Genomic DNA, 56900 nt, shown 5'->3' with positions numbered 1-56900 from the left:
CTACCGCCTGCTCGACGAATTGTTCTGAGCCACAGCGGGTTCGCCTACTCCGCCTGCGTCTTCTTCGCATAGTGCCGGGTGGCCTTGGCGCGGTTGCCGCAGGCCGCCATGGAATGCCAGCGACGGGTGCCGTTCTTCGAGGTGTCCAGGAAGTACAGGATGCACTGCGGGTGCGCGCACTGCTTGATGCGGTCCGGGGTGCTCGCCAGCAGGTGGAGCAGGTTGTCGGCGGCGAGCCAGCCGGGTAGCCAGGCCGGATCGGCGACCTCGGGGAGCGCGGCCGGGCCGTCCGGGGTGAGGGCGCGGCGGATGCGGCCGTGCGCCAGGACGGTATTGAGGTCGTCGGCGGTCTCGCCGCGGACCGCGCGCAGGATCGCTTCCCGGGTCGTCACGAGCGCGTGCAGCGTCGCCTCGTCCGCGGGCAGGTCGAGGTCGTTGTCGGCCAGCCACCCGCGGAGCCCGGACACGTCGGTGAGCAGGTCCTGGTGTCCCGTCGCCGCGATCCAGCGGGTGTTGAGCAGGTCCAGGGCGAGCGGTTCACCGAGGTGGGGACGTGGTTCTGGCACGCCTGAGGGTAACCGCCGTAGTGCGCGCATCGGCCCGACGACTCCTTTCTAACCAGCAAAACAAACTAGAGGGGTTGACGGCAGGTGTTGGCCGCCGCTAGTTTCTAACTAGTCAAACGAACTACGATGGTTACATCTTCCGAAGGGGTTCCCATGACCGCACCTGTTCTCGGCACCGGACACATCGGCCTCAATGTCACCGACCTCGACCGCTCGGTGGACTTCTACCGCCGCGCCCTCGGTTTCGAACAGCTCGGCGCCGGCGGCGAGGGCGCCCAGCGCTTCGCCTTCCTCGGCCGCGACGGCAAACTGCAGGTCACCCTCTGGCAGCAGAGTGACGGCGAGTTCTCCGCCGAAACCCCCGGCCTGCACCATCTCTCGTTCCAGGTGGACACCATCGACCAGGTCCGCGAGGTGGAATCCGCCCTGAAGGCCTTGAATGTCGCCTTCGCCCACGACGGCGTGGTCGCCCATGGGGAGGGCGCCTCCTCCGGCGGCATCTTCTTCATCGATCCCGACGGCATCCGCCTCGAGATCTACGCCCCCTCTGGCGCCGACCGCGCCCCGGCCCCCTCCGGCGCCGCCCCCACCTGCGGCTTCTTCTGATCCGGAATACCGCCACCAGCACCAGAATTCACCCGAGAAGACCGGTCACCTCCGCAGGCGGCCCGATGGGAGCTCACATGAACGCCGTCTCGACACGCGATGCGCACCACGGCGGGAAAGTATCGGCCACGGATAAGCCCGGCGCGCAGGCCTCCGAGCCCGGATCGACCACCGGCACGGTGACTGCCGGTGGCGCCATGCCGAAGGGTGCCGTGAGGGCGAGCGGGATCGGCTATCACCCTGGGGAATTGGCCGTGCAGCGGCGCATGGGGCAGGAGGATATTGCTCAGCGGGTCGGGCGGATGATCCGCGCTGATATCCCGGCCGCGGCGGCGGCATTCCTGGCGGAGCAGCCGATGATCGTGGTGGCCGCCGGGGATGACGGTGGGCGGATGTGGGCGGGGCAGTTGGTGGGGCCGCCCGGGTTCGTGTACGCCTCCGGGGAGCGGGCGATCGAGGTCGAGGCGCGGCCGGTGGCCGGTGATCCGCTCGCCGAATCGCTGCGCGGCACACGGCATGTCGGCATGATCGCGTTGCAGCCGCAAGTGCGGCGGCGGATGCGGGTCAATGGCGTGATCGCACCCACCGCGACCGGGCTGCACATCGATACCGAGCAGGTGTATTCGAACTGCCCGAAGTACATCTCCCGCCGCGGGATCGAGGAGTGGGCGTCGGGCGGGGCTCCGGCGGTGCGCCGGACCAGCGCGCTGGACGAGTCTCAGCGGCAGCTCATCGTCCGCGCCGACGCGTTCTTCATCGCGTCCGCCGATGTCGACGGCAATGCCGACGCCTCCCATCGCGGCGGCAATCCCGGCTTCCTGCAGGTGCTTTCCCCGACCCGCCTGCGCTGGCCCGATTACCGTGGCAACTCCATGTTCATGACCCTCGGCAATATCGCCGCCGACCCGCGCTGCGGCCTCCTGATTCCCGACTGGCGCACCGGCACCACCCTGCAACTCACCGGTACCGCCGAGATCACCTGGGAGGAAGCCGCTTTCCCGGCCGGTGCCCAATGCGCCATCGACTTCACCCTCACCGAAGTCGTCGAAATCACGAAGGCCACACCCTTGCGCTGGAGCGAACCCGAGCTGTCCCCGGCCAACCCCTAGCGCCCAGCCCGCCCGCACCGAATCGAAAGGTCTCCCTCATGCGTCCTCCACTGCCTCCCTTCGACCTGGAATCCGCCAAGCTCAAAGTCCGCGCTGCCGAAAATGCCTGGAACACGCGCGATCCCGAGACGGTCGCCCAGGCGTACACCGAGGACTCCGTCTGGCGCAACCGCGACGAATTCCTCACCGGCCGCGCCGAAATCGTCGATTTCCTGAAGCGCAAGTGGGCCAAGGAGAACGGCTACGCCCTGCGCAAGGACCTGTGGTCCTGCACCGAGAATCGCATCGCCGTCCGCTTCCAATACGAATGGCACGACGACGAGGGCCAGTGGCACCGCAGCTACGGCAACGAACTCTGGGAATTTGCCCCCGACGGCCGCATGTCCCGCCGCGAGGCCAGCATCAACGACGTCCCCATCGCCGAGTCCGACCGCCGCATCTTCGGCCCCCGCACCCCCGACGAGGACGCCCTGGGGTTCCCCATTCGGTGACAACAAGATCAGGGAGCTCTCACTGCGGGGAATTCGGGCGAATTCCACCGTGAGAGCTCCCTGATCTTGATTTTCCGGTCAGGCGACCGCCGCGGGCTCGGGCGGGCCGAGGACGGGGGTCTCGGGGGTGGGGCGGGATACGCGGGTGTAGAGAGCGAAAACGAATGCGGCTGAGACGATTCCGAAGACCCCCGCAGTGAGCGTCGCCGAGTTCAGGCCGTCCACGAAGCCGTGAGTCACCGGGTGCGCATCGCTCGCGTTGCGGAAGACGGTGCCCAGCACCGCGACTCCCAGCGCCAGGCCCAGCTGCCGCGCGGTGTTGATCGCACCGGCCGCGGTGCCGCTCTGACGCGGCGGGACCGCGACCATGCCCACCGCCATCAGCGGCGGAGCCATCACACCCACGCCGACACCGATCACCAGGAAGCCGGGAATCGCGGCGGTCCAGGAGGATCCGGAGTCGACGAGGGTCAGCAGGGAGCTGCCCGCGCCGATCGCCAGCAGGCCGCCGCCGATCGTCCACTTCGGCGCCATCTCGTGCAGGAACCGGCCGAAGATGCCCGAGGTCAGGAAGGCGCACACCGACATCGGCAGCATCGACAACCCGGCCCGCAGCGGGGTCAGGTGCAGGTACTGCTGCAGCCACAGTGACACCAGCGGGCTGGACGCGAAGGCGGCGAAGCTCATGCCGACCGCGGCGATCAGCGTCGCGGTGAAGCCCGCGCTGCGCAGCAGGGGCAGCGGCAACATCGGTGCCGCGCTGCGGAATTCGAGCACGATGAACGCGATCAGCGCGAACGCGCCGACGATCAGTGCCACCGCCGCCCCGCGATCACCCCAGCCGTGCTCGCCGCCCCGGATGATGCCGTAGGTGACGGCTGTCGCCGCGACGGTGAAGCTCAGCATCCCGCCGACGTCGATGCGCCGGTCTGCGTGCCGCGGCGACGGCCCGAACGCCAAGGCGGACAACACGATCGCGATCGCGGCGATCGGCAGGTTGACGAAGAAGATCCACCGCCACGACAGCAGATCGGTCAGCACGCCGCCCAGCACCACGCCGATACCGGCCGCCGCGCCCGAGACCGCGCCCCACGCGCTGAAGGCGATGCCGCGATCACGACCGGTATACGTGGCGTGCAGCAGCGACAGCGTGGTGGCCAGCATGGCCGCGCCGCCGATGCCCTGCGCCGCGCGCGCCGCCACCAGCACGCCCGCCGACCCGGCGATACCGCAGGCCAGGCTGGCGGCCGCGAACAGGGCCAGGCCGATCAGATAGGTGGGTTTCGCGCCGAACCGGTCGGCGAGCGAGCCGAGCATGAGCAGCAGTGCGGCCAGCGCCAGCGCGTAGCCGTCGATGACCCATTGCAGCCCGGACAGGCCGGTGCCCAGGTCGGCGGCGATGTCCGGCAGCGCCACATTCACGATGGTGACGTCGATGAGCAGCATCAGTGAACCCAGGCACGCGGCCAAGAGGGGCAACCACTTCCGCATGAGAACCTCCAGAGAACGAACGATTTCGTCCCTAAGGATGGGATAGGCGCTTGGATCCAGCTAGCTATCCGAGTCGATGCGGTAAATTCCTCCTATGTTCGAGGAAGAGCTGGATGATTCCTCCGTCCTGGACGTGCTCGACAAACAGATCGTGCACGGCCTGGTCACCGATGCGCGCATCCCGTTCGCGCGGCTGGGGGCGATCCTCGGGGTCTCCGAACAGACGGTGGCGCGGCGGTATCGGTCACTGCGCTCGCGCGGCATGATTCATGTGGCGGGCCAGGTGAACACGGTGCCGCTGGGGCAGCCGCGCTGGGTCATGCGCATCACCTCGACGCCCGCCAAGACCGTCGCCCTGGCCGAATCCCTCGCGCGGGTACCGGAATTGAGCTGGGTGTCGCTGCTGACCAGTGGTTTCGAGATCATGTGCGCGGGCCGCACGCGGTCGATCGAGCGGCGGGACGAGTTGCTGCTGCGCGTGATTCCGCGCGCCAGTTCGGTGGTCGGGCTGACCGTGCACGAGGTGATGCGGCAGTTTCCGTTCCCCGAGGAGTGGCCCCGCTACGGCCGGTTCTTCACCGCGGAGCAGCTGCGCGAGCTCGGCCCGCGGCCGCCGATGTGGGAGCCCGTGGGTCCGGAAACCCAGGTCACGCTGTCGCGCGAGGACGAGGCGATGATGGCCATCCTGGCTCGGGACGGGCGCGCGCCCTACGCGCGGCTGGCGGCCGCCACCGGCTGGAGCGCGACCCGGGTGGCCCGGCGGATGAGCGAGCTCATCGAGTCCGGCGTGCTCTACTTCGATCTCGACTTCGCTTTGCAGCTCATGGGTTACACGTGTCGCGCGGTGCTGTGGATGCGGGTGGATCCGGCGCGGCTGGAGGAGGTGGGTAAGGCCATCTCGGAGCATTCGGAGGTCGCCTACCTGGCGGCGATCACCGGGCCGGCCAACCTGACCGCGTCGCTGGTCTGCCGGGACAATGCCCATCTGTACCGCTACGTGACCGAACGGCTCGGTGCGTTGCCCGGCCTCCGGGATATCGAGGTGACGACGGCGTTGCGGGTGTTCAAGCAGTCGCAGACGCTGGTCGACGCGCAGAAACTCGCGGTGCTGCCCTGATTGCCGAATGCTTGCCACCAGGTGTTTCGCGTGTCGCTCAGCGCGTCGCTTGCATCGAACATCTGTTCGTCTAAGCTCGTCGTCGGAACTTGTCGGTGCCGCCCTCTAACGTGGGCGCCAACCACAGCATGAGACACACCCGTTGAGAAGGGGATCAGACGATGGCACCACAGGCTTTCGATCGTGACAAGGCGCTCGAGCTCGCGCTCGCGCAGGTGGAGAAGAGCTTCGGCAAGGGCGCGGTCATGCGTCTGGGCGAAGAGGCGCGTCAGCCCATCTCGGTGATTCCGACCGGCTCCATTGCGCTGGATGTGGCGCTGGGCCTGGGTGGCCTGCCGCGCGGCCGCATCGTCGAGATCTACGGTCCGGAATCCTCGGGTAAGACCACCGTCGCCCTGCACGCGGTCGCCAACGCGCAGGCCGCCGGCGGTGTCGCCGCCTTCATCGACGCCGAGCACGCGCTGGATCCCGACTACGCCCGCAAGCTGGGTGTCGACACCGACGCGCTGCTGGTCTCCCAGCCGGACACCGGTGAGCAGGCCCTCGAAATCGCCGACATGCTGGTGCGTTCCGGCGCCATCGACATCATCGTCATCGACTCCGTCGCCGCCCTGGTGCCGCGCGCCGAGATCGAGGGCGAGATGGGTGACAGCCACGTCGGTCTGCAGGCCCGCCTGATGAGCCAGGCGCTGCGCAAGATGACCAGCGCGCTCAACAACTCCGGCACCACCGCCATCTTCATCAACCAGCTGCGCGAGAAGATCGGCGTCATGTTCGGCTCCCCCGAGACCACCACCGGTGGTAAGGCGCTGAAGTTCTACGCCTCGGTCCGCCTGGACGTCCGCCGTATCGAGACCCTCAAGGACGGTTCGGACGCGGTCGGTAACCGCACCCGCGTCAAGGTCGTCAAGAACAAGGTGAGCCCGCCGTTCAAGCAGGCCGAGTTCGACATCCTCTACGGCATCGGCATCTCCAAGGAGGGCTCGATCATCGACATGGGTGTCGATCAGGGCTTCATCCGCAAGTCCGGCTCCTGGTACACCTACGAGGGCGACCAGCTCGGCCAGGGCAAGGAGAACGCCCGCAAGTTCCTCCTCGAGAACACCGATGTCCGCGACGAGATCGAGAAGAAGATCAAGGAGAAGCTCGGCATCGGCGCGGACGTCACCGCCGAAGAGGCTCCCGCAGACTTCTGATCCATGACCCCTCGGGAACCCGAAGGGCCCCGGCCCGATTCGCCGGGGCCCGCACGCCTGGACGCGGTGGAACGCCTCCGCCGCCAACTGGAGTCCTCCGCCGCCCGCCAGGCCGGCCGCCGCCCCAGCGCTCCCAGGCCTCGAACCCCCGAGCCCGGCCACGACCTCTTCGGCCCCGCCGACCCCTACACCTCCGGCGTCGGCACCTGGAACTACGGCCCATCCGCCCCCGCCGCGTCCTATCACCCTGTCCCCGAAGACAATTCGCCGGACACCGATCACTCCACCTGGCGCACCGCCGACGATGCGACCACCCCCGCCGAACCGCCCCCGTCGCACCGACCGGAGCTCTCCGAGCCATCGCGGCCAGAACCCGCCGACCCGAGCCGAGACCATGAGCCGCCGGACTATCCGCCCGGCGACCCCTCTGGCCCCGCCGCGTCCGTCATCGGTCCCACGCCTGCTGCCTCGGCGATCGGCCCCGAGTCTGCGGCCTCGAATTCTTCCCGCCCTCACTACCTTTCGCCCACCGGGCGCCGCCATCACCGGGGGCAGTGGCCAGAGGAAGCGCCCACTGCCCCCGGTGATGGCGGAACCCACTCTGCCGCATATATCCACGAAGACTCGGTCCCACCCGCTTCGAACCACCCAGCCGCGGAACCGATCTCGGCCACCGAAAGCCGGGAGGACGCGCTGCGGGCCGAATCGGCCGAGGCGAACGCCGCTGATTCCGCACGTCTCGGTCGGGCGGCACATCGCGAGGCTCGACCGAACGAACTCGACGCCGGGCAAGACTCCGGTCAGCGCCGGCTCGGTGACTGCGCACCCGTGACTGTGGAAGGGGTTGCCGTTGGTACGGCCCAGAACTCGATCGGCGGTGCTCCGAGGGACAGACTGGCGGCGGCGCGGGCCGCGTTGGCCGAGGCGAACGCGGTCGTGGCTGCGAAAGCGGCAGCGGGCGGGGCGAGTACAGAGAAGCGCGGTCGTCGAAACACTCGCGGATCCGGCTCAACTTCAGTCGAGCAGGTGTCTGCGGACTCCTACGACGAGTCGGATGAGTTCTCGGCGCGGGGGAATGGGCGAGGCGGCGCGGGTCGTGGAACGGATTTCTCGGAACGAAGTGGCGCGCAATCGGATCGGCGAGGACGTCGGGACAGGCGCCGACGTGGCGGGGACGAGTCGACCGGTGGGGACCAGCCGAGGCATGGAGATGAGCCGAGGCGCGGAAGCGAGTCGAGGGGTGGGGACGACGGCGGTCGGGGTAATTCGGCCGATGTCGGTTCGGAAGTCTCGGTTGATCGGGGGGAGGAGTTCGGTCGGGGTGGGCGGCGGCGCGGACGTGATCGTGGGCGTTCGGAATCCGGAGGGGAGCCGGGGGGATCGGTCGGTGCCGGGGGCGGGGGGACCGAGGCGCAGGCGAAGGATGTTTGCCTGCGGTTGCTGACCGATCGGGCTCGGAGCCGGGCCGAGTTGGCGGATCGGTTGGCGGATCGGGGTTTCACTGCTGCGGTGGCGAAGCGAGTGCTGGATCGGCTGACGGAGGTCGGGCTGATCGATGATGCGGCGTTCGCGCAGCAGTGGGTGCGGTCACGGCACACCTACTCGGGTAAGGGCAAGAAGGTCCTCGCCGAGGAATTGCGGCGCAAGGGCATTGCGCCGGAGGATGCCGAACCGGCACTCGAGTCAGTGACCGCCGAGGACGAGAATGCCCGCGCCGGGGAGCTGGTGCGCCGGAAGCTGACCACGCTGTCCCCGGACCTGGACCGCGACAAGGCGATCAGTCGCCTGGTCGCCATGCTCGCGCGTCGCGGCTACACCCCGGGCACCGCCTACGAGGTGGTGACGGGCGAACTCGCCGCGCTCGCGACGCGACGCGCCCAAGAACAGCCACCCGATACCCGGTCCTCGCCCGCGCCGGCCCCTGCAGGGCGTGCGAAGCCCACCGCATCCCGCCGCGAGCTCGCCGCCGACGACACCGATTCCGCGGCCGAACTGGTCCGCACCAGGCTCCGTACCCTGTCGCCCGGACTCGACCGCGACTCGGCCACCCGCCGACTGGTCGGCCTGTTGGCGCGGCGCGGCTACAGTCCCGGCACCGCGTATCAGGTGGTGGCGGCGGAGCTCGCAGCGTCGGGCGCACTTCACATCAGCGAGCGGACCGGCGCTCGTCGTGAGCAGAATTCCGACAGCCAGGACGAGAACTCCGACCGCATGGCCTCATCGCCGATGCGTCGCGCAAAGGTCGGGCCGCGCGGCAGGACCGTGCTGGGCGGTCGCGACCTCGACGAGAGCGACTCCGAAGAGCCGGCGTCAGAGACCGACTCGCCAGAGGACGAGCAGATTCGTGCCGCCGAACTGGTGCGCGCCAAACTCCGCACCCTGCCCCGAGACCTGGACCGCGACAAGGCCATCCGCCGTCTGGTCGGCCTCCTGGCCCGGCGCGGTTTCAGCCAATCCACCGCCTACTCGGTGGTGAAATCCGAACTGGCCGCCAACGGATTCGATGCCTGACTGCGCTCTCGGCTCGATCCGCGAGCTCGGCGTCTATCCCGACCACTTGATGACCAAGGTGATCACCGCGGCCACCACGGCGAGGGCGAGGGCGGCGGCGCCCCATATGACGCCGCGGCGTGCCCATGGCCGGTTGTAGTCGAGGGAGAATCGGCCCGGCCCGGCGATCGCCAGCGTCAGCGCTGCCACGGCGAACAGCAGGGCACTCTCGTAACCCATCAGCCCGTGGGGCCAGGTCACATTCATCGCGTTGATCATGGTGCCGATGGCGATCGCCGCCGCGAGCGGCGTGAACAGCCCGAGGAACAGCAGCGCGCCGCCGGTGAATTCACACAGCCCCGCCAGCGTGCCGAACACCTTGCCAGGGTGATACCCCATCTTCTCGAACCCAGTGGTGGTCTGGTGCCAGCCCGCGCCATTGAACCACCCGAACAGTTTCTGGCTGCCGTGCACGAACAACAACCCCCCGAAGAACACCCGTAACACCAGCAGCCCCACATCGACCCCGATGGAATCGATATTCTTGCCCGGATCCTTGACGTTGCTATCGGTGACGTTGGTGGTCATGACGTCCCACTTCGTGTGATGAAGCCGGTTGATGAAACAACCTGTCTGCCCGTCCCACCGAGGAATACGCGCCGGCCCCTGAACCGGTTCAATCGCCCCCCACGAGCGAGTTCCGGGCCGAATCGACAGCCCCGTACTCACGTCCCCTCACACATGTGGTCACTGTGACCTGAAGCCACCACGAAGCACGACTACAGATATGCGGGGTATACGAGGGCGAAAGCAAACTGGGTTCGGGATCGCATCATGCTCGAGGATGCCGTACGTACAGCCTTCAGTGGAGGACGCCGCCTGGGCGGCGGGTGGAGAGGGCGCGGCGGGTGTGGCGGTGGTTGGTGTGGCGGAGGGTGCGGGGGGTGGACATGTGGGGTGCAGGGCGGGGTGATTTGTCGCGGCGGGAGGCCAGGAGGCGGCCTGCGGCCTCGTGGATGGCGAGCGCGCCGATGACGGCGGCGAAGGCGGTGAGGCCGGCGAGGAGGGGGGTGACGATGGTGGTCAGGAACAGCCCGAAGACGAATTCTCTTCGAGCGCTGTCGTCTTCGTTCATGAAGACCAGTATGCGAGCTGGATGGAGCAATTGTCCCCGGGTCGGCCGAGCATTCCCGGAATGCCCTGTCCCGGTTCGGGAGTCACGGCTCCCGAACCGGGGTCCGAGGTCAGTTCCCCGACCGCGCGTCGCCGATCACGCCGGGCGCGGACTGGTCCACCATGACGACATCCATGCCCGGGGGAGGGGTGACGGCGCCCGCCGCGAGCACGGCCCGGGAGCCGCGTTTGCGGGTGCGCAGCCACTTCTCGACCCGGGTGGCGATCACGGTCAGCGCGTAGTTGATGACGATCATGATGATGGCCACCACGATCAGCGACGGGATCGGATTCTTTTCCGCCGCACCGAGCTGCGTGCCTCTGCGCACGATTTCCAGATAGGTGATCTGGTAGGCCAGCGCGGAGTCCTTGAGCGCCACCACCATCTGCGAGATGAGCGCCGGCAGCATGGCGGTGACGGCCTGCGGCAGCAGGATCGTCACCATCACCTGGGTTTTGCGCATGCCCAGGGCGACGGCGGCCTCGGTCTGTCCCCGGGGCAGCGCCCGGATGCCCGAGCGCACGATCTCGGCGATGACCGATCCGTTGTAGATGGTCAGCGCCGCCACCGCGGCCGCGAGGGCCAGCTGGTCGGAGGGGAAGACGTTCTGCTGGGCGAACAGGGTGAACAGGAACAGCATCAGGATCAGCACGGGAATGGCCCGCGAGATCTCCACCACCACACCGGCGAACCAGCGCACCGCGCGATGGTCCGACAGCCGCAGAATGCCGAACACCATTCCGAGGATCAGCGCCAGCACGATCGACAGCGCCGCCGCCTCGAGTGTGCCGCGCAGACCCGGCAGCAGGTAGGTGCGCCAGGTATCGCCCTCGGTGAAGGGCTTCCACTTGTCGGCGGTGAACTGCCCCTTGTCGGCCAGGCCGTGATAGACGAACCAGACCGCCGCGATCGCGGCCGCGATGACGACGACCGAGTAGATGCGGTAGCGCAGGCGCGCGCGGGGTCCCGGCGCGTCGTAGAGCACGGACGCGGTCATCGCGCCACCTCGAATCGCTTGGCCAGCCAACCGAAGAACAGACCGGTCGGCAATGTCAGGATCACGAACCCGAGCGCGAAGATGGCGCCGACACTCAGCGGCGCCGCCTCGTTCTCGTTCATCTCCGACATGAGCAGCGCGGCCTCACCGACGCCGATGGCCGAGGCGATGGTCGAGTTCTTGGTCAGGGCGATGAACACACTGCCCAGCGGTGCGATGACCGCCCGGAACGCCTGCGGCAGCACCACGAGCCGCAGGTTCTGCCCGAAGGTGAGTCCCAGCGAACGCCCCGCCTCCGACTGCCCGAACGGCACCGTATTGATGCCGGCCCGCAGCGATTCGCACACGAAAGCCGCTGTGTAGACGCTCAATCCGACGATCGCGAAGCGAAAACTGTTCTCCGCGATACTGTTCGGCCCCTCGGCTGCCAGCCGCCACCCGAGGGTCTGGTACAGGCCCAACGAGCAGAACACGATGATCAGCGTGAGCGGCGTATTGCGAATGATGTTGACGTACAGTGCGCCGATCGAGCGTGCGATCGGAATCGGTGACACCCGCATGGCCGCCACGATGGTGCCGAGAATCAGCGCGAAGAACGCCGAATACAGCGTCAGTTTGATCGTCACCCAGAACGCGTCGAGCAGTTTGGTGTGATAGTTGGAGATCAAGTCGAACACGACTGCCCCATTCCTCCGATCGGAAGACGAAGCACGCCGGGTGATTTCGCGAGACGTGAAATCACCTGGCGCGCCCGTGAATCAGTACCGGTCGACCTTGGGCGGTTCCGGGATCTGGAAGCCGGTGCTGCCGAATTCCTTCTCCAGCGCCGCCTTCCACGCGCCGGAGGTGATCATGGCGTCGATGGCGTCGTTGATCTTGCCGCGCGATTCGGTGTCGCCCTTCTTCACGCCGATGCCGTAGTTCTCGACGGAGAAGGTCTTGCCGACCACCTTCAGCGCGCCCGGCGACTGTGCCGCGTAACCGCGCAGGATGATGTCGTCGGTGGTGACCGCGTCCACCGCGCCCGACTTCAGCGCCTCCACGCACAGCGAGTAGGTGTCGTACTCCTGCAGCTGAACTTCCTTGGCGTACTTGTCCTTCACGTTCTGCGCCGGGGTGGAGCCCTTGACCGAGCACAGCTTCTTGTTGCCGGTCAGCGATTCCGGCCCGGTGACGTCGGTGTTGTCCGACCGCACCAGCAGCGACTGCCCGGTCACGAAGTACGGGCCCGCGAAGTCGACCTTCTGCTTGCGGGCGTCGGTGATGGAGTAGGTGGCGACGATGAAGTCGACCTGCCCGTTCTGGATCAGCGTCTCGCGCTGCGCCGACGGCGATTCCTTGAAGGTGATGTTCTCCGGCTTCACGCCCATCTTGTCGGCCACGTACTTGGCGACGTCGACGTCGAAACCGCTGTAGCTGCCGTCCTTGTTGAGCAGTCCCAGGCCCGGCTGGTCGAACTTGATGCCGATGGTGAGTTTGCCGTCGGCCGCGTGCTGGCTGGCGGTCTTGTTGCTGCCGCCGCCGCATGCGGTGACGGCGAGCGCCAGGGCAGCCACTCCGGCGGCGATCCGGATTGCGTGGTTGATCCTCATCGAACGTCCTGTTCTCTCGTGGAGTGCGGGAGTGTTCCCTAGTGGAGCGGAGTCAGTGGGAGAGGATCTTGCCCAGGAAGTCCCTGGCGCGATCCGATTTCGGTGCGGTGAAGAAGGATTCGGGCTCGGTGTCCTCGACGATCTGACCGTCGGCCATGAACAGCACCCGATTGCCCGCGCGCCGCGCGAAGCCCATCTCGTGGGTGACGACGAGCATGGTCATGCCGTCCTTGGCCAGCCCGACCATGACCTCGAGCACCTCGGACACCATCTCCGGGTCGAGCGCGGAGGTCGGCTCGTCGAACAGCATCACCTTGGGGTTCATGGCCAGCGCCCGCGCGATGGCCACGCGCTGCTGCTGACCGCCCGACAGCTGCGCCGGATACTTGTCGGCCTGATTGGCGATGCCCACCCGGTCGAGTAGTTCCAGTGCCCGGGCGCGCGCCTGGGTCTTGTCGACGCGCCGCACCTTCACCGGCGCCAGCATCACGTTCTCGAGAATTGTCTTGTGCGCGAACAGGTTGAACTGCTGGAACACCATCCCCACATCGGCGCGCAGCTTCGCGAGGGCCTTGCCCTCGTCGGGCAGTTTCACGCCGTCGACGGCGATCTCACCGGAATCGATGGTCTCGAGCCGGTTGATGGTTCGGCACAGGGTCGACTTGCCGGAGCCGGAGGGCCCCACCACGATCACGACCTGCCCTTTGGGCACTTCGAGATTGATGTCACGCAATACGTGCAGCGAGCCGAAGTGCTTGTCCACATTCCGCATCGAGATCATCGGCGCGGGAGTGCTGATGGAATCGGCCACGTCGGTCATGACCAGTGACCCTAATCATGTCGTGCCCGAAATGCTCGTCTTTGCCAGGGCGGCTCGAACTGTGGCAGGACTCGACACCCCCGCGTAACCAGCGATTGATGCTGCTGAGACCACCGTCGCCCGGTCGGACGATGATTCGCCGACAATTCCATGACCATCCGCCGGACCTGCCCGGGCGATCACAGGTCCGCCACGAGGACCCGGGTCACCCGGCGTGGACGGGGTTTATGGCCTGCGCCGGGCACCTATTACCCTGGTTGGGTGAATTCCCCGGCCCGGACCTACGAGGTACGCACTTACGGCTGCCAGATGAACGTGCACGACTCCGAGCGGCTCTCGGGTCTGCTCGAGGACGCCGGCTACGTCAAAGCCGTGGCCGGCGATACCGCTGACCTGGTCGTCTTCAATACCTGCGCGGTGCGCGAGAACGCCGACAACAAGCTGTACGGCACCCTCGGACACCTCGCGCCCATCAAGGCCGACCGCCCGGGCATGCAGATCGCCGTCGGCGGCTGCCTGGCGCAGAAGGACCGCGACACCGTGGTCAAGAAGGCGCCCTGGGTGGATGTGGTGTTCGGCACCCACAACATCGGTTCGCTGCCGGTGCTGCTGGAGCGGGCCCGCCACAACGAGCAGGCCCAGGTCGAGATCATCGAATCGCTGGAGGCGTTCCCGTCGACGCTGCCCGCCAAGCGCGAGTCGGCGTACGCGGGCTGGGTGTCGATCTCGGTGGGCTGCAACAACACCTGCACGTTCTGCATCGTTCCGGCGTTGCGCGGCAAGGAGGTGGACCGGCGTCCGGGCGACGTGCTCGCCGAGGTGCAGGCACTGGTCGAGCAGGGCGTGCTCGAGGTGACGCTGCTGGGTCAGAACGTCAACTCCTACGGCGTCTCCTTCGCCGATCCGGAGGAGCCGCGCGACCGCGGCGCCTTCGCGAAACTGCTGCGCGCCGCCGGAAATATCGAGGGTCTCGAGCGGGTGCGCTTCACCTCCCCGCACCCGGCCGAGTTCACCGACGACGTCATCGAGGCCATGGCCGAGACGCCGAACGTCTGCCCGCAGCTGCACATGCCGCTGCAGTCCGGTTCGGACCGTGTGCTCAAGGCCATGCGCCGCTCGTACCGCAGCGCCAAGTTCCTCGGCATCATCGAGAAGGTGCGCGCGGCCATGCCGCACGCCGCCATCACCACCGACATCATCGTCGGCTTCCCGGGCGAGACCGAGGAGGACTTCCAGGCCACCCTGGATGTGGTGCGGCAGGCGCGTTTCACCAGCGCCTTCACCTTCCAGTACTCCATCCGGCCCGGCACGCCCGCGGCGACCATGCCCGATCAGCTGCCGAAGGAGGTCGTGCAGGAACGGTACGACCGGCTCATCGCGCTGCAGGAGCAGATTTCGCTGGAGGGCAATCAGGTGCTCATCGGCTCGACCGTCGAGCTGCTGGTCGCCGAGGGCGCGGGCAAGAAGAACGACAAGACCGCGCGCATGTCCGGTCGCGCCCGCGACGGCCGGCTCGTGCACTTCCGCCCGCCGGTGGATCCGGCTCCCGGCAACGAGATTCGGCCCGGCGATGTGATCACCGTCGATGTCACCGGTGCGGCACCGCACTACCTGATCGCCGACGGCGAGGTGCGCACCCACCGCCGCACCCATGCCGGGGACGCTCATGAGCGTGGCGTTACGCCCAAGACCGCGCCGATCGGCGTCGGCCTGGGCCTGCCGAGCATCGGCGCGCCGGTCGTGGTGGAGACCGCGGCCGCGGGCTGCGGCCCGGCCTGCGGCGAGTAGTCCGGCCCGCGGCTACCGCGCCGGTCGGCGCCACCTCGGGTGGCGAATGGTGGGGTCGCTGTCAACTACGCAGCGTCATAGGGCAGGATCGCTGGGGTACGTGCGAGGGATCGATCCGTCACGGGTACTCCTCGCACACCGCCTGACCACATCCCGGCGCGGGAGCGCTAGCCGTCAGCAAGGATCTCGAGTGGTATGACCGAGCAGCAGCCCACCGGCCCGGACGAGCCTCGTGACCGGCCGGAGCATCCGGAAGACGAAGCAGCACAATCGGAACCGGCGTCGGAACCGACGCCCGAGGTGAACGAGGAGAGCATGCAGGCCGCCGAGAACAGTCAGGACTTCGAGCAGTTCCGCGCGGACCTCGAGGCCGTCGAACGCAAGATCGCCGGCGAGATCGACCCGGGCGTGCGCGCCATGGTCGTGGCCGGTTCGGTGTTCGTGCTGCTCGCCTCGCTGGTGCTGCCGCACGCGGGCAAGACCCGCGGCTTCGACGTGCTGTTGTACGACACGGTCGCCCAGGCCGACCACATCGGCCTGCCCTCGCGGGTCTTCGTCTGGTTCGTCGTGGTGTTCGGCATCGGGTTCTCGGTGCTGGCGCTCATCACCCGCCGCTGGCTGCTGGCCTGGATCGCGGTCGCGGGGTCGGCCATCGGCAGCGTGTTCGGCGTGCTGTCCATCTGGCACCGCCAGACCCCGGGCCTCGGCAACTACCACGGTGCGGGCCCGGGCATCGGCCTGATCGTGGCCACCATCGCCATCATCGTGCTGACCTTCCACTGGGTCCGGGTGGTGTGGGCGCGCACCTCCGTGCAGCTGGCCGCCGAGGAACAGCGCCGCCTGGCCGAGGCCAAGGCCGAGGAACAGCAGCGCCGTCGCCTCTTCGGCGAGGACTGAGCAATCGACCCAAGGCCCGGCGGCAACCGAATGCGGTTGCCACCGGGCCTTTTTCGTACCGCGGGTGAGGTCAGGCGGTGGCACCGTCGGGGCGGTAGGCGAGTCCGGCGACCGTGGCCGCCAGGCCCGCCGCCACCATGTACAGCCAGCCTGCGCGGAACTCGGTCATGGTGCGGTGGGCGGCGTCGCCGAGGATGGCGGTCAGGATGGCGACGCCGAGGGCGGAACTGGTCTGGCGGGCCATCATCAGGGTGCCGGAGCCGAGCGAGATCTGGTCGGCGGGCAGCAGGGTCGAGGCGCCGAACAGCGGCGGTTGCAGCAGCGCGGTGCTGGCCCCGGCCAGGATCGCGCCCGGAACCATCATCACCGCATAGGAATTCGAGAAGCCGCTGGCCAGCACCCACCAGGCGCAGCCCAGCGCGATGGCCGCCCCGCCCAGCGCCGCCGAGGCGCGCGCCCCGACCAGCGCGACGAAGCGGCCGGACAGTGGTGACAGCAGCAGGCAGCTGATCGGCATGGCCGCTACGCCCAGGCTGGCGCGCAGGGTCGAATACCGCCACTCCTCGGTCATGAACAGCGTGGCCTCCAGGATCATGGCGGCGAAGGCCAGATAGTAGCAGAAGACGCCGAGGGTGGCGGTGCGGAACAGGCGGTGCCGCAACACGATCGGGCTCACCACCGGGTCCGGGTGGCGGCGGACGTGGCGGACGAACAGGGCCGTCAGGGCGAGGGCGGCGACCAGACAGCCCAGGGTGCTCGAGGCGGTGTAGCCCCAGTCGGTGGCCTGCACGAACACCGTGGTGAAGGCGGCGGTGGCCCCGAGGATCAGCGCCGCGCCCAGCAGGTCCAGCCGCCGGTTGGCACGCTGCTGGATATCGGGCAGCACGCGCAGCCCGAAGGCGCAGGCCACCACCGTGAACGGCACGTTCAGCAGGAAGATCCAGCGCCAGCCGGCCTGCAGCAGCAGTCCGCCGATGACCGGGCCGCTCGCGCCGCCCGCCGCGGCGATCGCGGTCCAGATGCCCATGACGGTGGCGTGCTCGCGCTTCGGGAACACCGGCAGCACCAGGCCGAGCCCGGTCGGGATGAGCAGGGCGGCGGCCGCGGCCTGCAGCACGCGGGCCACGATCAGGACGGCCAGGTTCGGAGCGAGACCGCAGGCGATGGACGCCAGCCCGAAAAGCGCTATGCCGAGCAGGAATCCGCGTTTGCGGCCGGTGTCGTCGGCGAACCGGCCGGCCGGAACCAGCAGGGCGGCCATGACGATGGTGTACGCGTTCAGCGTCCACGACACCGCGCCTGTCGAAGCCTGGCCGAAGGACTGCTGTAGCGCCGGGAAGGCGACGATGACCGCGAACAGATCCAGGATGGCCAGGTACTGGGCGATCGCGGCAATCGCCAGCACCCGCCATCGGCGCGGGTCGGGAGCCGTATCCGGTTGGGGGAGTGCGGTTGTGGCGTCGGTCGTCGTGGTCATGTCTTCGACTATGCGAAGCGGCGGCACGATCCACGAGTGGCAGGAATGCCACACTGCGCTAGATTTCTGACACGCTGCGGCGCTAGATTCGAGTCATGGAATCGACCGGTCCCGGAACCCTGGCCGTCGCCGTCGCACCCGGCATGCCGATCTTCGAGGTGGCCATCCCGTACCAGGTCTTCTACGAGCCGCCCCTCGGCGTCGACCCCGCCGCCTGGTACGACTTCCAGCTCTGCGGCCCGCGCGACACCCAGCACGCCACGCTGCGAGATCCCTTCGTGGCCTTGACCGATCACGACTACGACGACCTGATCCGCGCCGACACCGTGATCGTCCCGTCCACCCCGAACGTCCGCGAGGACCCGCCCGCCGACCTGGTCGAGGCGGTCCGCGCCGCCTACCAGCGCGGCGCCCGCATCGCCTCCCTGTGCACCGGCGCCTTCGTGCTGGCCGCCGCGGGCCTGCTCGACGGCCGCCGCATGACCACCCACTGGCGGCACATCGCCGCCCTGCGCGAGCGCCACCCCCACCTCGACATCGACCCCGGCGTGCTCTACATCGACGACGGCCGCATCCTCACCAGCGCCGGCACCATGGCCGGCATGGACCTGTGCATCCACCTGATCCGCAGGGACCTCGGCGCCGGGGCCGCCAATGCCGCCGCCCGCTACCTGGTCGTGTCCCCGCACCGCGCCGGCGGCCAGGCCCAATACCTGCAGTCCCCGGTGCCCGCCCAGCCCACCGACACCGGCCTCGCCACCACCCTCGAATGGGCCCTCGCCAATCTCGAACACCCCTTGACCGTCGCGGACCTCGCCGGCCATGCCAACCTCAGCGAGCGCACCCTGGCCCGCCGTTTCCACGCCGAACTCGGCGGCACCCCGCTCCAGTGGCTGCTCACCCAACGCCTGATCCGAGCCCGCGAACTCCTCGAACTCACCGACCTCCCCGTCGACGTCGTCGCCGCCCGCTGCGGCCTCGGCACCGCCGCCAACCTCCGCACCCACTTCAACCGCGAAGTAGGCCTCCCCCCGAGTGAATACCGCCGCTCGCACCGCCCCACCCGCCACGAGATCGTCACCGAACCCGCCCCGGCCCACCTCAACTGAAGCCCCGGCCGAGGATGGCCGTGCCAGCGCACCAACCATGGTGGGCCACAACCAGATCCGGCATCGGCTCGCCGGAGGGAGTTCAGGGCCGGCTGTGCAGGTGGTCACCGGGTGCGCGATCAGCTCTTCGCGACTCGGTGCGATGCACCGAGCCTGATCACGACCGCACCCGGAGTGCTGATCGCCTGGGCCACAAGGGAACCCAGGCGGTCGGCTCAGCGCTGGCTGACCGCGCCCTCGGCGGCCTCGGCCCACTCGCGCCACTGCTTGGCCTGCTCCAGGGCCTTCTCCGCGTCGCGGGTCTTGCCGGCGGCCTGGGCCTTGGCGGCCTGCTCCTCGAACTGGGCGACGCGCTCGCGGAATTGGGCGGCGCGGGCCATGGCCTCGGGGTCGGTGCGGCGCCACTGGGCGTCGACGGCCTCGCGGACCTTCTTCTCGATGGCGCGCAGGCGCGATTCCAGATCGTGCATGCGCTCGCGCGGGACCTTGCCGATGGCGTCCCACTTCTCCTGCAGCTCGCGCAGGGCGCTGCGGGCAGAGTCCAGGTCGGCATCGGGGTTGATGTGCTCGTAGGCGTGCAGCAGCGCTTCCTTGGCGGACGCGTTCTCCTCGAACTCGTGGTCGCGTTCGCTGGCGGCGGCATTGCGGGCGGCGAAGAAGACGTCCTGCGCGGCCTTGAACCGACGCCACAGCTGCTCGTCGGCCTCGCGCGGGGCGCGGCCGGCGGCCTTCCACTCGGTCAGCAGGTCGCGGAAGACGGCCGCGGTGCCGGACCAGTCGGTCGAACCCGACAGCTCCTCGGCGCGGACACAGAGCTCTTCCTTACGGCCCTTGGCGGCGGCACGCTCCCGGTCGAGTTCGGCGAAGTGAGCGCCGCGGCGGCGGTTGAAGGCCTCGCGGGCCTTGGAGAAGCGCCGCCACAGCGCGTCGTCGACCTTGCGGTCCACGCCGCGAATGGTCTTCCACTCGTCCAGGATCTCCCGCAGCCGGTCACCGGCGACCTTCCACTGGGTCGAGTCGTTGGCGATCTGCTCGGCCTCGGCGGCCAGGGCTTCTTTGCGCTCGGTTTGCTCGTGCCGGGTGCGTTCCTTCTCCTCCTTGGCGTGCGCGGCCGCTTCGTCGGAGTGTTCGATGATGGCCTGCAGCCGGGCCGTCAACCCATCGATATCGCCGATGACCGCGGCCGTTGGCAATGTTTCGGCAATCGCAGTGGCGGCGGTCTTGGTCTTGCGGGCATCGGTGCCGGCGGCAAGTCGGGCCTCGAGCAAGGCGACCTCGGTGGCCAGATCGTCGTAGCGGCGGCCGAAGTGGGCCAGACCCTCGGCGGCGTCACCGGCCTGCCAGGAGCCGATGACACGTTCGCCGTCGGCGGTCTTCACCCAGGCGGTGCCGTCGTCGTCGACCCGTCCCCACTGGCTAGGGTCGCTCACGCTCGGTACGACGACCGGATGCGGATGGTGTGCCGCCGCGCCGGGCGTGGGTTTGACGGCATGGGGTTTCGGGGATTCGGGTTTGCGGCGCGGGCCCCCAGGACGGGGTGCGGTGGCGGCCGCCGGTGATGGCTCGGCGCCCTCGCTCGGGGTGGGCATCGGCGCGCCGGGCTTGGGCGTCGGGGTCGACTCCGGGTGGGTAGCCTTCTCGTTTCCGTTGTTGTCGGTCATTGCTCCTCGTCCCTGCCGCGCGTCACGGCTGCCTGGTTACGCCCTAGCTCATCGGTCTAGCTCATCCCATTCAACCAGGCTGAGATGGGAAATGCTGTCTTTGAGCCCGCTTCGGCGGCGCGGCGATCGGTGGGGGTGGGGCTGGTGAGGTGCGTTAGCGCTACGGTTGTCGGCGTGTTCTGTGTTGCGTCACTGGTCCCTTCGCCGCCCGTGCTGGTGCCCGAACTCGGGGGCGCGGCCGGTGCGTCGGCCGAAGGAACGGTCGCGGAGCTGCGAGCTGCGGTGTTGCGGGCCGTGGGGGAGTTGGCGGCCCGCGCGTCGCGGTGGATCGTGGTCGGCGTGGCGGAGCCGGAGGAGGGTTCCGGCGGCCGCGATTCCGGCCGGGTGATCGGATCCGATGCGGTGGGCACATTCCGGGGATACGGGGTGGACCTGTGTGTCGGTTTGTCTGGGGTGGTTGCCGAGCGTGTCGCGGACCCGATGCTGCCGCTGCCGGCTCTGATCGCGGGCTGGCTGCGCGAGCAGGTCGCGCCGGAGGCCACCGCCGAATGCCGTCTGATCTCGGCCGATGCCTCCGCCGACGAGAGCCTGAGCTTCGGCCGGCAGCTGCGGGCCGACCTGGACGCCGAGCCGGAATCGATCGCCGTGCTGGTCGTCGGCGACGGCGCGGCAACCCTGTCGCTCAAGGCCCCCCGGTATCTGGACGAGCGCGCCGCGGGCGTGCAGGAGGCCATCGACCGGGCACTGAGCGCGGGGGACCGGCAGGCCCTGGCCGCCCTGGACACGCGCCTGTGCGCCGAGATCGAGGTGCAGGGCCGTCCCGCCTACCAGGTGCTGGCCGGGCTGTTCGCCACCGATCCCGCCGACCCCGACGTCGAAACCCTCTACGCCGCAGCCCCGTTCGGCGTCGCCTACCACGTCAGCGTGTGGCGTCCGCGTGAACCCGGCCGAGCCGTCACATGACCCGGCCCATCGCCGTGGTCGGCCCCACTGCCACCGGGAAATCCGATCTGGCCCTGGATCTGGCGCAGCGGCTCGACGGCGAGATCGTCAATATCGACGCCATGCAGCTCTACCGCGGCATGGACATCGGCACCGCCAAACTGCCGGTGCCCGAACGCCGCGGCATCCCGCACCACCAGCTCGACGTCCTCGACATCACCGAAACCGCCACCGTCGCCTCGTATCAGACGGCGGCCCGCGCCGATGTGGAGGCCATCATGGCGCGCGGGCGCACCCCGGTCATCGTCGGCGGCTCCATGATGTATGTCCAAGCGCTGCTGGACGATTGGGATTTTCCGGCCACCGACCCGGAGATCCGCGCCAAATGGGAGGCGGTGCTGGCCGATCGCGGCACCGTCGCCGTGCACGAGGCATTGAAGCGGGCCGACCCCGTGGCCGCGCAGACCATCCTGCCCACCGACGGCCGCCGCATGGTGCGCGCGCTGGAGGTGGTGGAGCTGACCGGTGAGCCGTTCGCCGCCTCGGCGCCCCAGATCGGTGAACCACGGTGGGGGACGCTCATTATCGGTGTCGATCGCGACACGGCCGAACTGGACGCCCGCATCGAGGTGCGCACCGCGACCATGTTCGAGTCCGGTCTCGTCGAGGAGGTCGAGGGCCTTGTCGCGCTGGGCCTGCGCCACGGCCAAACCGCCCGGCGCGCCATCGGTTACGCGCAAGTCCTCGATTTCCTGGACAATGAATACGAGCTGAACGAAGCTCAGGAGCGCACCTTCATCGGCACCCGGCGCTATGTCCGGCGACAACGTTCGTGGTTCCGTCGAGACCAGCGGGTGCGATGGGTGGACGGCGCGGATCCCGCCTTGGCGGACACCGCGCTGGCCCTCGTCAACTCCTCACCGATGAGGGACGAACAGGAACCCCAGTGACGCGTCGCGCGAACACTCGCACCGCGGCGGTTCAGGTGTGGCAGGCCTACCTGACCACCCGTGCTGCCCGGATCCGGGACAATCGATTCCTGGTGCAGGGCATGCGGCCCATCAGCCGCGCGCTCGAATGCCGTTGGCCGCTGGAGACTCTCGTGTACCGGCTACCCGAGCCGTCGCCGTGGGCGCGGCAGGTGCTCGATTCCAGTGGCGTGCCCAGTGTCGGGCTGGTGCCGGAGGTGATGGCCGGGCTGGCCGAACCCAGTGAGCCGGTGCCGGAACTGGTGGCGGTGGCGGTGACCCAGCGGCCCGAGCTGGAGGATTTCGCGCCGGGCACGCCGGAGGATCCGGCCACCGTGGTGGTCATCGACCGGCCCGCGTCGGCGATCCGGCTGGGGGCGCTCATCCGTTCGGCGGCGGCGTTCGGGGTGGGCGGGGTGATCGTGACCGGTTCCGGCGTCGACCACTACGACCCGCAGAGCGTGCGTGCCTCCGACGGTGCGCTCTTCGCCGTCCCCGTGCTGCGCGCCTCGGGCCCGGCGCAGGTGGGCGCGTTCCGGGACCGGCAGCGGGCCCGCGGCGTCGCCACCCGTCTCGTCGGCAGTGACGACCACGGCGGCCTTGCCCTCGACGACGCCGAGTTCGACGGCGGCACCGTCCTGGTCCTGGGTGACGAGAGCGAATCGCTCGCGCCCGGCTGGCGGCAGGTGTGCGACGAGCTGATCTGCATCCCGACCGACGGCACCCTCGGTGCGCCCTCGGCGGCCGCGGTGGCCCTCTACGAAATATCCCGGCAGCGCCGGGCGCTACGGTGAGGACTATGACGACCGAGAACAGCGCCGCTGACATCGAATTCAGCAAGGGCCACGGCACCCAGAACGATTTCGTGGTGCTGCCGGACCCGGACGCGTGGCTGGAGCTCACACCGTCCCGGGTCGCCGCGCTGTGCGACCGGCAGCGCGGGCTCGGCGCGGACGGGGTGCTGCGGGTCGCGCGCGCGGGCGCGCTGATCGAAACCGGCGTGCTGGCCGCGCTGCCCGAGGGCGTCAGCGCCGGGGACTGGTTCATGGACTACCGCAATGCGGACGGATCCATCGCCGAGATGTGCGGCAACGGGGTGCGCGTGTTCGCGCATTACCTGGTCGCGACCGGGATGGAGCAGAGTGCGGAATTCGTGGTCGGTTCGCGCGCGGGCGCGCGGCCGGTGGTGGTGCACCACGCCGATCCCGTGCACGGCGAGGTGACCGTGGCCATGGGCCGGGTGAAGACGCTCGGCATCTCGACCGCGACCGTGAGCGGACGCGAATTCACCGGCCTCGGCATCGATGTCGGCAATCCGCACCTGGCCTGCGTGGACCCGGAGCTGACCACGGCTTCGCTCGCGGAACTGAACCTCGAGCAGCTGCCGGGCTTCGACCACACCCTGTTCCCGAACGGCGTGAACGTCGAGATCCTCACCGCGCTGGCCGTCGGCTCGGACGGTGAGCGGGGCGTCGACATGCGCGTCTACGAGCGCGGCGTCGGCGAAACCCGCTCCTGTGGAACGGGAACCGTGGCCGCGGCGGCCGCCGCCCTGGCCCGCGACGGCTTCGACCTGGCCTCCGATGTCGGGCATGTGAAGGTCCGCATTCCCGGTGGCGTGGTGACCGTCGGTATCGAGAACGGGGCGGCCTGGCTGCGCGGCCCGTCGGAGCTGGTGGCGACCGGCCGCATCGCGGCCAAGTGGTGGCAGGACGCCTGACCCGCTGATCACGCCGCGGTGCTGCTGAGCGCCGCGTCGGCGGCGGATTCGAGTGCCGGGTAGTCGGTGTAGCCCTCTGCGCCGCCGACATACATCAGGTGTGCGTCGCGCACCGGGTTCAGCGGCGCACCGATCCGCAGGCGGTCCACCAGATCCGGGTTGGCCAGGAACGACCGGCCCAGTGACACCAGGTCCGCGCCCGCGGCGAGCAGCGCACGGGCCGCGGCGGCGCCGCCGTCGGCGGGCAGCGGGACGCCCCAGCCGAGGTTCGGATTGGCGATCAGCGTGGTCGGCCACAGGCTCCGAATCTGCTGGAGGAGCGTGCTTTCCGGGTCTGCGAACACCACGTGCAGGTAGGCCGGATGGCGCTGCGCGAGCGCCGCGACCAGTGCCGGGTACAGCTCGCCGGTATCGGTTTCGGCGATGCCGTTGACGGTGACGCCGGGTGCGATCCGCACCCCGACCCGCTCCGCGCCGATGGCCGCGATCACCGCGTCCACCACCTCGAGGGTGAACCGGATCCGGTTCTCGATCGAGCCGCCGTACGCGTCGGTGCGGTGATTGGTATTGCCCGACAGGAACTGGTGCAGCAGATAGCCGTTGGCGCTGTGGATCTCGACGCCCTCGAATCCGGCGGCCACCGCCTTGCGGGCGGCCGTCGCGAAATCGGCGATGGTGTCCTGGATTTCGTCCTCGGTGAGCTCGTGCGGAGTCACCGCCTCCTGCCGGCCGGACGGTGTGTGGATGGTCTCCGGCAGTGGGATCGGCGAGGGTGCGACCGGGGTCAGTCCGCTGTTGTCCGGGTGCCCGACCCGCCCGCCGTGCTGGAGTTGCAGGAACATCCGCCCGCCCGCGGCCCGCACCGAGTCGGTGACGCGCCGCCAGCCGGCGAGGTGCGAATCGGTGTAGAGGGCCGGGATGTTCGGGTAGGTCAGCCCGGCCGGGTTCGGGGTGGCCGCCTCGGCGATGATCAGTCCCGCTCCCGCGCGCTGCGTGTAGTAGGTCGCCATGAGCTCGGTGGGGGTCCCGTCGGCTGTGGCGCGATTGCGGGTCATAGGGGCCATGACCAGCCGGTTCGGGAGTTCCAGGTGACCGATCCGGCCGGTGCTGAAGAGGTCCGTGTTCGTCATGCCCGTAAGGTAGAACCTGACATTGATGTGAGGTGCAAGCCTCGGAATCCGGAGTGCCGCATGCGAATCGGTGAGCTGGCCAGACGCACCGGCGTGAGCGAACGATCGCTGCGCTACTACGAGGAGCAGGGCCTGCTCGTCGCCGCCCGCACCCCCGGCGGCCAGCGCGACTATCCGGACCTCGCCGTCGACCGCGTCATCCATATCCAGGAACTCTTCGCCGCCGGCCTCAACAGCAAGAAGATCTTCGAGATCCTGCCCTGTATGCGCGACACCGACGGGGGCGCCAACGAGCGAGCCACGCCCGAGCTCGTCGACGAGTTGGTCGCCGAACGCGATCGCATCGACCGCACCATCGCCGACCTGCTGCGCTCCCGCGAAGTCCTCGACGATGTCATCTCGCGAGCCGGGGAACGCTTCGCCGCGAAATAACCGAATGCGGTCGTTCGTTGGGACGTGGGAACATGGAGGTGTATGAGTAAGCCAGAAACGTATGAGTTCACTCCCGCCGAAGACCTCGACGAGGAGATCAACGACGCCCCCGAGACCGGCCGCAACGGCTGGTCGGCCGCGCCGACGGTAGGTGAACTGCAGCTCGAGGACCGGAGCGCCCTGCGCCGTGTCGCGGGTCTGTCCACCGAACTCACCGACGTCACCGAGGTCGAGTACCGGCAGCTGCGCCTGGAGCGCGTGGTGCTGGTCGGCGTCTGGACCGAGGGTACGGCCATGCAGGCCGAGGCGAGCATGGCCGAGCTGGCCGCGCTGGCCGAGACCGCCGGTTCGGAGGTGCTCGACGCGATGATCCAGCGTCGTGACCGCCCTGACAAATCCACCTATATCGGCTCCGGCAAGGCCGAGGAGCTACGCGCCATCGTTCTCGAGTCCGGCGCCGACACCGTCATCTGCGACGGTGAACTGACCCCCGCGCAGCTGACCGCGCTGGAGAAGGTCGTGAAGGTGAAGGTCATCGACCGCACCGCGCTGATCCTGGACATCTTCGCCCAGCACGCCACCTCGCGCGAAGGCAAGGCACAGGTCTCGCTCGCGCAGATGGAGTACATGCTGCCGCGGCTGCGCGGCTGGGGTGAGTCCATGTCCCGGCAGGCCGGTGGTCGCGCCGGCAGCAATGGCGGTGTGGGTCTGCGTGGTCCCGGTGAGACCAAGATCGAGACCGACCGTCGCCGCATTCGTGAGCGAATGGCCAAGCTGCGCCGCGAGATTCGCGAGATGAAGACCGCCCGCGACACCAAGCGCGCCAAGCGTTCGGAGAGCGGCATCCCGCAGGTGGCCATTGTCGGCTACACCAACGCGGGCAAGTCGTCGCTGATGAACGCGCTGACCGATGCCGGAATCCTGGTGCAGGACGCACTGTTCGCCACCCTGGATCCGACCACCCGCCGCGCCGCCCTGGAGGACGGCCGCGAAGTGGTGTTCACCGACACCGTCGGTTTCGTGCGCCACCTGCCCACCCAGCTGGTCGAGGCGTTCCGGTCCACCCTGGAAGAGGTGACGGGCGCCGACCTGCTGCTGCACGTGGTCGACGGCTCCGATCCGCTGCCGGATCAGCAGATCAAGGCGGTCCGCGAGGTCATCACCGACGTGCTGCGCGAGTCCAAGCTGCCCGCGCCGCCGGAGTTCCTGGTGGTCAACAAGATCGACGCGCTCGATCCGCTGGAGCTGACCCAGCTGCGCGGCTGGCTGCCGGACGCGGCCTTCGTCTCGGCCCGCACCGGCGAGGGTCTCGACCAGCTCCGTGACCTCCTGGGCCAGATCCTCGGCGGCCTGGATGTCGAGGTCAGCGTCCTGCTGCCGTACACCCGCGGCGACCTGCTCGCCCGCATCCACGCCGACGGCAAGATCCTCAGCTCCGAACACGAGGAGTCCGGCACCCGGGTCCACGCCCGCGTCCCGGATGCTCTCGCCGGCCAGTTGACCGAGTTCGCCCACGCGGGCGGCTCGCCCAACGGCTCGCAACCCTCCTGACCCGCCCGGCCGGAGGTACCCGACTACCTCCGGCTGTGGCGTGTCCGGCGTCATCGCCGGGGCTCAGCTCCTCGCCTGTCGCCGCTCCGCACGGTGCCGCCCCGCCCGTGCGCGGCGAGTAGCGGAACTCCTGATGTCTTCGACGAGGCAAGCGGCGAGCAATATTCCGCCCAAAACGGTCATCAGCGACAAAACCCAAGCATCCCAAGGCATTACGACTCCCACTGTTTCTTCGGATTGCGAATGAACCTGCGGTCGAATCTGATTTGCTGACGCTCTGTGATAAGTAGACATCCAAACGTGTTGCCGGAGTGAGTCCCTCGCTGACATTTCACGAAATGCGATGAAAGTCCGTCTCGGCGGTGTCCGCGGCGGACATTTCCCTGATAGCGACGCTAAGAAATGACTGAATTGACGGTCTCTCGCATGGATTTCGGGAACTTCATGCGCGGAGTACGTGCAGACGCACATCAGACGCTCCTCGCCGCCGCGTTGTCGGAGACGAACACCCGTCCACCGCGCTGCCCAGCGCGACTCGACAAGCATCCACTTTCGCTGATTACCCGTGTCGAACGGTCCGCGTTCCGTACTCGGCCGCTTCTTGGTTCGGGTGCGGATCAGCGTCGACAGGCGGTGGTCACCGCGACCCAGGCGATGTCGTCGCGGGCCGCCGGCGCGGTGGTCGGGGATTCGGAGGCGTCGGGAGCGGACGCGGACCTGCCAGAATTGCTGTGTGGCCGCCATCGGGTTGACCATGCCGGAGATGCGCAAGGCTCCCGCCCGGCGGAGGCGGCGGTGGCGGCGCCCGGCACAACACGATCAGGAGAAGGACTGTGAGTGTTCACCTCAACCACACCATCGTCCGCTGCTCGGACAAGCAGGTGTCATCCCACTTCTACGCCGACATCCTCGGCCTCCCCGCCCCCGTCGTCGCCGGACCGTTCCTCATGGTCGTCCTCGACAACGACGTCTCCCTCGACTTCGCCGACAGCGGCGGCACCCCGCACCCCCAGCACTACGCCTTCCTGGTCTCCGAGCCAGAGTTCGACGCCATTCACGCCCGTATCAAGGACCGCGGCCTCATCTGGTGGGCCGACCCCCACCACACCCTCGAGGGCGAGATCAACACCCATGACGGTGGGCGCGGACTCTATTGGAACGACCCCGACGGCCACGGACTGGAGATCATCACGGTGCCCTACGGCGGCTTCCGCTGACGACCGGTCGTGTGTGGCGCTGCCGACCGGGCCCTCGGGCCTACCGCCCGTCGGCAGCGCGGTCGGCACGCACGACGAATGGCGCATCGTGACCACGGAGTGCAACAGCCGATCCGACCGCCGCCGCTGACATGGCGGCGGTCGGATCGAGGGCGTCGTCGACCGCCGAAGTCGTGGCCTCGCGAGGCAACTGGTCAGGGCTGACGCTCTCCGTTACGACCTGGCGTGCGCAGAGATCTGCCGGGGCGTGAGGACGTGGCTGTCCGCTCCGGAGGCTGCGATGGTGATCATGGCGCGACCGATTTCGCGATTGTCGTTGAACGCGTTCGGGGCCAGCCGCTTCAGCAGCGGGATCAGTGGGCCTGTGACCGCGTACGCGGCGCGATACAGCGGGGTCTTGGAGATCACGCCGTCCACGGGCTGGACGAATCCGGGGCGGAACATGTACGCCTGGAAGGGAAGTGCGAGCAGGTCGTTCTCGGTCTTTCCCTTCACTCGCGCCCACATCGAGCGGCCCTTCTCGCTGCTGTCGGTGCCCTGGCCGGAGACGTAGACGAATGTCAGCTTCGGGTTCGCGGCCGCCAGCGTGCGACCGACCTTCAGGGTCAGGTCATAGGTGATCCGGCGGTAGTCCTCCTCTTTCATGCCGACGGAGGAAACACCGAGGCAGAAGAAGCAGGCGTCGAACTCCGGCAGCTCGCCGGCGATCGCGGAGAGATCGGACGGGTCGGGCTGGACCAGCTCGCGCAGCTTGGGGTTCTCGACACCGAGCGAGCTGCGCCCGACGGCGAGGACCTGCTCGACCCGAGCGTCGCGCAGGCACTCGTTGAGAACCCCGTGCCCGATCATGCCGGTCGCTCCGAAGAGGATCACCTTCATGCCAGGCATCTTGCCCCAGCGGCGACTGAATGGTGTGGACGTGCGGCTGGGTGACCGATCCGGGAGGGGAATCGGATCGAGCGCTGGCAGCCTGCCTGAACATCGGTGCGCGGCGGCTCAGGGCAGCATCACGACTTTGCCGGTGGCCTGGTTGTTTTCCATGTATCGATGGGCGGCGGCGATCTCGTCCAGGCGGAAGATGCGGTCGATGGTGGGGTGGTAGGCGCCTGATTCGATGTCGTGGATGATCCGTTGCAGCACAGGCGTTCCCGCGCCGCCCTCGCGGTTCTTGCTGTGGAAGGCCGTGAGTCTGGTGCCGGAGGGGATCATCGCGATCGGTTCGAAATCGGAGATGAGCCATCCGCTGAGCGAGCCCGACACACAGACCGTGCCGCCGCGCCGGATCAGGTGGAGCGAGTCCACCGCGGTGCGGGCGCCGACCAGGTCCAGGACGTAGTCCGGGCCGCCGGGCCAGATGGCGTGCACGCTCGCGGCCAGTGATTCGCCCTCGTCGATGAGCACATGGTCGACGCCGGTCGCGCGCAGGGCGTCGATCCTGCTGGGCTGCCGCGTCGTTGTCGCGGTCTCGAGGCCGTGGCCGACGGCGATCGACGCGGCGGCCATGCCCACCGAGGAGGTGCCGCCGCGAATCAGCAACCGGCCCTTGGCGTCCGGCTCGATTCCCAGCGCGTCGAGCGAACCCTGGGCGGTCAGGTAGGACTCGGGGAGGGCGGCCAGGATCTCCCACGGCAGGGTGGTGGTGACCGGCATCAGGAGGGAGTTCGGCAGGAGGGCGTACTCGGCGTAGCCGCCGTCGAAATCGCGGCCCATCTCGCCCATGACCGCGGCGACGGTCGTGCCCTCCGGAAGCGCGGGATCGGTGGAGGCGGCGATGATTCCGACGCATTCGATGCCGAGTACCCGCGGGAAGCGCACGCTGGGGGAGTGTCCCTGGCGGGTCCGCAGCTCCGACCGGTTGAGGCCCGCGCCCTTCACCTGCACCAAGCTCCAGCCCTCCCGGACCTCGGGGATCGGCAGCTCGCGGATGTCCAGAACCTCGGGGTCGCCGGCCCGGCCGCAGATCGCCGCTCGCATAGTCGTATTCACTCGCGTCATCGTGTTCATGCATCCACTGTCGACGACCGGCAGGCTGGCGGGCTACCGATAGAATGCCAAGCTATGCCCGATAGCCGCCAACCTCTCGAGTCGCGGCTGTGGCCGTCCGGCGGAGCCCACCTCTGGTCGTCGGGCGCGGCGAGTTCGGCCGATTCCCATTCGCGTGGGCACCTGGTGTACGCGGCGCGCGGCGTGCTGTCGGTGCACACCGAACGCGGCACCTCGATCGTCCCGGCCAATCGAATCGCCTGGACGCCAGCGGGATTCACGCACTACCACCGCGCGCACGGCCACACCGACATGCGGATCGTCTTCCTGCCGCCCGCGCTCGCCGGGCTGATACCGGACCATCCCGCCGTGTTCCTGGCCTCCGACCTGGCCCGCGAAATCGTGCTCGCGCTCACCGGCACCCGCGAGCACGACCGCGCCGCGCGCGCCCGCCTGCAACGTGTCCTCGTCGACGAACTGCGCGAAGCGCGCGAGCAGCCACTGCAACTGCCGGAGCCCCGCGATGATCGGTTGCAGGCCCTTGCGCGGATGCTGTACGAAAATCCCGGGGACAACAGCTCATTGGCGGATCTCGGCCGGGCGGCCGGAGCCGGCTCCCGCACCCTGAGCCGGCTGTTCCGCAACGAACTCGGCATGACCTTCTACGAGTGGCGCACCCAGGTCCGGGTCTATCACGCCCTCGTCCTCCTCGCCGACGGCCATGACACGACGCAGGTCGCGCACGCGTGCGGGTGGTCGAATCCCAGCGGCTTCATCACCGCTTTCACGGCCTTCGTCGGCACCACCCCCGGCCGCTATCGAATCGCCCACCAGCACAAGGCCGCTCGATAGCCGACGGGCTCAGACGTCCAGGCCGGCGGTGAGGGTGGCCGGGTCGGGGCCGATCCGAGTGCCCCGGTCGACGCCGTCGATGCGGGCCAGCTGGCCGGGCGTCAGCTCGAAGGAGAAGACATCGAAGTTCTCCCGGATGCGGGACGGGGTCACCGATTTCGGGATCACCACATTGCCGAGCTGCAGATGCCAGCGGATGATCACCTGCGCCGGGGTCCGGCCGGTTTCCTCCGCGATCCCGACGATGGCCGGATCCTTCAGATCCGCGCCCCGGCCGAGCGGACTCCAGGCCTCGGTCACGATGCGGTGCTCGGCGTGGAAGGCCCGCAGCTCGGTCTGCGCCAGGTGCGGGTGCAGTTCGATCTGGTTCACCGCCGGGGTTTCGCCGGTCTCGTCGATAACGCGCTCGAGGTGATCGCGGTTGAAGTTCGAGACGCCGATCGACCGGATCCGGCCCTCGGACTTCAGGGTCTGGAAGGCCCGGAACGTATCGACGAACCGACCGGCCTGCGCCACCGGCCAGTGAATGAGATACAGGTCCAGATAGTCCATTCCGAGCCGCGCCATGCTGGCGTCGAAGGCGCGCAGAGTGGAGTCGTAGCCCTGTTCGGAGTTCCACAGTTTGGTGGTGAGGTAGACCTGTTCGCGCGGCAGCCCGTACTCGTGGATGGCGCGGCCCACCTCGACCTCGTTGCCGTAGATCGCGGCGGTATCGATGCTGCGGTAACCGGTTTGGAGCGCCGCGGTGACGGTGTCGAACGTCTCCGCGCCGGCGACCTGGAACACTCCGAAACCGAGTGCCGGAATCACGTTTCCGTCGTTCAGGACGATCGACGGCACTGTGCCGCTGTCGCTGTGGAAGGTCATGCCCATCGACTATAGGGCCCGATCGGTCAGGGCTGCGGGCGCACGGTCAGGATCTGCTGGGCGTAACCGACCGCGCCGCGGACGTCGTGGAGAACGGTGCTGGTCAGCCCTTGCCCGGTGTGGCCGAAGGTGACCGTCGTATCGAGGCCGGTCCACTCGCCCTCCGGCTGCCGGTAGAGGTGGATGGTCAGGTCCACGTTCGGGAACATCCACTTGGTGGGCTCCTGCCGGACCGCGATGCCGTTGGCGGTGTCGACCAGTGCGATGTAGGAGGCGAGAGCCTCGGACTGCTCGCCCGCGACCAGGTCCAGGGAGGTGGTGATCCAGGCCGTGGTGCGGCCGGGCTGCGGGATACCGACCGGCCGGGTGTCGATCGAGGCGATGTAGCCGCCCGACCAGAGCGAACCGAGTTCCCAGGACTCCAGCTCATCGGGCGCGGGCAGCCGATCCGGTTCGCCGCCCGCGACGCTGTCGGTGTCCTGGACGCCCAGGAACCAGGCCCGGGCGCTCACCACGCTGCGGCCGCCGATGGTCACCGTGGCCTGCACAAGTTCGATGGTGCGGCCGGGCCGGACGGTCTCGACGCGAATCTCGAACTCCTCGAACCCGATCCGGCCGAGGATGTCGAAGCTGATGCGGCTCAACAGCAGACCCGGGCGATCGGCGCGGGCGCGCAGGATCTCGTGCACGATCAGGCCACCGACCGGGCTGAAGTGCTGTTCGTCGTCGGCCCACGCGCCGCCCGCATGGCGGGTGGGGACGAATCGGTGTTCGCCGACTCGCCGGAAGTAGCTGGACTCGGGTGCGCTGGTCTCCGTCACATTTCCCAACCTACGGGTCGAGTTTTGATCTGGCTAGTCGGTAAACCATCTTTATGGTCGGAACAACCGACCCGAGCGCCGCCTATGATCGAGCGATGACTTCGACCGTGGACGAGGACGCCGCCCCCGCCGGGCGCGCGGCACGCCGGCGTGACCGCCGCAAGGCGGAGATGATCGCGACCGCGCTGCAGATCCTGTCCAGCAGTGGCTATCAGGGCATGCGGTTCGAGGACGTCGCCGAGCGCACCGACATCGCCAAAGCCACGCTCTACCACTACTTTCCGAGCAAGGACGCGCTGGTGTCCGCGGCGCTGGAGAAGCTCACCGCCGACGTCCTGACCAGCCTCCGCGCGGCCCTGGACACCGCCGCCGACGCGCCGCCCGCCGAACAGCTGCGGGTCCTGATCGCGGCCCAGCTGCATGTGCTGACGGTGCTGTATCCCGAGGTCGGCAAGCTCTTCTCGTTCCCCGCCCCCTGGCCGAGCGAGCACTCCGAGGCCATCAAGACCATGCGCCGCCGCCACGACCGCCTCTTCCGCGAGGTCATCGACCGCGGAATCGATTCCGGCGCCTTCGACTGCCCCGACCCCTCGGTGGCCCTGCACTGCCTGCACGGCATCCTCAACCACGCCTCCATCTGGCTGCGCCCCGAGGCCGATCCGGACCACCGCACCCGCGATGCGGTGGTCGACGAATCGCTCAGACTGTTCCTTCGCGCCTGACCCCTCGGCGTTGTCGCGTCCCACTCAGTTGGACGGTTCGACCGATTCGTGATGAATTCGGCCGAGCGGTTGCGAATCTGAGGGATATCCCATCAGAGTGGAGGGAGCAGCGGGATGGAGCCTGCGCCGACCCCGAACCCGCTGCGACTGTCCGAGCTCGGTGCTGATTCGACCGCGGTATTGCGCGTCATCGCGCACTTCGACGATTTCGACGAGTCCGCCGCCAATGCCGACACGGTCGTGCGAGCCGCCGCGCTGCTGGCCGAATGCCCGGTCGGGGCGAGCTGGCCGTCCGGGACCGTGATCCGCTATGACGCCGCGGGCCGCCTGCTGCCCGCCACGGGCACGCCCGCCGACGCGGTCGGGACCGACCCCGCCGTCTGGCTGGAGCGGCAGGTGGCGCCGGCCGCGGCCGCCGCACGGAAATCCGACCGGCCGCGACGCAACGGTGCGACGGCGGCCGGACCACGAAATCGGCAGCGGGACAACATGATCACTGAGCCCTCGGGTCCGCACGGGCAACCTGCGGCCGCGGCGCATCCGCTGGACGGCGTGGTGCTGGATCGGCTGCGGCATTGTCTACGCGTGGTGTCGGTGCGGCAGGCGGCCAATCCGCTGCGGATGGATGATCCGGCTTTGCTGGAAGTGGTGCTGTCGGAGAAGGAACGGCGTGAGGATCGCGTGCGGGCCATGCGGTTGCTCGGGCTGGATCCGGCGCGGGCGACGCGGGTGCTGGCGGTGGCCGGGCCGGGCGCCGCGGCCGCGGTGCGGATCATCGGCGAGCACGTGCCGATCCTGCGGCAGGCCGTGATCGGGGCGACGACCGCGGTGCTGGTCCAGGATTTCGCGCCGCCCGGTGGTGCCGGGGAGCCCACACGTCGCCCGGCTGCCGCCTCGGACCGCTCGGTGCCGGCGGCCGGGAGCTCGGCGGTGCCGGTCATGACCGGGCCCGGGCGTCCGTCGATGGTCGACCGTGGGCTGTCGGACGTCTTGAATGCTGCTGTCGCGCAGTCGTTCCCGGCATCGCAGGCGGGCACCGGCGGGCCGTGGATCGGGGTGGGGGAGCGGTTGCCGGCCTTCGCGGCGGCCACCTCGTGGGAGCAGGCGCGCCGCGCGATGCGATTCGCGTCGTCGACCTGGCACGGACGGCGGGTGATCGCGTTCGAGCGGCTGGGGGCGCTGGAGCTGCTGGCGGATCTGCCGGTGCAGCGGCTGCTGGGGACGGCGGATGTCATGCGGATCAACGAGTTCGCCGCCACCGAGGCGGGAGCGCTGGCCGTCGACACCCTCGAGGCGTTCTGCGTCTTCGGCACCCTGCGGCGGACCGCGACCGAACTGCACCTGCACCACAGCACGGTGGCCGCGCGGATAGCGCAGGTCGAGGCGGTGATGGGCTGGGATGTGGACGAGGCGCTGGACCGGTTCACCGCCACCCTGGTGCTGACGGTCCGGCGCATGACGTTGTCCTCCGCGCAGTTGGCGGGCCGCATGCCGCCCGATCCGACAGGTGTCGGGTGAAGGCGGTGATACCCGCGACGGGCGGCGGGTGATCCGGGTCACGTCGTTCGGTGACGATCGGTGGGCACAACCGGTGCGGGAGAAGGAGATTCACACCATGGCGATTGTCGATCCGGCCAAGACCTGGGCGCTGCTCGAGCAGCGGCTGGCCGTCACCACCAACGAGCGCCACCGCCAGGTGCTCGGCATCGTCATCGAGCACATGAAGGCCGAGGCCGCCCCCGACCTGGACGGTCTGATGCGCACCCTGGTCGCGGAACCGGACTACCACTTCTGGAACGCGGGCCAGGATGTCGGACCGAAGGGGTGGGACACCGTGCACGCCTACTACTCGGCCTTCGTCGAGAGCAAGTCCAACATCCTGGAGTTCGAGCTGGACCGCCTGCTGGTGGACGACGACTGCGTGGTCACCGAGGGCTTCCTCAAGCAGATCTATCCGGGCGCCTACGCCGCCCAGATCGGCATCCCCGTCGACGATCCCGCCGCCGACTACCTGATCACCTTCCGCCAGCTGCTGCTGTGGCCGGTCGACGCCAACGGCCTGATCGTCGGCGAGGACTCCTACCACTCGGGCCCGGTGGAGATCCGCAAGCTGTCCTTCGACGAGCTGCCCAGGGAATACGTCGAACTCGTGCACCCGGCCGTCTGACAGCGGCGAGACTCGGCATATGGAAGGCGAATCGGACATGACGGACCTGTCAGTGGCAGCCCCGGCCGTGACGGCGGAGACTCCGGCGGTGTCGCCGGAGCAACCCCGGCGTCGCGCGGACATCGCGACCATGCTGCTCGACCGCCTCGGCGACGAGCGGCTCGGAGTGCGGACCCGCGACCGGGATTGGACCTGGGACGCGGTGGTGCGGGAGTCGGCGGCGCGCGCCGAACTGGCCCGGGAACTGCGGCGCGACGGGCCCTTCCACATCGGGGTGCTGCTGGACAACGTGCCCGACTTCGTCTTCTGGCTGGGCGCTGCCGCGCTGGCGGGCGCGACCCTGGTTGGCATCAATCCGACGCGCGGAAACGCCCAGCTGGAGGCCGATATTCGCTATGTCGATTGCCAGCTGATCGTGACCGACGCGGCCGGGATGGCCCGCCTGCGCGGGCTGGATCTCGGCCTGGAACCCGAGCGGTTCCTGCTGGTCGACGATCCGGCCTACGCCGAGCGGCTCGACGCGCACCGGGTCGAGCCCGCCGCCCACGCGGGCCCGGAAGCCTTGCTGCTGTTGCTGTTCACCTCCGGCACCACCGGCACCTCCAAGGCGGTCAAGTGCACGCAGCGCCGCCTGGCGGTGATCGGGTACGCGGCCACCGACAAGTTCGGTCACGTGCGCGAGGATGTCGACTACTGCTGCATGCCGCTGTTCCACGGCAACGCCATCATGGCGCTGTGGGCTCCGGCCCTGGCCAACGGTGCGACCGTCTGCCTCACCCCGAAGTTCTCGGCCTCCGGATTCCTCTCGGACGTGCGGTATTTCGGCGCGACCTTCTTCACCTATGTGGGCAAGGCGCTCGGCTACCTGCTGGCCACCCCGGCGAGTCCGCAGGACGCCGACAACACCCTGGACCGTGGTTTCGGCACCGAGGCGTCGGTGGCCGACCAGGCCGAGTTCCGGCGCCGCTTCGGGGCCGAGCTCTTCGAGGGCTACGGCTCCAGCGAGGGCCCGGCCCTGGCCGCCATCGACCCGGCCGCTCCGGCCGCGGCGCTGGGCCGGCCGGCCCATCCGGGGGTGGCGGTGGTGAATCCGGAGACCCTCGCCGATTGCGCGCGAGCGGAATTGGATGAATACGGTCGTGTATTGAATCCGGACGAATCGGTCGGCGAGATGATCGACAAAGCGGGTGCGCTCGTCTTCGAGGGCTATTACAAAAACGATGTCGCGGATGCCGAACGTTTGCGGAACGGTTGGTATTGGACCGGCGATCTCGGATATATCGACGCGGACGGATTCCTCTATTTCGCCGGACGCAAAGGCGACTGGCTTCGCGTCGACGGCGAGAACACCTCGACGCTGCTGATCGAACAGGTGATCCGACGACATCCGGCGGTCATTGCCGCCGCGGTTTACGGCGTTCCCGACGCCCGCTCGGGCGACCAGGTGATGGCCGCCATCGAGGTGGCCGACCCGGCCGCATTCGATGCCGCCGAGTTCGCCGAATTCCTCAGCGCCCAGGACGATCTCGGCAGCAAGGGCGCGCCCCGGCTGCTGCGGGTGTCGGGAAATCTGCCCGTCACCGGCTCCAACAAGGTGCTCAAACGCGAACTCCAGGAACAGCGTTGGCACACTGCCGAGCCGATCTATCGCTGGGCCGGTCGCGGCAAACCGGAGTACAACCTCTTCACCGATTCCGGCAAATTGGAACTCGAAGCCGAGTTTGTCTCATTCGGACGCTCGAACCTGTTCTAACCCTGATTCGGTGACCTGCGCGAACTTTCGTTACGATGCCGTTATCGAAGGTTCTTGCAGGGAGGGTTTGTCTTGTCTCGTCATGACGATCAATGGTCCGACACCGAATCGCCCAGGGGGCTGACCGACGGCGCGCCACTGCACGTCGATCTCACCGATGCCGATCGCCGCATCATCGATCTGCTCGTCGCCCCCTCGCGGGCCTGGTTCAGCCCGCGCTTCTACGGGATGGAGAACTTCCCGGAGCAGGGCCCGGTGCTGCTCGTCGGCAATCACAGCCTGGCGGGCGGCACCGACGCCCCGCTGCTCGCGCACGAGATTCTGGTGCAGCACGATCGGCTGGTGCGGGGGCTCGCCGAGAATGTGCTCATCGATCTGCCGGGGCTGCGAGATGTGTTGCACCGCTGGGGAATCGTGCGCGGCAACCGCCACAACTGCACCACGCTGCTGGAGCAGGGCGAGGCCGTGGCGGTGTTCCCGGGCGGCGGCCGCGAGGCCATGCGCGGCAAGGGGCAGAAGTACCAGCTGCTGTGGGAGGGCCGCACCGGCTTCGCCAAGATGGCCATCGCGACCGGCGCGCCCATCGTCCCGATCGCCATGATCGGCGGCGACGACATCTACGACATCGTCTTCGACGGCGATCACCCGGTCATGCTGCCGCTGCGCAAGGCCGTCGAGGGCCTGGGCCTGCGCTCGAATCTGACGCCGCCGCTGATTCGCGGCCTCGGTCCGACACTGGTGCCCAAGCCCGAGCGCTTCTACTACGCCCTCGGCACCCCGATCGACACCAGCCCCTGGCGTGACGCCGAGGATCTCGAGGCCGCCGCCACCGAGTTGCAGACCGTGGTGAAGAAGGCCCTGGAAGGCGAACTGGACTTCCTGCTGGCCGAGCGCGACCGGGACCGCGGTCGCAGCCTGCTGGGCCGCACCCTGGGCCGCTTCGGCCTCTGAGCATCACCCTGATTTCCCGGTAGGTTTACCGGGGTTCAGCAGCCCCGTTCCGCGGCGTCAATGGCGACTGTCGCAGTTCGGACCACTTTCTTCTCCCGTGAAGTTAACCTCCGTTCGACTTTCGAGTACGGTAATGAGCACAGGCGATGGTGCCGATGTGGTCACTGTAGGAGGTTGGCGTGGAGCGCACTCTTTTCGAACCCGAACACGAGCTGTTCCGGGAGTCGTTCCGTAAGTTTCTCGATCAGCATGTGGCTTCCCAGCACGAGCAGTGGGAGCACGACGGCATCGTCGATCGCTCGGTCTGGCTGGAGGCCGGCAAGCAGGGGTTCCTCGGCATGGCCGTGCCGGAGGAGTACGGCGGCGGGGGCGTGCTGGACTTCCGCTACAACGCCATCGTGACCGAGGAGGTCACCAAGGGCTTCTACTCCGGCCTGGGTTTCGGTCTGCACAACGACGTGATCGCGCCCTACCTGCTGGAGCTGGCCAACGAGGAGCAGAAGCGGCGCTGGCTGCCGGGCTTCTGCTCCGGTGAGATCATCACCGCCATCGCCATGACCGAGCCCGGCACCGGCTCGGACCTGCAGGGCATCAAGACCCGCGCGGTCAAGGACGGCGACGACTGGATCCTCAACGGCGCCAAGACCTTCATCACCAACGGCATCAATGCCGACATCGTGATCGTGGTCGCCCAGACCGACCCGTCGAAGGGCGCGATGGGCTTCTCGCTGCTCGTGGTCGAGCGCGGCATGCCCGGCTTCGAGCGCGGCCGCAATCTGGACAAGATCGGGCTCAAGGCGCAGGACACCGCCGAGCTGTCCTTCACCGACGTTCGCGTCCCCGGCAAGAACCTGCTGGGCACCGAGGGGCAGGGCTTCGTCCACCTGATGCAGAACCTGCCGCAGGAGCGCCTGTCCATCGCGGTCATGGCCGCCGCCGCCATGGAGGCCTGCCTGGACCTGACCTGCCAGTACGTGCGCGACCGCAAGGCGTTCGGCAAGCCCATCGGCGCCCAGCAGAACACCCGCTTCGTGCTCGCCGAGCTGGCCACGAAGACCACCGCCGTGCGCGTGTTCGTGGACCGCTGCATCGAGCTGCTCAACGACCGGAAGCTGACCGTCGAGGAGGCCGCCATGGCCAAGTGGTGGTCGAGCGAGGAGCAGGTCGACCTCATCACCAAGTGCCTGCAGCTGCACGGCGGCTACGGGTACATGCGCGAGTACCCGATTGCCAAGGCGTACATGGACGCCCGCGTCCAGACCATCTACGGCGGCACCACCGAGATCATGAAGGAGATCATCGGCCGCAGCCTGAAACTCGCCTGATCAGAGGTGGTTTCGAGGGGGTACTCCGCTGGAGTGTCCCCTTCGGTGCTGGTGAAACGGACTCGCTGGCGGATGGCCTCGGGGAGGTCGTCAAAAGCTGAGTGCCACAACAGAAATCGACGTCTTCTTCGCAGCGCTGCGTAAGTCGTTGCTGTTCCACCACTCCCGGCGCGTTCATCTGTCCGGGAGTGGCATCAGCGCCGGCGGCGCGACCCTGGGTACGCTTCCTTGTCGAGCGCCCCTGTCGATGCATGTGCCCGGAGTTGACCGCGACGAACCCTGAGTTGACCGCGACGAATCTGTGTGGAACGGAGCGACATGTCGAGCGATCGTCCTGACGAAACACCGGCGGTGAACCGCCGCGCTGCCATCGGGACCGGTGCGGCAATGTTGGGCGGCGCGGCGCTCGGTGCGGGTTTGACAGCCGCCGCGGCCTGCGCCGAGCCTGCGCGGACCGAATTACCGAGTGCCGGCAGCATCGATGCGAATCTGAACAAGTCCGCGCATCTGTTCCGCCTCACCGCCGCCGAACCGGACCGTTACGACGGCGGCACGCTGCAGGGAGCCCACGAACAGAACTTCCCGGTGCTGGCCGGCCAGAACGGTGCGGCGTACTTCGTGCGGCTCGAGCCCGGAGGCGTCCGCGAACCGCACTGGCACCCCACGGCGTGGGAACTCAACTACCACATCTCCGGCAGCGCGAAATGGACGGTCATGGGTACCCATCCGGACGGCAGCTACCACAACGATGTATTCGAAGCACACGCGGGCGACCTGGTCTTCGCCCCGCAGGGGTTCTTTCACTACTTCGAAAATGCCCGCGCCGACGCCCCACTCGAACTACTTATCGTCTTCAATACGAGCGCTCCGGAGACGAGCGACGATATCGGCATTCTCGCTGCCCTGAATTCGATTCCGCGGGAGGTCACCGCCACTGTTCTCGGCATCCCGGTATCGGCGCTGGACGGCATTCCCACCGAGATCAAGCCGGTCGTGATCACCAAACGCCACTGAGCCCGCCAGGGACGTCACCGAATGTATCCCAGCGAGAATGATGCATCGTCGAGCCGCGGGGAGATCGATTCCCCGCCGAGCGCCTGCCGCGTGACCGCTTGTTCGTCCTGGATGACGTGCATGACGGCGTTGATCAGCGCGAGGTGGGTGAACGCCTGGGGGAAGTTGCCCCAGTGCCGGCCGGTTCGGGGGTTGATCTCCTCGGCGTAGAGACCGAGGGGGCTGGCGTAGGCGAGCAGCTTCTCGCACAGCTGTTTGGCTCGTTTCTTTTCGCCGATCTCCGACAATGCCGAGACCAGCCAGAACGAGCAGATCGTGAAGGCGCCTTCTTCTCCCGTGCATCCATCGTCGGTTTCACCGACTCGGTACCGCAATACGAGGCCGTCCTCGGTCAATTCGTCGGCGATGGCCAACACCGTGTTGCGTACCCGTTCGTCGTCGGGAGGCAGAAATCGAACCAGTGGGATGAGCAGGGCCGAAGCATCCAGCGCCGTACTGCCGTAGTACTGGGTGAACACCTGCCGGGAGTCGACCGCGTGAGCGCATATGTCGGCGTGGATTTCGTCCGCGGCCTGTTGCCAGCGATGCGCGCGTTCGAAGTCCTGGTGGATGCGGGCCAGCCGGGCACCGCGGTCGGCGGCCACCCAGCACATCACCTTGCTGGAGGTGAAGTGCTGGGGCTTCCCGCGCACTTCCCAGATGCCATGGTCGGGCTCACGCCAGTAGGTGAGGGCGCTCTTGACCGCCCGGCCCAGCACCGGCCAGGCGCGTGCGTCGATTCGGTCCTGGTTGCGCGCGTAGAGGTAGACCGCGTCCAGCGCAGCGCCCCACACATCGTGCTGGCGTTGCCGGTACGCGTCGTTGCCGATGCGCACGGGGCCGGCATTCTCGTAGCCGCGCAGGTGGGTGAGGGTCTGCTCGGTGAGGTCGCTTTCGCCGCCGATGCCGTAGACGATCTGCATGTCGCGGACGCCTTCGGTCAAGTTCGTGATGTAGGAGAAGAAGTCGTTCGCCTCCCAGCTGAAGCCCAGTGTGTACAGGCCCCACAGCGCGAAGGCGGAGTCACGGATCCACGAGTAGCGGTAGTCCCAATTGCGTTGTCCACCTGGCGTTTCGGGTAGTGAAGTGGTGGCAGCGGCGCTGATGGCACCGGTGGGTGCGAAGGTCAGCCCCTTGAGGGTCAGCGCGCTGCGGGTCAGCTGGGCCGCCCATGGATGGTCCGGAAACCGCCCGCCGGCGAGCCAGTGCCGCCAATGGTGGACCGTCCGCAGCAGCCGTTCTTCGGCCTCGTCGACGGCGGTGGGCGCGTTGCGGCTACCCCAGGAGAGCGCGCAGAAACGGGTGTCGCCCGCCTTCAGCAGGGTGCGCGCGAGCGCGTGCGTACCTTCCAGTCCCAAGCGCATGTCGGTGCTGAGCGTCAGCTCCAGATCGGTCCCGTCGGCGCTGGCCTGCGCGAGGTAGTAACTGTCGAGGTACTCCCAATGGGCATGACTCTTGCCGTAGTCGAAGGACGGGTGGCAGTCGAGCCCGAACTGGATTTGCCCGGTCTCACAGTGCACCGTCCGCAGCAATATGTGCTCGGCGTCGTAGTCGGTGGGGGTTCGACGATGGGCGCTGTGGCCGGGTGTCTGATGCCGCCACGGCCCGACCAGCAGCGCGTCGCGAACCGTCGCCCACCCTTCGCCACTGCGCCAACTCGTCTCCATGACCATCGTCCCGGGGACGTAGCGGCGATCGGTGGGCACCATGAATTCGACCGGGGCGAACCGAAACGAACCGGCGGAGCGATCCAGGATGGCCGCAAAGACACTGGCGGAGTCGATGCGAGGCAGACACATCCACTCGATGGCCCCGCTGGGGGCGATCAGCGCAGTGACCTCGCAGTCGGAGATGAAACCGTAGTCGTCGATGCGCGGGAAGGCCGTGAGACGCGGCGTGCGTTCGAACTCGTCGTCCATGTGCTGCTCCCTCGGTGTCTCGGCGCGGAAATCTGGCCGGTCAGTAGGGTCAACTCCACAACGTCACATGCACTTTCGGGCGGAACCGGGTGACTCCGACCCCGGACCCGCGAATCATCGCCTGGATGCATCGCGGGGTGGCGATGAACCGCAGCAGTTCCGACACCGCGGGCTGTCGGGTGTCGGGTGGCAGAGTGGTCGCGCACCACTCGTCGGATGCCTGAAGGCCGGCTCCCTTGATGCGGGTCAACCGACCGGCGGCGAGGTCGGAGGAGACGGCGAAGCCGATCGCTAGCGTGATGCCCCCGACCCGGCGGACCTCCTCGAGGGCGGCCGCGTCGCTCTGGAAGATCCGCTGGTGTGATTCGGGAATCGCCAACTCGCGCAACATCGTCGCGATCCGCCCGTCGACACTGCCGGCGCCGGGGCCCAGCATCCACTGCTGCTCCCGCAGCAGCGCCGGATACGGTGCGACGTCCGCCAGCGGGCTGTCGGGGCGCGCGACCGAAATGATCTGGTACTTGAGGAACGGCCGGGTGGTGATCGCCGTGTCGGTGTCGTTCTGCCCGGGTCCCAGCGCGATGTCCACCGCACGGGTCTCGATCAAGCTGCGGAACTGGCTGGTGGGATGCACACTCAGCTCGACCGACAGATCTTTCGCCCGCGCCGCGAACAGGTCGATGAGGCCGGGCGCGGCATGTTCGGCGAACGCGCTCGAGGCCGCGATCCGCAGCAGCCGCCGGCCGTGCGCCGCCTCGCTCACCTCGATGGCGGTCTGGCGCTGCAGTCCGAGAATCTCGATCGCCCGGCTGGCCAGGCGTAACCCACCGGGCGTGAAGGCCAGACCGGCCGCCGTGCGAGTGAACAGCGGGTCGTCGAGCTCTTTACGCAACTGCGCGATGTGCGTCGAGACACCGGCGTCGGATATCCCCAGCTCTCTGGCCGCCGCGTGGACGGAGCCGAGCCGCACCACCGTCGAGTAGGCCCGAAGCTGGGCGGGCGTCACAACCCGAGTCTAGTTTGGAGGTGGACGCAGTGCCTACCAGCCGCATCGCGCCCGGAGGACGCACCATGCAGGACGTGCTCACGGATCTGATGAAAACCTGGAACGGCGGGGGCACGGCGGGGGTCGCGACGGTCGTGCGGACCTTCCGTTCGGCGCCGCGACCGCCGGGCGCGGCCATGGTCGTCGCCTCGGACGGGACGGTCGGCGGTTCGGTCTCCGGTGGCTGCGTCGAGGGTGCGGTCTACGAACTCGCCACCGACGTCATCCGGACCGGTCGTCCGGTGCTGGAGCGGTTCGGCATCTCCGACGACGACGCATTCGCCGTCGGTCTCACCTGCGGCGGCATCATCGACATCTTCGTCGAGGCGGTCTCGCGGGCAACGTTTCCGGAGCTCGGCGAGGTCGCCGCGGAGATCGCCGCTGACCGCCCGGTCGCAGTCGCGACCGTCATCGAGCACCCCGACGCCGCCCGGGTAGGGCGGCGGCTGCTGATCCGGCCGGGCACCGCGCACGGCACCCTGGGGTCGGCGCGCGCCGACGCTGCGGTGATCGATGACGCACGCGGGCTGCTCGCGGCAGGCCGCAGCGAGGTGCTGTCCTACGGTCCGGACGGGCAGCGCCGCGGCGAGGGCATGGCGGTTTTCGTCGCCAGCTATGCCCGGCAGCCGCGGATGCTGGTGTTCGGGGCGATCGATTTCGCAGCCGCCCTGGCACAGCAGGGATCGTTCCTCGGGTACCGGGTGACGGTGTGCGACGCGCGGCCGGTCTTCGCCACCTCCGCCCGGTTTCCGACCGCCGACGAGGTCGTCGTCGACTGGCCGCACCGCTACCTGGCCGCGCAGATCGCGGCGGGTGCCATCGATTCGCAGACCGTGGTCTGCGTGCTGACCCACGATCCCAAGTTCGACGTGCCACTGCTCGAGGTGGCCCTGCGCGCGCCGGAGATCGGCTATGTCGGCGCCATGGGGTCCCGCCGCACGCACGACGAGCGGCTGACCCGGCTGCGACAGGCAGGTCTCACCGACGAGCAACTCGCCCGGCTCGCCAGCCCGATCGGGCTGGATCTCGGCGGCCGGACACCCGAGGAGACGGCGGTGTCCATCGCGGCGGAGATCATCGCGCGCCGCTGGGGCGGACACGGTCGCTCCCTGACCCGGACCGGCGGCCGCATCCACCACAGGGCGCAAACAGCCAGTTAAGCGATTGCTTAATTCGGTCTTGACGACCGCATCAGCGGGACAGAGGCTGAGCTTCTTCCCATTGATGTGAGGTAGATCACGTGCAAGTTCCTGGGCCATTCGAATATGAGCGCGCAACGGGCGTGGATCACGCCATCGGACTACTGGATCGGCTCGGCGAAGAGGCGCGGATCGTGGCGGGCGGGCACAGCCTGCTCCCGATGATGAAGCTGCGGCTGGCCAATCCGGAATATCTCATCGACATCAACGACCTGGCTGCCGAACTGGGCTACATCGTCACCGATCCGACCCTGGTGCGCATCGGTGCGATGGTCCGGCATCGGTATTTGCTCGAGTCCGACGATCTCGCCGCGGTGTGCCCGATCTTCCGTGACGCCGAGCGCGTGATCGCCGATCCGGTCGTGCGCAATCGCGGCACGATCGGCGGCTCGCTGTGCCAGGCCGATCCCGCCGAGGATCTCACCACCGTCTGCACGGTCCTCGGCGCCACCTGCCTGGTACGCGGGCCGTCCGGCGACCGGGAGATCGCCATGGACGACTTCCTGGTCGGTCCGTACGAAACCGCCATGGCGCACAACGAACTTCTGATCGAGATCCGAATTCCGGTGCGGCATCGGACCTCGAGTGCCTACGCGAAGGTGGAGCGCCGGGTCGGCGACTGGGCGATCGCGGCGGCAGGGGCGACCGTGACACTGCGCGGCGACACGATAGCGGCCGCACGGATCGGTCTGACCGCGGTCAACCCCGATCCGGCGGCGCTGGCCGCCGCGGTCGACGCACTCATCGGCGGGCCGCCCACCGAAGACGTTTTCGCGGAGGCGGGCCGCCGCGCGAGCGCAGCGTGCTCACCTGTCACCGATGCCCGCGGCAGTGCGGACTACAAGCGCCATCTCGCGTCCGAACTGACGATTCGTGTGCTGCGTACCGCGGTCGAGCGCGCCCTGAACGAATCTGCGCTGGAAGGGAATTAGCCATGCAGGTAACCATGACCGTCAACGGCGAGCCGGTGACCGCGGAGGTCGAGCCACGCATCCTGCTGGTGCATTTCCTGCGAGATCAGTTGCGGCTCACCGGAACCCACTGGGGGTGTGACACCAGCAACTGCGGCACCTGTGTGGTGGAGGTCGACGGCGAACCGGTGAAGTCGTGCACGATGCTGGCCGTCATGGCCGACGGCCACGCGGTGCGCACTGTCGAGGGGCTCGAGGTGGACGGCCGGCTCGATCCCGTGCAGGAGGGCTTCATGCAGTGTCACGGGTTGCAGTGCGGCTTCTGCACGCCCGGAATGATGATCACCGCCCGCGCCCTGCTCGACCGCAATCCGAATCCCGACGAGCAGACCATTCGGGAGGCGATCTCGGGCCAGATCTGCCGCTGCACCGGATATACGACCATCGTACGGTCCATCCAGTGGGCCGCGGCGAAGCAACGAGGCGAAGCGGTGGAGCCCGAACCCGCTGCCCCGCCGACGCCGGTAGGGAGCACGTCATGACCGCCGTCGAGCCCCGGCCCGAAGACCGAGTCGACAACGACCGCAAGCCGTGTGGTCACGGCAGGATGCTCCGCAAGGAGGATCCGCGGTTCATTCGCGGGCGCGGCAACTATGTCGACGACGTGCAGCTGCCCGGCATGCTGCATATGGCGATCCTGCGTTCCCCGTTCGCGCACGCGCGGATCGTGAGCGTCGATGTCTCAGCGGCACAGGCACATCCGAAGGTGAAGGCGGTCGTCACCGGTGCGGACCTCGCGGCGAAGGGTCTGGCCTGGATGCCGACGCTGTCCAACGATGTGCAGGCGGTGCTCGCGACGGACAAGGTCCGATTCCAGGGCCAGGAGGTGGCCTTCGTCGTCGCCGAGGATCGCTACTCCGCGCGTGATGCGTTGGAGCTCATCAATGTCGAGTACGAGATGCTCGATCCGGTGATCGATGCCCGGACCGCACTGGCGCCCGAGACGCCGGTGATCCGCGATGATCTCGAGGGCAAGCGGGACAACCACTGCTTCGACTGGGAGACCGGCGATGCCGCCGCGACCGAGGCGGTGTTCGCGCGCGCCGATGTCGTGGTGAAGCAGGAGATCGTCTATCCGCGAGTGCATCCCGCCCCGATGGAAACCTGCGGCGCCGTCGCCGATCTCGATCCCGTGACGGGGAAGCTCACGCTGTGGTCGACGAGCCAAGCGCCGCACGCCCACCGCACGATCTACGCGATGGTGGCCGGACTGCCCGAACACAAGATCCGGGTGATCTCACCCGATATCGGCGGCGGGTTCGGCAACAAGGTGCCCATCTATCCGGGATACGTCTGCGCCATCGTCGGGTCGCTGTTGCTGGGCAAACCGGTGAAGTGGATGGAGGATCGCAGCGAGAACCTCACCAGCACCGGATTCGCCCGCGACTACATCATGGTCGGCGAAATCGCCGCCACCGCAGACGGCAAGATCCTGGCCATCCGGTCGACCGTGCTCGCCGATCACGGCGCCTTCAACGGCACGGCCGCGCCGCTGAAGTACCCCGCGGGCTTCTTCGGCGTCTTCACCGGTAGCTATGACATCGAGGCCGCCTACTGCAAGATGACCGCGGTCTATACCAACAAGGCCCCCGGCGGCGTCGCCTACGCGTGCTCGTTCCGGGTCACCGAGGCCGTCTACTTCGTCGAGCGGTTGGTGGATTGCCTCGCCTACGAGCTGAAGATGGATCCGGCCGAGCTGCGGCTGCGGAATCTTCTTCGCGCCGAGCAATTCCCGTACAGGAGCAAGACCGGCTGGGTCTACGACTCCGGCGACTACGAGAAGACCATGCGGCTGGCGATGGACATGATCGGCTACGACGCCTTGCGAAAGGAACAGCGGGACAGGCGCGCCCGCGGCGAGTTGATGGGCATCGGGATGTCCTTCTTCACCGAGGCCGCGGGCGCGGGTCCGCGCAAGGATATGGACATCCTCGGACTCGGGATGGCCGACGGGTGCGAACTGCGCGTCCATCCGACCGGCAAAGCCGTTGTGCGGCTGTCGGTTCAGACTCAGGGGCAGGGGCACGAGACGACGTTCGCCCAGATCGTCGCCGAGGAACTCGGCATCCCGCCCGACGACATCGACGTTGTGCACGGCGACACCGATCAGACGCCGTTCGGCCTCGGCACCTACGGCAGCCGGTCGACACCGGTCTCGGGCGCCGCTGCCGCACTGGTGGCGCGGAAGGTGCGCGACAAGGCGCGCATCATCGCGTCGGGCATGCTCGAGGTCTCCGTCGCCGACCTCGAGTGGGAGAAGGGCTCGTTCCACGTCAAGGGCGATCCGTCCGCGGCCGTGACGATCCAGCAGATCGCGATGCGCGCACACGGCGCCGGTGATCTGCCCGAGGGGATCGAGGGCGGACTCGACGCGCAGATCTGTTACAACCCGGAGAATCTCACCTTCCCCTACGGTGCGTACTTCTGTGTCGTCGACATCGACCCGGGGACAGCCGTGGTGAAGGTGCGGCGCTTCCTCGCCGTCGACGACTGCGGCACCCGGATCAATCCGATGATCATCGAGGGGCAGGTGCACGGCGGCATCACCGATGGCATCGGCATGGCGCTGATGGAGATCATGGCCTTCGACGAGGATGGCAACTGCCTCGGCGGATCGCTGATGGACTACCTCATCCCGACGGCATTGGAGGTTCCGCATTTCGAGACCGGGTACACGGTCACGCCGTCGCCGCATCATCCGATCGGCGCGAAGGGCATCGGCGAATCGGCCACGGTCGGATCGCCGGCGGCGGTGGTCAACGCGGTGGTGGATGCGCTGGCGCCGTTCGGGGTTCGGCACGCCGACATGCCGTTGACGCCGTCGCGGGTGTGGGACGCGATGCAGGGCCGCGCTGCGCCGCCCATCTGAGTGGGATGGGATCACCGATGACGTTGAACGACCGTGCCCAGGAGCTGGTCCGCACCCGGACCCCGTTCGTGCACGCGACCGTCGTGCGCGCCCAGCAGCCGACCTCGGCGCACGCCGGGGACGAGGCGATCCTGTTGCAGGACGGGACGATCGAAGGATTCGTCGGCGGCCAGTGCGCCCAGAACTCGGTCCGCAAGGCGGCGCTGGGTGCCCTGCAGTCGCACGAGAGTGTGCTGCTGCGGGTATTGCCCGACGGCGATCTGCATTTTCCCGAAGCGCCCGGCGCGGCGGTGGTGGTGAATCCCTGTCTGTCCGGTGGAGCGCTGGAGATCTTCCTGGAGCCGCAGATTCCGGCGCCGCTGGTGCGCATCTGCGGCGCGACACCCATCGCGGATGCCTTGGCCGACATGTGCGAACTGGTGGGTTTCGGGGTGCGGCGCAGTACTGCCGAAGCCGGCTCGCTGGATTCGCTGGCCGATACGACGGTGGTGGTGATCGCCAGCCACGGTGGCCCGGAGGCCGAGATGATCCGCGTCGCGCTCGACGCGGGTGTGGGGTACATCGGCTTGGTGGCCAGCACGATTCGGGGCGCGTCGATCCTCGACGACCTCGAATTGACCGACGCCGAGCGGGCTCGCATCCGCACCCCGGTGGGTTTGCCGATCGGCGCCAAGACGTCCGCGGAGATAGCGGTCTCGATTGTCGCGGAAGTGATCCAGGCGATCCGTAAAGGTGGCTTGGCCGTCACGCCCCGCGCGGCGAAGGTCGCGATCGAGGTGCTCGATCCGGTGTGCGGCATGACCGTGACCGTCGGGCCGGACACACCGCATCTCACTGTCGACGGTGTCGACCACTGGTTCTGCAGCTCCGGCTGCCGCACCTCCTTCGCAGCGACGAGGACAGGCTCATGACGAACGTGGGCGTCACCGGAGTGGTGCTCGCCGCGGGCACCTCAGAGCGTCTCGGCACGGCGAAACAGATACTGCCGTACCGGAATACGACGGTTCTCGGCGCCACCCTCGACGTGGTCCGATCCTGCGCGTTCGATCAGATCATCGTCACGCTCGGCGGCGCGGCGGCGGCGGTGGCCCAGCAGGTCGATCTCACCGGGGTGGAGGTCGTCCTGGCCGAAGATTTCCGTTCGGGCTGTTCGTCGTCGTTGCGTTCGGCCCTGAACCTGGTGCATCCTCGGGCCGCCGGAATCGTGCTGATGCTCGGTGATCAACCGGGTCTGTCGGCGGCGACCGTCGAGCGGCTGATCGCCGAGGGAACGTCCGCCGTGATCACGGTCTGCCGCTACCACGACGGTATCGGGCATCCATTTTGGCTGAGTCGCAGCATATTCGGCGAGTTGGCGCGATTGCACGGCGACAAGGCCGTGTGGAAGATCATCGAGTCGGGCCGCGTCCCGGTGTCGCAACTCGACGTCGACGCACCGGCGCCCTTGGACGTCGACACCTGGGACGACTACCAGCGCCTGCGCGCCGCGACGTCGCCATGATGTCGCCGTTCGACGATATCGAGGACGTGGTGCGGCGATTCGACGCCGACGACTACCTGCTCGATACCGGAACCGCCGCCGCCGTCTATCTGGCCACTACATTGGGCCGGCCGCTGCTGCTGGAAGGCGAACCGGGAGTGGGCAAGACGACGGCGGCGAAGACCCTGGCCACCGTGCTGGGTGCACCGCTGATCCGCCTGCAGTGCTACGAGGGCCTCACCGTGAGCGAAGCGCTGTACGACTGGAACTACCAGCGTCAACTGCTCAGCATCCGGCTCGCCGAGGCGCGCGGCGCCGAGCTCACCGAAGCCGACCTGTTCACCGAGGCCTATCTGGTCGACCGCCCGATCCTGCGCTGTGTGCGATATCGCGGCCCGACGCCCCCGGTGCTGCTGATCGACGAAATCGACCGTGCCGACGACGAATTCGAAGCGCTGCTGCTCGAGTTCCTCGGTGAGGCCACGGTGACCGTTCCCGAACTCGGGACCTTCGTCACCGAACATCCGCCGCTCGCGGTGCTGACCTCGAACCGCAGTCGCGACCTGCACGACGCGCTGCGGCGGCGCTGCCTCTACCACTGGATCGACTACCCGGAACCGGCCCGCGCGGTGGCGATCGTGCGGCGCACCGTGCCCGGGGCCACCGACGCGCTGATCGAGCACGCCACCCAATTCGTGGGCCGCGCGCGCGATCTCGATCTCGACAAGCCGCCCGGCGTCGCCGAGACCATCGACTGGATCGCCGCGCTGGTGACGCTCGACGTCGCCGATCTCACCGCGCCGGAGGCGGTCGCCGCGCTCAGCGCACTGGCGAAAACACCCGACGACCGCACCACGGTCCACGAGGCATTCGTCGAATACACCCGAAGCCTGGCTACCGGATGAGAGAGATACTCCGATGAAGATCGCCAATGAGTTCACCGTCCACGCACCCCTCGAGCAGGCATGGGCGGTGCTGACCGATCTCGAACAGGTGGTTCCGCTCATGCCCGGGGCACAGCTGGTCGGCTGGGAGGGCGAGGACTTCCTCGGCAAGCTGAAGGTCAAAGTCGGCCCGGTGACCAGTGAATTCACCGGGAAGGCGAATTTCGTCGAGCGCGACGAACACGACCATCGCGCCGTGATCACCGGCAGCGGCAGAGATTCACGCGGATCCGGAAACGCGGCGGCGACCATTACCACGCAATTGCGCGAAGACGGGGACGAGACCCGTGTCACCGTGGACACCGACCTCAAGATCGTCGGCAAGCTCGCCCAGTTCGGCAGCGGGATGTTGCAGCAGGTGTCGGAGAAGATGATCGGTCAATTCGTCGCCTCGCTGGAAGAGAAACTCGCAGCGGGCGATTCGGCCGCCGCAGCAGCGACGGCCGGGCCGGACGGCCGAGCGGCACAGCCGCAATCGGTCGCGGAAACCGAGCCGGCGCCGCTCGATCTGGTCGAGCTCGTCGGGCCCGCGATGATCAAGAAGTACGCGCCCGTCATCGCGTTCGTGCTCGCGGCCGTGCTCGGAATCATCCTGGTACGCAGGCAGATGCGCGGGAAGCGATGACGCGAGCGGCACTGCTGCGCGTCGATCTGGCCGCGTTCGCTGTCGCGGTGGTCGCGCGGCTGCGGCGTGGTGGCGTCGCGGTGGCGCCGAGCGGCCCCGCGCTGTTCGTGCAGGCCTTGCGTCGCATGGCGCCGCGGTCGCGCACCGAGCTCTATTGGGCTGCGCGACTGACGCTCGTCGATCGCATGCAGGATCTCGCCGCCTTCGACGCGGTCTTCGCGACGGTGTTCGCCGACGCGGTGCTGGGTCTGGACCCGCCGAGCCGAACGCACGGGCTGCCGACCGAACGCGCGCCGGCGCCGGGCACGGGCGGTCGGGGACAGTCCGGGCAGGGCGGTGAAGTCCCTTGGGCGACACTGCAATCAGCGACCGGTGCCGACCGATCGACCGACCGGGGCGTGGCGCTGCCGGACGTGCTGCCGAGCCGGTTCGCGGCACGGGAACAGGAACCGTTCGCCCGCTTCGATCCGGACGACCTGCGGACGGTCGGCGCCTGGCTGGAGCAGGCGTCGGCGCGGTGGCCGCAGCGCCGGAGCAGGCGCTACGCACACCATCCGCACGGCAAGCGGATCGACTTCCGGGCGACGATGGACCACTCCCGTCGCACCGGCTGGGAGCCGGCGGTGCTGGTCCGCACTCGTCACCGGCGCCGCCCGCGCCGGATCGTCATGATCTGCGACGTCAGTCGCTCGATGCAGCCGTATTCGACGATCTACCTGCACCTGATGCGGGCAGCGATGCAGCGCCGTTCGCCCGATCGCCCCGAGGTGTTCGCCTTCTCCACCTCGCTGACCAGGCTGACCTCGGTGCTGGCGCACCGCTCCCCGGATGTCGCGGTGGCCCGGGCCAACGACAAGGTGGCCGACCGCTACGGCGGCACGCATATCGGCCGGTGCCTCGGTACGTTGCTCGCGACTCCGTCCGGCAACGCTGTGCGCGGCGCCGTCGTCGTCATCGCCTCGGACGGCTGGGACAGCGACACGCCCGATGTCCTCGCCCGCGCGATGGCCCGGATCCGACGCCGGGCCTGGCGCGTCATCTGGCTCAATCCCCGTGCCGGCGACTCCCGATTCCAGCCGACCACCGGCGCGATGGCGGCGGCGCTGCCGTTCTGCGACGTCATGATGCCGGCGCACACGCTGGCGGGCATACACGCGTTCATGCAAACCCTGGCATCGACGATCGTCACGGAGCCATCAAGTCCGCCGGAAAGTTCGTTCAGGCACACATTTTGGTGATTGTGTGCCTGAACCGTACGCAGCCGGGACGGCTGACGGCGATCGTGGTCGAGGGTGAACTTCACCCTTGGTAGAGCGCCTCCGACTGAGCGCGAATATCGATGACCCACCGATCCTGGTTCCGGCCCACTGTTCGTGATCTACCCGCCGGTAATCCGCAGGGGCGCTTGCTGTTCGGGTGCTCGATTACCGAGTGTACTGCCGGTGTTCGGGGCGGCGTAATCCTCGACGAAGGAAGCGTCAGTGTAGACCTGCCAATGGTTCCCATGCGGACATGGCGGCAGTGACGATGGCCTCCAAGTCGGCGCGGGTGGCACCATCGCGGGCCTGTATCGACATGCCCTGGTGGACAGTGGTGTAGAACGCGGCCATGGTGTCGACGGTTGCCTCGGCGGGAAGGTCGCCCTCGTCGACCGCGCGGCGCAGCCGGGCCGCGATCGCGGCTTGCATGCCGTGACGGAGGTCGGCGAGGAATGCCTGGGCGTCTTGATTTGTCGCGGTCCGGGCGGCCAGCGTGACCATGCATCCGGGCGGAGTCGCGGGATCGGCGAAGAAATCGGCACTCGCGGATAGCAACTCGTGTACCGCCTCGCGGGCGACGGGTGCGTGGTCGAGCGCGAGGCGCGCCGGATTGCCCACGGTCGAGTCGTAAAGCTCGACAGCCGCTCGGAAGAGTTGTTCCTTGGAGCCGAAGCAGGCATAGATACTGGGCGAGGCGATACCCATTGCGGCCGTGAGGTCTGTCATCGACGTCCCCTCATACCCGTTGCTCCAGAACGCAATCATCGCCTGCCTCAGCACGGCGTCGTGGTCGAAGCCGCGAGGACGACCACGGTCTCCCATTCTCCACCTGCCTTCCGTGGTCTCACGAATTCTGTGTCGTCCATTAAAGATATCTCTTGACGCGGCTTCCGGAGCGCTGCTACCTATTTCTGTGTCGATCAACATAGAAATCGAGGGCGGGGATATGACGACTGAACGCAGCCCCTGGGGGGCACTGGGCGCGCTGTGCGTGGGCTACTTCACGATCCTGTTGGACATGACCATCGTCGCGGTGGCGAACCCGGCGATCATGAACGGCCTGCACACCGACATGTCCAAGGTGATCTGGGTGACCAGTGCCTACCTGCTCACCTTTGCGGTGCCGCTGCTCATCACCGGCCGCCTCGGCGACCGTTTCGGACCGAAATACCTGTATCTAGGGGGACTTGCGGTCTTCACCCTGGCGTCGCTGTGGTGCGGCCTGGCGGGCGGCATCGGCTCGCTGATCGCCGCACGAGCAGTGCAGGGGCTCGGCGCCGCGTTGATGGCGCCGCAGACGATGGCGGTGATCGGCCGAATCTTCCCCTGGGACAAGCGCGGCGCGGCGATGGGCGTATGGGGCGGAGTGGCCGGCATCGCGACGCTGATCGGCCCGATCTTCGGCGGTGCGCTCATCGACAACGGCGGCTGGCAGTGGATCTTCTATGTCAACGTGCCGATCGGCTTGCTCGCATTCGCGTTGGGCGTGTGGCTGGTTCCGGCGCTGCCGACGAACGATCACCGCTTCGAGATCCCAGGGGTGATCGTCGTCGCGATCGGAATGTCGGCCTTGGTGTTCGGCATCCAAGAGGGCAACAGCTACCGCTGGGCGGGCTGGGTGTGGGGCCTGATCTTCGGCGGTCTCGTCGTCCTCGCGCTCTTCCTGGTGTACCAAGGCCGCACGAAGATCGAACCGCTGGTGCCGCTGGGCCTGTTCCGGAACCGCAACTTCTCCCTCGGCAACGTGGCGACCGGTGCGCTGGGAGCAGCGATGACGGCCCAGATGGTGCCGTCGTACTTCTACCTGCAGGCGGTGCGCGACCTGTCCCCGACGAAGGCGGCGCTGGTATTCGCCCCGATGGCAGTCGTTTCCGCCATTCTGTCGGCCGGTGGTAGGCAAGCTCTCGGACAAGGTGGCGCCGCGCTATCTGCTGACATTCGGCTTCGCCCTGTTCACCCTGGCGGTGTTGTGGTTCATCGGCCTCGCCACCCCGCACGGGTCCATCCCGCTGATGTGCCTGATGTCGGTGCTCTGCGGTATCGGCAGCTCCTGTATCTGGGCGCCACTCCCGGCGACCGCGTTGCGCAGCCTCCCGCTGCAGCAGATGGGTGCGGCCTCGGGTATCTACAACACCACCCGCCAGGTCGGCTCGGTGCTCGGTAGTGCGGGCATCGGCGCGCTTCTCACCGCGCGCATGGCCGCGCATTCGCTGCCCGCCTCGTCCGGCGAAGCCGGGCACCTCCCCGACCTCGTCAAAGCACCCTATGCCTCGGCCCTGACCGATTCGCTGTACCTCACGGTGATCCTGCTAGCTGTCTGTGCCGTCACCGCCGCGTTCTTCGCCCCGACCAAGACGGTCAGCACCGCGCCGTCTCCGGCAGCAGAAGAGAAGGCCCAGGCCGACCTGGCCGACCAGGAGTATGGGCAGGGTCGGTTCTGATCTGTCCATCGCGGCAAACCTCTGACGCGTAAGGCTTCGCAGGTTCGAATCTGCCGAGGGCACACCCTTACCTGCACTTTTGCTGCGTGCAGGCGCATCGCAACACCACCCGAACGCCGCGGGAGCCGAAGGGCTGCTCAGAATGCCGGAGGTGGTCCGTATCCCTTGGCCGAGCAATGCCTTCGGAAAGCGCTGCGAGCAAGGGGTTTCGGGGATGTTTCGTCGCAATGCGCATGTTGTCCGTCTGTGCGCGGCAGTCGCGGCGGCACTCACCGCGAATCAGGGTGGGTGAGCGGACGAATTCCGGGTTCACCCCGATGCGCGCCGAACCTCCCGCGCGACAAGCTGAATCCCGGGTCGGGACACTGTCGATAAGGAGTTACACGCATGGCTCAACGGTTGCTGGTCGGTCTGGGGACTGCCGCTCTGATCGCCGCTGCGGCTGGCGCGCTCGCCCCGGCGGCGAACGCCACGGACCTGGCCGAAGGGGTGTCGTGCAACGATCGCAGTTGCCGCAACGACACCGACGACGTCTACCGCGTGCAGGCCCGGGTGCGGTGCACGGGCACCGTTGGCCCACACGAGATCTCGTTCTTGGTCAACAGCCACTCCACCCAACAGGTAAGTGCCTCATGCCCGGATGAGTGGTTCAGCAAACACCGACTCATCGATTGGAACACTGTGAAGGGCATCGACTACCTGAGCGCCACGGTCGACAACAGCAGCCGTCGCCCGGCTCCGGCACCCAGCGGGTCCTGATCCGGACGATGTCGCCCGAGCCCGCACCGCCGAGGAAGTCCGCACCGAGATCGTCCGCGCTATGCGGTCGCCCGACATCCCTGCACGGCACACGCTGCTGGTCCACGCCGATGCTCAATTGCTCGGCGGGAACTGCCCCTTCGCCACCACCTTGCCACCCGAGAGTGTGAAGGTGACCACGCTGGGTCCGCCGCTCGGGCAGCACAGGGCGTCACTGGATTTCGCCCACTTGTACTGCACCGAGACGGTATTCGCGGTTTTTCCGATGACCTCGGTGTAGCCGTAGGGGTTGGACGTCGCGGTACCCAGGTAGGTGCCGTTGGTGAAGAACAGGACATGGATGTAGGGGTGAAT

General features: G+C 68.2%; 53 protein-coding genes and 2 pseudogenes (1 of these 55 running past the window's edge). 36 read left to right on the top strand and 19 right to left on the bottom strand.

Going from position 1 to position 56900, the window contains the following annotated elements:
- Positions 1–28, top strand: partial view of an APH(3') family aminoglycoside O-phosphotransferase gene (locus ACWEKS_RS13920; RefSeq protein ID WP_452340407.1) — the final stretch only. Its footprint begins 692 nt before the window's first position; 28 of the gene's 720 nt are visible here — the last part of the coding sequence; its start codon lies off the left edge, out of view; the stop codon is at positions 26–28.
- A gap of 16 nt (positions 29–44) precedes the next feature.
- Here ACWEKS_RS13920 and ACWEKS_RS13915 read toward each other — a convergent pair whose 3' ends face one another.
- Positions 45–566, bottom strand: a complete 522-nt coding sequence (locus ACWEKS_RS13915) for a CGNR zinc finger domain-containing protein (RefSeq protein WP_452340406.1) — start codon at positions 564–566, stop codon at positions 45–47.
- Positions 567–719: 153 nt separating this feature from the next.
- Between ACWEKS_RS13915 and ACWEKS_RS13910 the strand changes: the two genes are divergently transcribed.
- The 3 genes from ACWEKS_RS13910 (at position 720) to ACWEKS_RS13900 (ending at position 2772) form a co-directional block, all read left to right on the top strand.
- Positions 720–1172, top strand: a complete 453-nt coding sequence (locus tag ACWEKS_RS13910) for a VOC family protein (protein WP_452340405.1) — start codon at positions 720–722, stop codon at positions 1170–1172.
- Positions 1173–1399: 227 nt separating this feature from the next.
- The gene (locus ACWEKS_RS13905; RefSeq protein WP_452340539.1) at positions 1400–2281 is read left to right on the top strand and encodes a pyridoxamine 5'-phosphate oxidase family protein; all 882 of its coding nucleotides are present in this window, start codon (positions 1400–1402) and stop codon (positions 2279–2281) included.
- Between the two features lie 38 nt (positions 2282–2319).
- On the top strand, positions 2320–2772 hold the full coding sequence (locus ACWEKS_RS13900; protein ID WP_452340404.1) for a nuclear transport factor 2 family protein: 453 nt from the start codon (positions 2320–2322) through the stop codon (positions 2770–2772).
- 78 nt (positions 2773–2850) lie between these two features.
- Here ACWEKS_RS13900 and ACWEKS_RS13895 read toward each other — a convergent pair whose 3' ends face one another.
- A complete protein-coding gene (locus tag ACWEKS_RS13895) occupies positions 2851–4263 on the bottom strand; it encodes a DHA2 family efflux MFS transporter permease subunit (RefSeq protein ID WP_452340403.1) in 1413 nt (470 codons plus the stop codon).
- Positions 4264–4357: 94 nt separating this feature from the next.
- Between ACWEKS_RS13895 and ACWEKS_RS13890 the strand changes: the two genes are divergently transcribed.
- The 3 genes and pseudogenes from ACWEKS_RS13890 to recX form a co-directional block, all read left to right on the top strand.
- Positions 4358–5380, top strand: coding sequence for an Lrp/AsnC family transcriptional regulator (locus ACWEKS_RS13890; RefSeq protein WP_452340402.1), 1023 nt, complete (start codon positions 4358–4360; stop codon positions 5378–5380).
- 161 nt (positions 5381–5541) lie between these two features.
- A complete protein-coding gene (recA, locus tag ACWEKS_RS13885; RefSeq protein WP_354839607.1) occupies positions 5542–6576 on the top strand; it encodes a recombinase RecA in 1035 nt (344 codons plus the stop codon).
- A gap of 1392 nt (positions 6577–7968) precedes the next feature.
- Positions 7969–8439, top strand: a pseudogene (gene recX / locus ACWEKS_RS13880) (recombination regulator RecX); the annotation flags it as partial.
- A 681-nt stretch (positions 8440–9120) separates the two neighbouring features.
- On the opposite strand, the gene ACWEKS_RS13875 reads toward recX, so the two are convergent.
- The 6 genes from ACWEKS_RS13875 to ACWEKS_RS13850 all read right to left on the bottom strand — a co-directional run bounded on the left by ACWEKS_RS13875 (position 9121) and on the right by ACWEKS_RS13850 (position 13610).
- The gene (locus tag ACWEKS_RS13875) at positions 9121–9795 is read right to left on the bottom strand and encodes a DoxX family protein (protein ID WP_452340401.1); all 675 of its coding nucleotides are present in this window, start codon (positions 9793–9795) and stop codon (positions 9121–9123) included.
- A 133-nt stretch (positions 9796–9928) separates the two neighbouring features.
- Positions 9929–10201, bottom strand: a complete 273-nt coding sequence (locus tag ACWEKS_RS13870; RefSeq protein ID WP_452340400.1) for a hypothetical protein — start codon at positions 10199–10201, stop codon at positions 9929–9931.
- A gap of 109 nt (positions 10202–10310) precedes the next feature.
- The gene (locus ACWEKS_RS13865) at positions 10311–11237 is read right to left on the bottom strand and encodes an amino acid ABC transporter permease (protein WP_452340399.1); all 927 of its coding nucleotides are present in this window, start codon (positions 11235–11237) and stop codon (positions 10311–10313) included.
- Positions 11234–11914: an amino acid ABC transporter permease gene (locus ACWEKS_RS13860; protein ID WP_452340398.1), complete on the bottom strand. Its 681-nt coding sequence runs from the start codon at positions 11912–11914 to the stop codon at positions 11234–11236. Before ACWEKS_RS13860 ends, ACWEKS_RS13865 begins: the two co-directional genes overlap by 4 nt.
- A gap of 81 nt (positions 11915–11995) precedes the next feature.
- A complete protein-coding gene (locus ACWEKS_RS13855; protein ID WP_354839620.1) occupies positions 11996–12829 on the bottom strand; it encodes a glutamate ABC transporter substrate-binding protein in 834 nt (277 codons plus the stop codon).
- Between the two features lie 52 nt (positions 12830–12881).
- Positions 12882–13610, bottom strand: a complete 729-nt coding sequence (locus tag ACWEKS_RS13850; protein WP_379398792.1) for an amino acid ABC transporter ATP-binding protein — start codon at positions 13608–13610, stop codon at positions 12882–12884.
- 189 nt (positions 13611–13799) lie between these two features.
- On the opposite strand from ACWEKS_RS13850, the gene miaB reads away from it, so the two are divergent.
- Positions 13800–15437: a tRNA (N6-isopentenyl adenosine(37)-C2)-methylthiotransferase MiaB gene (miaB, locus tag ACWEKS_RS13845; RefSeq protein ID WP_452340397.1), complete on the top strand. Its 1638-nt coding sequence runs from the start codon at positions 13800–13802 to the stop codon at positions 15435–15437.
- Positions 15438–15752: 315 nt separating this feature from the next.
- Complete coding sequence (locus tag ACWEKS_RS13840; protein WP_452340538.1) at positions 15753–16334, top strand: Rv2732c family membrane protein; 582 nt, start codon at positions 15753–15755, stop codon at positions 16332–16334.
- Between the two features lie 70 nt (positions 16335–16404).
- On the opposite strand, the gene ACWEKS_RS13835 is transcribed toward ACWEKS_RS13840, so the two are convergent.
- Positions 16405–17811 (bottom strand): MFS transporter, encoded by a 1407-nt coding sequence (locus ACWEKS_RS13835; protein ID WP_452340396.1) that lies wholly within the window; start codon positions 17809–17811, stop codon positions 16405–16407.
- 95 nt (positions 17812–17906) lie between these two features.
- Between ACWEKS_RS13835 and ACWEKS_RS13830 the strand changes: the two genes are divergently transcribed.
- Positions 17907–18920 carry a GlxA family transcriptional regulator gene (locus tag ACWEKS_RS13830; protein WP_452340395.1) on the top strand — a complete coding sequence of 338 codons (1014 nt, stop codon included), beginning with the start codon at positions 17907–17909 and terminating at the stop codon, positions 18918–18920.
- A 215-nt stretch (positions 18921–19135) separates the two neighbouring features.
- On the opposite strand, the gene ACWEKS_RS13825 is transcribed toward ACWEKS_RS13830, so the two are convergent.
- On the bottom strand, positions 19136–20581 hold the full coding sequence (locus ACWEKS_RS13825; protein ID WP_452340394.1) for a DUF349 domain-containing protein: 1446 nt from the start codon (positions 20579–20581) through the stop codon (positions 19136–19138).
- 174 nt (positions 20582–20755) lie between these two features.
- Here ACWEKS_RS13825 and ACWEKS_RS13820 point away from each other — a divergent pair, with 174 nt between their 5' ends.
- The 4 genes from ACWEKS_RS13820 to dapF are packed head-to-tail and all read left to right on the top strand — an operon-like array spanning position 20756 to position 24211.
- Entirely contained in the window at positions 20756–21544 is a 789-nt protein-coding gene (locus tag ACWEKS_RS13820) for a hypothetical protein (RefSeq protein WP_452340393.1), read from the top strand.
- Entirely contained in the window at positions 21541–22473 is a 933-nt protein-coding gene (gene miaA / locus ACWEKS_RS13815; protein WP_452340392.1) for a tRNA (adenosine(37)-N6)-dimethylallyltransferase MiaA, read from the top strand. Before ACWEKS_RS13820 ends, miaA begins: the two co-directional genes overlap by 4 nt.
- Positions 22470–23285, top strand: coding sequence for a TrmH family RNA methyltransferase (locus ACWEKS_RS13810; RefSeq protein WP_452340391.1), 816 nt, complete (start codon positions 22470–22472; stop codon positions 23283–23285). Before miaA ends, ACWEKS_RS13810 begins: the two co-directional genes overlap by 4 nt.
- Positions 23286–23290: 5 nt before the next feature.
- Positions 23291–24211 (top strand): diaminopimelate epimerase, encoded by a 921-nt coding sequence (gene dapF / locus ACWEKS_RS13805; RefSeq protein ID WP_452340390.1) that lies wholly within the window; start codon positions 23291–23293, stop codon positions 24209–24211.
- A gap of 8 nt (positions 24212–24219) precedes the next feature.
- On the opposite strand, the gene ACWEKS_RS13800 is transcribed toward dapF, so the two are convergent.
- Positions 24220–25341 (bottom strand): alkene reductase, encoded by a 1122-nt coding sequence (locus ACWEKS_RS13800; RefSeq protein WP_452340389.1) that lies wholly within the window; start codon positions 25339–25341, stop codon positions 24220–24222.
- A gap of 60 nt (positions 25342–25401) precedes the next feature.
- Here ACWEKS_RS13800 and ACWEKS_RS13795 point away from each other — a divergent pair, with 60 nt between their 5' ends.
- The 3 genes from ACWEKS_RS13795 (at position 25402) to ACWEKS_RS13785 (ending at position 28541) form a co-directional block, all read left to right on the top strand.
- The gene (locus ACWEKS_RS13795; RefSeq protein WP_379383957.1) at positions 25402–25773 is read left to right on the top strand and encodes a MerR family transcriptional regulator; all 372 of its coding nucleotides are present in this window, start codon (positions 25402–25404) and stop codon (positions 25771–25773) included.
- Positions 25774–25815: 42 nt separating this feature from the next.
- Positions 25816–27324, top strand: a complete 1509-nt coding sequence (gene hflX / locus ACWEKS_RS13790) for a GTPase HflX (RefSeq protein WP_452340388.1) — start codon at positions 25816–25818, stop codon at positions 27322–27324.
- Positions 27325–28157: 833 nt separating this feature from the next.
- Positions 28158–28541 (top strand): VOC family protein, encoded by a 384-nt coding sequence (locus tag ACWEKS_RS13785; RefSeq protein ID WP_452340387.1) that lies wholly within the window; start codon positions 28158–28160, stop codon positions 28539–28541.
- Positions 28542–28754: 213 nt separating this feature from the next.
- Here the strand turns inward: ACWEKS_RS13785 and ACWEKS_RS13780 are convergent, their stop codons facing one another.
- Positions 28755–29420, bottom strand: coding sequence for an epimerase (locus tag ACWEKS_RS13780; protein WP_452340386.1), 666 nt, complete (start codon positions 29418–29420; stop codon positions 28755–28757).
- A gap of 117 nt (positions 29421–29537) precedes the next feature.
- Entirely contained in the window at positions 29538–30545 is a 1008-nt protein-coding gene (locus ACWEKS_RS13775) for a zinc-binding dehydrogenase (protein WP_452340385.1), read from the bottom strand.
- Positions 30546–30599: 54 nt separating this feature from the next.
- Between ACWEKS_RS13775 and ACWEKS_RS13770 the strand changes: the two genes are divergently transcribed.
- The gene (locus ACWEKS_RS13770) at positions 30600–31376 is read left to right on the top strand and encodes a helix-turn-helix domain-containing protein (RefSeq protein ID WP_452340384.1); all 777 of its coding nucleotides are present in this window, start codon (positions 30600–30602) and stop codon (positions 31374–31376) included.
- Positions 31377–31385: 9 nt separating this feature from the next.
- Here the strand turns inward: ACWEKS_RS13770 and ACWEKS_RS13765 are convergent, their stop codons facing one another.
- Both ACWEKS_RS13765 and ACWEKS_RS13760 read right to left on the bottom strand, forming a co-directional pair.
- Positions 31386–32243, bottom strand: a complete 858-nt coding sequence (locus ACWEKS_RS13765) for an aldo/keto reductase (RefSeq protein ID WP_452340383.1) — start codon at positions 32241–32243, stop codon at positions 31386–31388.
- A gap of 26 nt (positions 32244–32269) precedes the next feature.
- Positions 32270–33064, bottom strand: a complete 795-nt coding sequence (locus tag ACWEKS_RS13760; protein ID WP_452340382.1) for a thioesterase family protein — start codon at positions 33062–33064, stop codon at positions 32270–32272.
- 95 nt (positions 33065–33159) lie between these two features.
- Here ACWEKS_RS13760 and ACWEKS_RS13755 point away from each other — a divergent pair, with 95 nt between their 5' ends.
- The 7 genes from ACWEKS_RS13755 to ACWEKS_RS13725 all read left to right on the top strand — a co-directional run bounded on the left by ACWEKS_RS13755 (position 33160) and on the right by ACWEKS_RS13725 (position 40996).
- The gene (locus ACWEKS_RS13755) at positions 33160–33786 is read left to right on the top strand and encodes a TetR/AcrR family transcriptional regulator (RefSeq protein WP_452340381.1); all 627 of its coding nucleotides are present in this window, start codon (positions 33160–33162) and stop codon (positions 33784–33786) included.
- 114 nt (positions 33787–33900) lie between these two features.
- Complete coding sequence (locus ACWEKS_RS13750; RefSeq protein WP_452340380.1) at positions 33901–35304, top strand: PucR family transcriptional regulator; 1404 nt, start codon at positions 33901–33903, stop codon at positions 35302–35304.
- A 97-nt stretch (positions 35305–35401) separates the two neighbouring features.
- A complete protein-coding gene (locus ACWEKS_RS13745; RefSeq protein WP_452340537.1) occupies positions 35402–35953 on the top strand; it encodes a nuclear transport factor 2 family protein in 552 nt (183 codons plus the stop codon).
- Positions 35954–36083: 130 nt separating this feature from the next.
- Positions 36084–37706: an AMP-binding protein gene (locus tag ACWEKS_RS13740; RefSeq protein ID WP_452340536.1), complete on the top strand. Its 1623-nt coding sequence runs from the start codon at positions 36084–36086 to the stop codon at positions 37704–37706.
- 72 nt (positions 37707–37778) lie between these two features.
- The gene (locus ACWEKS_RS13735; RefSeq protein ID WP_452340379.1) at positions 37779–38657 is read left to right on the top strand and encodes a lysophospholipid acyltransferase family protein; all 879 of its coding nucleotides are present in this window, start codon (positions 37779–37781) and stop codon (positions 38655–38657) included.
- A gap of 179 nt (positions 38658–38836) precedes the next feature.
- A complete protein-coding gene (locus tag ACWEKS_RS13730; protein ID WP_354839688.1) occupies positions 38837–39982 on the top strand; it encodes an acyl-CoA dehydrogenase family protein in 1146 nt (381 codons plus the stop codon).
- Between the two features lie 318 nt (positions 39983–40300).
- On the top strand, positions 40301–40996 hold the full coding sequence (locus ACWEKS_RS13725) for a cupin domain-containing protein (RefSeq protein WP_452340378.1): 696 nt from the start codon (positions 40301–40303) through the stop codon (positions 40994–40996).
- Between the two features lie 14 nt (positions 40997–41010).
- Here ACWEKS_RS13725 and ACWEKS_RS13720 read toward each other — a convergent pair whose 3' ends face one another.
- Positions 41011–42954 (bottom strand): glycoside hydrolase family 15 protein, encoded by a 1944-nt coding sequence (locus ACWEKS_RS13720; protein ID WP_452340377.1) that lies wholly within the window; start codon positions 42952–42954, stop codon positions 41011–41013.
- Positions 42955–43003: 49 nt separating this feature from the next.
- Positions 43004–43960, bottom strand: coding sequence for a LysR family transcriptional regulator (locus ACWEKS_RS13715; protein WP_452340376.1), 957 nt, complete (start codon positions 43958–43960; stop codon positions 43004–43006).
- A 65-nt stretch (positions 43961–44025) separates the two neighbouring features.
- On the opposite strand from ACWEKS_RS13715, the gene ACWEKS_RS13710 reads away from it, so the two are divergent.
- The 9 genes from ACWEKS_RS13710 to ACWEKS_RS13670 all read left to right on the top strand — a co-directional run bounded on the left by ACWEKS_RS13710 (position 44026) and on the right by ACWEKS_RS13670 (position 53325).
- Entirely contained in the window at positions 44026–45159 is a 1134-nt protein-coding gene (locus ACWEKS_RS13710; protein WP_452340535.1) for an XdhC family protein, read from the top strand.
- A gap of 80 nt (positions 45160–45239) precedes the next feature.
- Positions 45240–46130 carry an FAD binding domain-containing protein gene (locus ACWEKS_RS13705; protein ID WP_452340375.1) on the top strand — a complete coding sequence of 297 codons (891 nt, stop codon included), beginning with the start codon at positions 45240–45242 and terminating at the stop codon, positions 46128–46130.
- Positions 46131–46132: 2 nt separating this feature from the next.
- The gene (locus tag ACWEKS_RS13700; RefSeq protein ID WP_452340374.1) at positions 46133–46651 is read left to right on the top strand and encodes a (2Fe-2S)-binding protein; all 519 of its coding nucleotides are present in this window, start codon (positions 46133–46135) and stop codon (positions 46649–46651) included.
- Entirely contained in the window at positions 46648–49038 is a 2391-nt protein-coding gene (locus tag ACWEKS_RS13695; RefSeq protein ID WP_452340373.1) for an aerobic carbon-monoxide dehydrogenase large subunit, read from the top strand. The genes ACWEKS_RS13700 and ACWEKS_RS13695 overlap by 4 nt, the downstream gene beginning before the upstream one ends.
- A 17-nt stretch (positions 49039–49055) precedes the next feature.
- The gene (locus ACWEKS_RS13690; RefSeq protein ID WP_452340372.1) at positions 49056–49949 is read left to right on the top strand and encodes an XdhC family protein; all 894 of its coding nucleotides are present in this window, start codon (positions 49056–49058) and stop codon (positions 49947–49949) included.
- Complete coding sequence (locus ACWEKS_RS13685; protein ID WP_452340371.1) at positions 49946–50539, top strand: nucleotidyltransferase family protein; 594 nt, start codon at positions 49946–49948, stop codon at positions 50537–50539. Before ACWEKS_RS13690 ends, ACWEKS_RS13685 begins: the two co-directional genes overlap by 4 nt.
- A complete protein-coding gene (locus ACWEKS_RS13680) occupies positions 50536–51423 on the top strand; it encodes an AAA family ATPase (RefSeq protein ID WP_452340370.1) in 888 nt (295 codons plus the stop codon). The genes ACWEKS_RS13685 and ACWEKS_RS13680 overlap by 4 nt, the downstream gene beginning before the upstream one ends.
- A gap of 13 nt (positions 51424–51436) precedes the next feature.
- Entirely contained in the window at positions 51437–52087 is a 651-nt protein-coding gene (locus ACWEKS_RS13675) for an SRPBCC family protein (protein ID WP_452340369.1), read from the top strand.
- Complete coding sequence (locus ACWEKS_RS13670) at positions 52084–53325, top strand: vWA domain-containing protein (RefSeq protein ID WP_452340368.1); 1242 nt, start codon at positions 52084–52086, stop codon at positions 53323–53325. The genes ACWEKS_RS13675 and ACWEKS_RS13670 overlap by 4 nt, the downstream gene beginning before the upstream one ends.
- 240 nt (positions 53326–53565) lie before the next feature.
- Here ACWEKS_RS13670 and ACWEKS_RS13665 read toward each other — a convergent pair whose 3' ends face one another.
- Positions 53566–54111: a TetR/AcrR family transcriptional regulator gene (locus tag ACWEKS_RS13665; RefSeq protein ID WP_452340534.1), complete on the bottom strand. Its 546-nt coding sequence runs from the start codon at positions 54109–54111 to the stop codon at positions 53566–53568.
- A gap of 181 nt (positions 54112–54292) precedes the next feature.
- Here ACWEKS_RS13665 and ACWEKS_RS13660 point away from each other — a divergent pair.
- Positions 54293–55787: pseudogene (locus ACWEKS_RS13660) on the top strand (MFS transporter).
- Between the two features lie 387 nt (positions 55788–56174).
- On the top strand, positions 56175–56546 hold the full coding sequence (locus tag ACWEKS_RS13655) for a hypothetical protein (RefSeq protein WP_452340367.1): 372 nt from the start codon (positions 56175–56177) through the stop codon (positions 56544–56546).
- A gap of 114 nt (positions 56547–56660) precedes the next feature.
- Here ACWEKS_RS13655 and ACWEKS_RS13650 read toward each other — a convergent pair.
- Positions 56661–56900: LppP/LprE family lipoprotein (locus tag ACWEKS_RS13650; protein WP_452340366.1), on the bottom strand; the 240-nt coding region annotated here is incomplete at its 5' end.

The organism is Nocardia sp. NPDC004711 (genome assembly GCF_053601595.1).
This window is presented reverse-complemented; position numbering and strand designations above follow the sequence as displayed.

Bases quoted from the DNA above. Each gene is read 5' to 3' on its own strand.
- ACWEKS_RS13675 (WP_452340369.1), top strand. From the start codon at position 51,437: ATGAAGATCGCCAATGAGTTCACCGTCCACGCACCCCTCGAGCAGGCA.
- ACWEKS_RS13745 (WP_452340537.1), top strand. From the start codon at position 35,402: ATGGCGATTGTCGATCCGGCCAAGACCTGGGCGCTGCTCGAGCAGCGG.
- ACWEKS_RS13750 (WP_452340380.1), top strand. From the start codon at position 33,901: ATGGAGCCTGCGCCGACCCCGAACCCGCTGCGACTGTCCGAGCTCGGT.
- miaA (WP_452340392.1), top strand. From the start codon at position 21,541: ATGACCCGGCCCATCGCCGTGGTCGGCCCCACTGCCACCGGGAAATCC.
- ACWEKS_RS13725 (WP_452340378.1), top strand. From the start codon at position 40,301: ATGTCGAGCGATCGTCCTGACGAAACACCGGCGGTGAACCGCCGCGCT.
- recA (WP_354839607.1), top strand. From the start codon at position 5,542: ATGGCACCACAGGCTTTCGATCGTGACAAGGCGCTCGAGCTCGCGCTC.
- ACWEKS_RS13670 (WP_452340368.1), top strand. From the start codon at position 52,084: ATGACGCGAGCGGCACTGCTGCGCGTCGATCTGGCCGCGTTCGCTGTC.
- ACWEKS_RS13710 (WP_452340535.1), top strand. From the start codon at position 44,026: ATGCAGGACGTGCTCACGGATCTGATGAAAACCTGGAACGGCGGGGGC.
- ACWEKS_RS13720 (WP_452340377.1), bottom strand. From the start codon at position 42,954: ATGGACGACGAGTTCGAACGCACGCCGCGTCTCACGGCCTTCCCGCGC.
- ACWEKS_RS13840 (WP_452340538.1), top strand. From the start codon at position 15,753: ATGCAGGCCGCCGAGAACAGTCAGGACTTCGAGCAGTTCCGCGCGGAC.
- ACWEKS_RS13680 (WP_452340370.1), top strand. From the start codon at position 50,536: ATGATGTCGCCGTTCGACGATATCGAGGACGTGGTGCGGCGATTCGAC.
- ACWEKS_RS13910 (WP_452340405.1), top strand. From the start codon at position 720: ATGACCGCACCTGTTCTCGGCACCGGACACATCGGCCTCAATGTCACC.
- dapF (WP_452340390.1), top strand. From the start codon at position 23,291: ATGACGACCGAGAACAGCGCCGCTGACATCGAATTCAGCAAGGGCCAC.
- hflX (WP_452340388.1), top strand. From the start codon at position 25,816: ATGAGTAAGCCAGAAACGTATGAGTTCACTCCCGCCGAAGACCTCGAC.
- ACWEKS_RS13765 (WP_452340383.1), bottom strand. From the start codon at position 32,243: ATGACCTTCCACAGCGACAGCGGCACAGTGCCGTCGATCGTCCTGAAC.
- ACWEKS_RS13850 (WP_379398792.1), bottom strand. From the start codon at position 13,610: ATGATCTCGATGCGGAATGTGGACAAGCACTTCGGCTCGCTGCACGTA.
- ACWEKS_RS13685 (WP_452340371.1), top strand. From the start codon at position 49,946: ATGACGAACGTGGGCGTCACCGGAGTGGTGCTCGCCGCGGGCACCTCA.
- ACWEKS_RS13780 (WP_452340386.1), bottom strand. From the start codon at position 29,420: ATGAAGGTGATCCTCTTCGGAGCGACCGGCATGATCGGGCACGGGGTT.
- ACWEKS_RS13825 (WP_452340394.1), bottom strand. From the start codon at position 20,581: ATGACCGACAACAACGGAAACGAGAAGGCTACCCACCCGGAGTCGACC.
- ACWEKS_RS13755 (WP_452340381.1), top strand. From the start codon at position 33,160: ATGACTTCGACCGTGGACGAGGACGCCGCCCCCGCCGGGCGCGCGGCA.
- ACWEKS_RS13870 (WP_452340400.1), bottom strand. From the start codon at position 10,201: ATGAACGAAGACGACAGCGCTCGAAGAGAATTCGTCTTCGGGCTGTTC.
- miaB (WP_452340397.1), top strand. From the start codon at position 13,800: ATGACCATCCGCCGGACCTGCCCGGGCGATCACAGGTCCGCCACGAGG.
- ACWEKS_RS13690 (WP_452340372.1), top strand. From the start codon at position 49,056: ATGACGTTGAACGACCGTGCCCAGGAGCTGGTCCGCACCCGGACCCCG.
- ACWEKS_RS13665 (WP_452340534.1), bottom strand. From the start codon at position 54,111: ATGATTGCGTTCTGGAGCAACGGGTATGAGGGGACGTCGATGACAGAC.
- ACWEKS_RS13865 (WP_452340399.1), bottom strand. From the start codon at position 11,237: ATGACCGCGTCCGTGCTCTACGACGCGCCGGGACCCCGCGCGCGCCTG.
- ACWEKS_RS13855 (WP_354839620.1), bottom strand. From the start codon at position 12,829: ATGAGGATCAACCACGCAATCCGGATCGCCGCCGGAGTGGCTGCCCTG.
- ACWEKS_RS13740 (WP_452340536.1), top strand. From the start codon at position 36,084: ATGCTGCTCGACCGCCTCGGCGACGAGCGGCTCGGAGTGCGGACCCGC.
- ACWEKS_RS13900 (WP_452340404.1), top strand. From the start codon at position 2,320: ATGCGTCCTCCACTGCCTCCCTTCGACCTGGAATCCGCCAAGCTCAAA.
- ACWEKS_RS13775 (WP_452340385.1), bottom strand. From the start codon at position 30,545: ATGAACACGATGACGCGAGTGAATACGACTATGCGAGCGGCGATCTGC.
- ACWEKS_RS13655 (WP_452340367.1), top strand. From the start codon at position 56,175: ATGGCTCAACGGTTGCTGGTCGGTCTGGGGACTGCCGCTCTGATCGCC.
- ACWEKS_RS13800 (WP_452340389.1), bottom strand. From the start codon at position 25,341: ATGACGAACACGGACCTCTTCAGCACCGGCCGGATCGGTCACCTGGAA.
- ACWEKS_RS13700 (WP_452340374.1), top strand. From the start codon at position 46,133: ATGCAGGTAACCATGACCGTCAACGGCGAGCCGGTGACCGCGGAGGTC.
- ACWEKS_RS13890 (WP_452340402.1), top strand. From the start codon at position 4,358: ATGTTCGAGGAAGAGCTGGATGATTCCTCCGTCCTGGACGTGCTCGAC.
- ACWEKS_RS13770 (WP_452340384.1), top strand. From the start codon at position 30,600: ATGCCCGATAGCCGCCAACCTCTCGAGTCGCGGCTGTGGCCGTCCGGC.
- ACWEKS_RS13830 (WP_452340395.1), top strand. From the start codon at position 17,907: ATGGAATCGACCGGTCCCGGAACCCTGGCCGTCGCCGTCGCACCCGGC.
- ACWEKS_RS13695 (WP_452340373.1), top strand. From the start codon at position 46,648: ATGACCGCCGTCGAGCCCCGGCCCGAAGACCGAGTCGACAACGACCGC.
- ACWEKS_RS13895 (WP_452340403.1), bottom strand. From the start codon at position 4,263: ATGCGGAAGTGGTTGCCCCTCTTGGCCGCGTGCCTGGGTTCACTGATG.
- ACWEKS_RS13835 (WP_452340396.1), bottom strand. From the start codon at position 17,811: ATGACCACGACGACCGACGCCACAACCGCACTCCCCCAACCGGATACG.
- ACWEKS_RS13795 (WP_379383957.1), top strand. From the start codon at position 25,402: ATGCGAATCGGTGAGCTGGCCAGACGCACCGGCGTGAGCGAACGATCG.